The organism is Thiomicrospira sp. (assembly GCF_014859555.1).
In the GTDB taxonomy this organism is placed as follows: domain Bacteria; phylum Pseudomonadota; class Gammaproteobacteria; order Thiomicrospirales; family Thiomicrospiraceae; genus Thiomicrospira.
This window is the reverse complement of record NZ_JACUTY010000007.1, coordinates 1-56,693: the sequence shown is the minus strand read 5'-3', so window position 1 is coordinate 56,693 and position 56,693 is coordinate 1. Positions and strand designations below refer to the sequence as shown.

Annotated in this window: 60 protein-coding genes and 1 tRNA gene; 22 read left to right on the top strand and 39 right to left on the bottom strand. The window is 46.0% G+C overall.

The window, feature by feature from the left end:
* The first annotated feature begins 75 nt into the window (after positions 1–75).
* The 5 genes from IBX48_RS02560 to fabB all read left to right on the top strand — a co-directional run bounded on the left by IBX48_RS02560 (position 76) and on the right by fabB (position 3,617).
* Positions 76–843 carry a biotin--[acetyl-CoA-carboxylase] ligase gene (locus IBX48_RS02560; RefSeq protein ID WP_296830383.1) on the top strand — a complete coding sequence of 256 codons (768 nt, stop codon included), beginning with the start codon at positions 76–78 and terminating at the stop codon, positions 841–843.
* The gene (locus tag IBX48_RS02555; protein WP_296830381.1) at positions 840–1,619 is read left to right on the top strand and encodes a type III pantothenate kinase; all 780 of its coding nucleotides are present in this window, start codon (positions 840–842) and stop codon (positions 1,617–1,619) included. Before IBX48_RS02560 ends, IBX48_RS02555 begins: the two co-directional genes overlap by 4 nt.
* A 56-nt stretch (positions 1,620–1,675) precedes the next feature.
* Positions 1,676–1,751 (top strand) — tRNA-Thr (locus IBX48_RS02550).
* A gap of 127 nt (positions 1,752–1,878) precedes the next feature.
* Positions 1,879–2,394, top strand: coding sequence for a 3-hydroxyacyl-[acyl-carrier-protein] dehydratase FabA (gene fabA, locus IBX48_RS02545; protein WP_029933703.1), 516 nt, complete (start codon positions 1,879–1,881; stop codon positions 2,392–2,394).
* Positions 2,395–2,396: 2 nt separating this feature from the next.
* On the top strand, positions 2,397–3,617 hold the full coding sequence (gene fabB, locus IBX48_RS02540; protein WP_296830378.1) for a beta-ketoacyl-ACP synthase I: 1,221 nt from the start codon (positions 2,397–2,399) through the stop codon (positions 3,615–3,617).
* A gap of 88 nt (positions 3,618–3,705) precedes the next feature.
* Here fabB and IBX48_RS02535 read toward each other — a convergent pair whose 3' ends face one another.
* From IBX48_RS02535 to ftsY, 3 genes are read right to left on the bottom strand one after another with little or no spacing between them, the layout of a single operon-like run.
* Positions 3,706–4,314, bottom strand: coding sequence for a hypothetical protein (locus IBX48_RS02535; RefSeq protein WP_296830376.1), 609 nt, complete (start codon positions 4,312–4,314; stop codon positions 3,706–3,708).
* Positions 4,315–4,368: 54 nt separating this feature from the next.
* Entirely contained in the window at positions 4,369–5,163 is a 795-nt protein-coding gene (locus IBX48_RS02530) for a hypothetical protein (RefSeq protein WP_296830373.1), read from the bottom strand.
* 18 nt (positions 5,164–5,181) lie between these two features.
* Entirely contained in the window at positions 5,182–6,228 is a 1,047-nt protein-coding gene (ftsY, locus tag IBX48_RS02525) for a signal recognition particle-docking protein FtsY (RefSeq protein ID WP_296830371.1), read from the bottom strand.
* Between the two features lie 128 nt (positions 6,229–6,356).
* Here ftsY and IBX48_RS02520 point away from each other — a divergent pair, with 128 nt between their 5' ends.
* The 4 genes from IBX48_RS02520 to coaD are packed head-to-tail and all read left to right on the top strand — an operon-like array spanning position 6,357 to position 10,215.
* Positions 6,357–7,751: a pitrilysin family protein gene (locus IBX48_RS02520; protein ID WP_296830370.1), complete on the top strand. Its 1,395-nt coding sequence runs from the start codon at positions 6,357–6,359 to the stop codon at positions 7,749–7,751.
* Positions 7,751–9,055, top strand: coding sequence for a pitrilysin family protein (locus tag IBX48_RS02515; RefSeq protein ID WP_296830368.1), 1,305 nt, complete (start codon positions 7,751–7,753; stop codon positions 9,053–9,055). Before IBX48_RS02520 ends, IBX48_RS02515 begins: the two co-directional genes overlap by 1 nt.
* A 15-nt stretch (positions 9,056–9,070) precedes the next feature.
* On the top strand, positions 9,071–9,691 hold the full coding sequence (gene rsmD, locus IBX48_RS02510) for a 16S rRNA (guanine(966)-N(2))-methyltransferase RsmD (protein WP_296830366.1): 621 nt from the start codon (positions 9,071–9,073) through the stop codon (positions 9,689–9,691).
* Between the two features lie 44 nt (positions 9,692–9,735).
* A complete protein-coding gene (coaD, locus tag IBX48_RS02505) occupies positions 9,736–10,215 on the top strand; it encodes a pantetheine-phosphate adenylyltransferase (protein ID WP_296830363.1) in 480 nt (159 codons plus the stop codon).
* A gap of 8 nt (positions 10,216–10,223) precedes the next feature.
* On the opposite strand, the gene IBX48_RS02500 is transcribed toward coaD, so the two are convergent.
* The 4 genes from IBX48_RS02500 to IBX48_RS02485 are packed head-to-tail and all read right to left on the bottom strand — an operon-like array spanning position 10,224 to position 15,175.
* Positions 10,224–13,004, bottom strand: coding sequence for a cation-translocating P-type ATPase (locus IBX48_RS02500; RefSeq protein ID WP_296830361.1), 2,781 nt, complete (start codon positions 13,002–13,004; stop codon positions 10,224–10,226).
* Positions 13,005–13,015: 11 nt separating this feature from the next.
* Positions 13,016–13,462: a hypothetical protein gene (locus IBX48_RS02495; protein WP_296830359.1), complete on the bottom strand. Its 447-nt coding sequence runs from the start codon at positions 13,460–13,462 to the stop codon at positions 13,016–13,018.
* Positions 13,459–14,316 carry a bifunctional DNA-formamidopyrimidine glycosylase/DNA-(apurinic or apyrimidinic site) lyase gene (gene mutM / locus IBX48_RS02490; RefSeq protein WP_296830358.1) on the bottom strand — a complete coding sequence of 286 codons (858 nt, stop codon included), beginning with the start codon at positions 14,314–14,316 and terminating at the stop codon, positions 13,459–13,461. The genes IBX48_RS02495 and mutM overlap by 4 nt, the downstream gene beginning before the upstream one ends.
* 1 nt (position 14,317) lies before the next feature.
* Entirely contained in the window at positions 14,318–15,175 is an 858-nt protein-coding gene (locus tag IBX48_RS02485; RefSeq protein WP_296830356.1) for a TIGR01777 family oxidoreductase, read from the bottom strand.
* Positions 15,176–15,334: 159 nt separating this feature from the next.
* On the opposite strand from IBX48_RS02485, the gene folM reads away from it, so the two are divergent.
* Positions 15,335–16,036, top strand: coding sequence for a dihydromonapterin reductase (gene folM / locus IBX48_RS02480; protein ID WP_296830354.1), 702 nt, complete (start codon positions 15,335–15,337; stop codon positions 16,034–16,036).
* 2 nt (positions 16,037–16,038) lie between these two features.
* Here folM and ggt read toward each other — a convergent pair whose 3' ends face one another.
* Positions 16,039–17,718 (bottom strand): gamma-glutamyltransferase, encoded by a 1,680-nt coding sequence (ggt, locus tag IBX48_RS02475; RefSeq protein ID WP_296830351.1) that lies wholly within the window; start codon positions 17,716–17,718, stop codon positions 16,039–16,041.
* A 247-nt stretch (positions 17,719–17,965) separates the two neighbouring features.
* On the opposite strand from ggt, the gene IBX48_RS02470 reads away from it, so the two are divergent.
* The 4 genes from IBX48_RS02470 (at position 17,966) to IBX48_RS02455 (ending at position 23,345) form a co-directional block, all read left to right on the top strand.
* Entirely contained in the window at positions 17,966–19,810 is a 1,845-nt protein-coding gene (locus IBX48_RS02470; protein ID WP_296830349.1) for a GGDEF domain-containing protein, read from the top strand.
* Positions 19,811–19,949: 139 nt separating this feature from the next.
* Positions 19,950–20,336 carry a glycine cleavage system protein GcvH gene (gene gcvH / locus IBX48_RS02465; protein ID WP_296830347.1) on the top strand — a complete coding sequence of 129 codons (387 nt, stop codon included), beginning with the start codon at positions 19,950–19,952 and terminating at the stop codon, positions 20,334–20,336.
* Entirely contained in the window at positions 20,329–21,528 is a 1,200-nt protein-coding gene (locus IBX48_RS02460) for a class I SAM-dependent rRNA methyltransferase (RefSeq protein WP_296830345.1), read from the top strand. Before gcvH ends, IBX48_RS02460 begins: the two co-directional genes overlap by 8 nt.
* Positions 21,529–21,539: 11 nt before the next feature.
* Positions 21,540–23,345: a diguanylate cyclase gene (locus IBX48_RS02455; RefSeq protein WP_296830343.1), complete on the top strand. Its 1,806-nt coding sequence runs from the start codon at positions 21,540–21,542 to the stop codon at positions 23,343–23,345.
* An 80-nt stretch (positions 23,346–23,425) separates the two neighbouring features.
* Here IBX48_RS02455 and IBX48_RS02450 read toward each other — a convergent pair whose 3' ends face one another.
* The 4 genes from IBX48_RS02450 to IBX48_RS02435 form a co-directional block, all read right to left on the bottom strand.
* Positions 23,426–24,796, bottom strand: coding sequence for an NAD-dependent succinate-semialdehyde dehydrogenase (locus IBX48_RS02450; RefSeq protein WP_296830341.1), 1,371 nt, complete (start codon positions 24,794–24,796; stop codon positions 23,426–23,428).
* A 38-nt stretch (positions 24,797–24,834) separates the two neighbouring features.
* Positions 24,835–26,166, bottom strand: a complete 1,332-nt coding sequence (locus tag IBX48_RS02445; RefSeq protein WP_296830339.1) for a dihydroorotase — start codon at positions 26,164–26,166, stop codon at positions 24,835–24,837.
* A gap of 109 nt (positions 26,167–26,275) precedes the next feature.
* Positions 26,276–28,897: a methyl-accepting chemotaxis protein gene (locus IBX48_RS02440; protein ID WP_296830337.1), complete on the bottom strand. Its 2,622-nt coding sequence runs from the start codon at positions 28,895–28,897 to the stop codon at positions 26,276–26,278.
* Positions 28,898–29,038: 141 nt separating this feature from the next.
* On the bottom strand, positions 29,039–29,728 hold the full coding sequence (locus tag IBX48_RS02435) for a YggS family pyridoxal phosphate-dependent enzyme (protein ID WP_296830335.1): 690 nt from the start codon (positions 29,726–29,728) through the stop codon (positions 29,039–29,041).
* A 236-nt stretch (positions 29,729–29,964) separates the two neighbouring features.
* Here IBX48_RS02435 and ppk2 point away from each other — a divergent pair, with 236 nt between their 5' ends.
* Both ppk2 and IBX48_RS02425 read left to right on the top strand, forming a co-directional pair.
* Complete coding sequence (gene ppk2, locus IBX48_RS02430; protein ID WP_296830389.1) at positions 29,965–30,711, top strand: polyphosphate kinase 2; 747 nt, start codon at positions 29,965–29,967, stop codon at positions 30,709–30,711.
* 38 nt (positions 30,712–30,749) lie between these two features.
* Entirely contained in the window at positions 30,750–30,980 is a 231-nt protein-coding gene (locus IBX48_RS02425; RefSeq protein WP_296830333.1) for a hypothetical protein, read from the top strand.
* 33 nt (positions 30,981–31,013) lie between these two features.
* On the opposite strand, the gene IBX48_RS02420 is transcribed toward IBX48_RS02425, so the two are convergent.
* The 18 genes from IBX48_RS02420 to proC all read right to left on the bottom strand — a co-directional run bounded on the left by IBX48_RS02420 (position 31,014) and on the right by proC (position 45,075).
* Positions 31,014–31,682, bottom strand: a complete 669-nt coding sequence (locus IBX48_RS02420) for a hypothetical protein (RefSeq protein ID WP_296830332.1) — start codon at positions 31,680–31,682, stop codon at positions 31,014–31,016.
* A 5-nt stretch (positions 31,683–31,687) separates the two neighbouring features.
* Positions 31,688–32,971 carry a dihydroorotase gene (locus tag IBX48_RS02415; RefSeq protein WP_296830330.1) on the bottom strand — a complete coding sequence of 428 codons (1,284 nt, stop codon included), beginning with the start codon at positions 32,969–32,971 and terminating at the stop codon, positions 31,688–31,690.
* Positions 32,968–34,008 (bottom strand): aspartate carbamoyltransferase catalytic subunit, encoded by a 1,041-nt coding sequence (locus IBX48_RS02410; protein WP_296830328.1) that lies wholly within the window; start codon positions 34,006–34,008, stop codon positions 32,968–32,970. Before IBX48_RS02410 ends, IBX48_RS02415 begins: the two co-directional genes overlap by 4 nt.
* Positions 34,005–34,517 (bottom strand): bifunctional pyr operon transcriptional regulator/uracil phosphoribosyltransferase PyrR, encoded by a 513-nt coding sequence (gene pyrR / locus IBX48_RS02405; RefSeq protein ID WP_296830327.1) that lies wholly within the window; start codon positions 34,515–34,517, stop codon positions 34,005–34,007. The genes IBX48_RS02410 and pyrR overlap by 4 nt, the downstream gene beginning before the upstream one ends.
* Positions 34,498–34,926 (bottom strand): Holliday junction resolvase RuvX, encoded by a 429-nt coding sequence (ruvX, locus tag IBX48_RS02400; RefSeq protein ID WP_296830325.1) that lies wholly within the window; start codon positions 34,924–34,926, stop codon positions 34,498–34,500. The genes pyrR and ruvX overlap by 20 nt, the downstream gene beginning before the upstream one ends.
* Complete coding sequence (locus IBX48_RS02395; protein WP_296830323.1) at positions 34,919–35,485, bottom strand: YqgE/AlgH family protein; 567 nt, start codon at positions 35,483–35,485, stop codon at positions 34,919–34,921. Before IBX48_RS02395 ends, ruvX begins: the two co-directional genes overlap by 8 nt.
* A gap of 37 nt (positions 35,486–35,522) precedes the next feature.
* Complete coding sequence (locus IBX48_RS02390) at positions 35,523–36,575, bottom strand: FAD:protein FMN transferase (protein WP_296830321.1); 1,053 nt, start codon at positions 36,573–36,575, stop codon at positions 35,523–35,525.
* The gene (gene gshB, locus IBX48_RS02385; RefSeq protein ID WP_296830319.1) at positions 36,572–37,543 is read right to left on the bottom strand and encodes a glutathione synthase; all 972 of its coding nucleotides are present in this window, start codon (positions 37,541–37,543) and stop codon (positions 36,572–36,574) included. The genes IBX48_RS02390 and gshB overlap by 4 nt, the downstream gene beginning before the upstream one ends.
* 53 nt (positions 37,544–37,596) lie before the next feature.
* Positions 37,597–39,027: an NAD(P)H-hydrate dehydratase gene (locus IBX48_RS02380; protein ID WP_296830317.1), complete on the bottom strand. Its 1,431-nt coding sequence runs from the start codon at positions 39,025–39,027 to the stop codon at positions 37,597–37,599.
* 108 nt (positions 39,028–39,135) lie between these two features.
* Entirely contained in the window at positions 39,136–39,291 is a 156-nt protein-coding gene (gene rpmG / locus IBX48_RS02375) for a 50S ribosomal protein L33 (RefSeq protein WP_029933737.1), read from the bottom strand.
* A 13-nt stretch (positions 39,292–39,304) separates the two neighbouring features.
* Complete coding sequence (rpmB, locus tag IBX48_RS02370) at positions 39,305–39,541, bottom strand: 50S ribosomal protein L28 (protein WP_296830313.1); 237 nt, start codon at positions 39,539–39,541, stop codon at positions 39,305–39,307.
* A gap of 182 nt (positions 39,542–39,723) precedes the next feature.
* Positions 39,724–40,401, bottom strand: a complete 678-nt coding sequence (radC, locus tag IBX48_RS02365; RefSeq protein ID WP_296830311.1) for a DNA repair protein RadC — start codon at positions 40,399–40,401, stop codon at positions 39,724–39,726.
* Between the two features lie 69 nt (positions 40,402–40,470).
* The gene (locus IBX48_RS02360; RefSeq protein WP_296830309.1) at positions 40,471–40,887 is read right to left on the bottom strand and encodes a hypothetical protein; all 417 of its coding nucleotides are present in this window, start codon (positions 40,885–40,887) and stop codon (positions 40,471–40,473) included.
* A 16-nt stretch (positions 40,888–40,903) separates the two neighbouring features.
* Complete coding sequence (locus IBX48_RS02355; protein WP_296830307.1) at positions 40,904–41,839, bottom strand: PilZ domain-containing protein; 936 nt, start codon at positions 41,837–41,839, stop codon at positions 40,904–40,906.
* Positions 41,840–41,920: 81 nt separating this feature from the next.
* On the bottom strand, positions 41,921–42,523 hold the full coding sequence (metW, locus tag IBX48_RS02350; protein WP_296830387.1) for a methionine biosynthesis protein MetW: 603 nt from the start codon (positions 42,521–42,523) through the stop codon (positions 41,921–41,923).
* 8 nt (positions 42,524–42,531) lie between these two features.
* On the bottom strand, positions 42,532–43,671 hold the full coding sequence (locus IBX48_RS02345; RefSeq protein WP_296830304.1) for a homoserine O-acetyltransferase: 1,140 nt from the start codon (positions 43,669–43,671) through the stop codon (positions 42,532–42,534).
* Positions 43,672–43,681: 10 nt separating this feature from the next.
* On the bottom strand, positions 43,682–44,251 hold the full coding sequence (locus IBX48_RS02340; protein ID WP_296830302.1) for a YggT family protein: 570 nt from the start codon (positions 44,249–44,251) through the stop codon (positions 43,682–43,684).
* Complete coding sequence (gene proC, locus IBX48_RS02335; protein WP_296830300.1) at positions 44,251–45,075, bottom strand: pyrroline-5-carboxylate reductase; 825 nt, start codon at positions 45,073–45,075, stop codon at positions 44,251–44,253. The genes IBX48_RS02340 and proC overlap by 1 nt, the downstream gene beginning before the upstream one ends.
* A gap of 225 nt (positions 45,076–45,300) precedes the next feature.
* On the opposite strand from proC, the gene yidD reads away from it, so the two are divergent.
* Together yidD and IBX48_RS02325 are read left to right on the top strand one after the other, a co-directional pair.
* A complete protein-coding gene (gene yidD / locus IBX48_RS02330) occupies positions 45,301–45,660 on the top strand; it encodes a membrane protein insertion efficiency factor YidD (RefSeq protein ID WP_296830385.1) in 360 nt (119 codons plus the stop codon).
* A gap of 1 nt (position 45,661) precedes the next feature.
* Positions 45,662–45,877, top strand: coding sequence for a YjfB family protein (locus tag IBX48_RS02325; protein ID WP_296830298.1), 216 nt, complete (start codon positions 45,662–45,664; stop codon positions 45,875–45,877).
* A 228-nt stretch (positions 45,878–46,105) separates the two neighbouring features.
* On the opposite strand, the gene IBX48_RS10625 is transcribed toward IBX48_RS02325, so the two are convergent.
* The 8 genes from IBX48_RS10625 to IBX48_RS02295 form a co-directional block, all read right to left on the bottom strand.
* Complete coding sequence (locus IBX48_RS10625; RefSeq protein WP_365942343.1) at positions 46,106–46,300, bottom strand: transposase; 195 nt, start codon at positions 46,298–46,300, stop codon at positions 46,106–46,108.
* Positions 46,301–46,478: 178 nt separating this feature from the next.
* Positions 46,479–46,874, bottom strand: coding sequence for a transposase (locus IBX48_RS02320; protein WP_296830296.1), 396 nt, complete (start codon positions 46,872–46,874; stop codon positions 46,479–46,481).
* Between the two features lie 45 nt (positions 46,875–46,919).
* The gene (locus IBX48_RS10620) at positions 46,920–47,189 is read right to left on the bottom strand and encodes a helix-turn-helix domain-containing protein (protein ID WP_365942342.1); all 270 of its coding nucleotides are present in this window, start codon (positions 47,187–47,189) and stop codon (positions 46,920–46,922) included.
* Positions 47,190–47,262: 73 nt separating this feature from the next.
* A complete protein-coding gene (locus IBX48_RS02315; protein ID WP_296830295.1) occupies positions 47,263–47,517 on the bottom strand; it encodes a DUF2442 domain-containing protein in 255 nt (84 codons plus the stop codon).
* A 3-nt stretch (positions 47,518–47,520) separates the two neighbouring features.
* Positions 47,521–47,781, bottom strand: a complete 261-nt coding sequence (locus IBX48_RS02310) for a DUF4160 domain-containing protein (protein WP_296830293.1) — start codon at positions 47,779–47,781, stop codon at positions 47,521–47,523.
* Positions 47,782–48,224: 443 nt separating this feature from the next.
* A complete protein-coding gene (gene folE2, locus IBX48_RS02305; protein ID WP_296830291.1) occupies positions 48,225–49,172 on the bottom strand; it encodes a GTP cyclohydrolase FolE2 in 948 nt (315 codons plus the stop codon).
* A gap of 92 nt (positions 49,173–49,264) precedes the next feature.
* Complete coding sequence (locus IBX48_RS02300) at positions 49,265–50,269, bottom strand: GTP-binding protein (RefSeq protein ID WP_296830289.1); 1,005 nt, start codon at positions 50,267–50,269, stop codon at positions 49,265–49,267.
* The gene (locus IBX48_RS02295; protein ID WP_296830287.1) at positions 50,262–51,608 is read right to left on the bottom strand and encodes an FAD-dependent oxidoreductase; all 1,347 of its coding nucleotides are present in this window, start codon (positions 51,606–51,608) and stop codon (positions 50,262–50,264) included. Before IBX48_RS02295 ends, IBX48_RS02300 begins: the two co-directional genes overlap by 8 nt.
* A 268-nt stretch (positions 51,609–51,876) precedes the next feature.
* Between IBX48_RS02295 and IBX48_RS02290 the strand changes: the two genes are divergently transcribed.
* Entirely contained in the window at positions 51,877–52,836 is a 960-nt protein-coding gene (locus IBX48_RS02290) for a permease (RefSeq protein WP_296830285.1), read from the top strand.
* A 22-nt stretch (positions 52,837–52,858) separates the two neighbouring features.
* Positions 52,859–53,443 (top strand): MTH895/ArsE family thioredoxin-like protein, encoded by a 585-nt coding sequence (locus IBX48_RS02285; RefSeq protein ID WP_296830283.1) that lies wholly within the window; start codon positions 52,859–52,861, stop codon positions 53,441–53,443.
* A gap of 123 nt (positions 53,444–53,566) precedes the next feature.
* On the opposite strand, the gene IBX48_RS02280 is transcribed toward IBX48_RS02285, so the two are convergent.
* A complete protein-coding gene (locus tag IBX48_RS02280; protein WP_296830281.1) occupies positions 53,567–54,106 on the bottom strand; it encodes a hypothetical protein in 540 nt (179 codons plus the stop codon).
* A gap of 197 nt (positions 54,107–54,303) precedes the next feature.
* On the opposite strand from IBX48_RS02280, the gene IBX48_RS02275 reads away from it, so the two are divergent.
* Together IBX48_RS02275 and arsJ are read left to right on the top strand one after the other, a co-directional pair.
* Positions 54,304–55,320 carry an ArsJ-associated glyceraldehyde-3-phosphate dehydrogenase gene (locus IBX48_RS02275; protein WP_296830278.1) on the top strand — a complete coding sequence of 339 codons (1,017 nt, stop codon included), beginning with the start codon at positions 54,304–54,306 and terminating at the stop codon, positions 55,318–55,320.
* 190 nt (positions 55,321–55,510) lie between these two features.
* The gene (arsJ, locus tag IBX48_RS02270; RefSeq protein ID WP_296830276.1) at positions 55,511–56,692 is read left to right on the top strand and encodes an organoarsenical effux MFS transporter ArsJ; all 1,182 of its coding nucleotides are present in this window, start codon (positions 55,511–55,513) and stop codon (positions 56,690–56,692) included.
* The last annotated feature ends 1 nt before the right edge of the window (position 56,693 follow it).

Here is a 56,693-nt window from a genome sequence, read left to right as displayed (position 1 = left end):
ATCGCCAAGCTCCATACATCTAAAAACCCCTCGCATGAGGGGTTTTTTTTTGCCTAGAATAACTTAAGGTTTTTAATGGAACTGTTCAAAGTTGGATTTCCTAATTTGTCTGTAGACTTTTTTGGCTCTATTCCTTCAACCAACCAATTTTTAAAATATAAGGCAAAAAGTACTTTGATCCCGAGTCTTTGTATTGCTGATATTCAGACAAATGGTTATGGACAACGAGAGTCTCACTGGGAATCAGACCAGCAATCCATTACCTTTTCCTTATTATTACCTATCAACTGTCCAATTAATCAACTGCAGGGGTTTAGTCAGTTATTGGCCTTGCGTGTAAAACAATCATTAGCGATTAATACTGGGCACGATTATAAAGTCAAGTGGCCGAACGATATTTATATGGATGATTCAAAGGTAGCGGGATTGTTGGTTGAAGTGGTAAATAGAACTGATCATTTATGTTGGTTAGTTATTGGACTAGGAGTTAATACCGGAAGTTTTGAACATCAGTTTTCAGATTATTGTGCAAAGGGAGTACCTTTAAGTGAAGGTCAAAATAAATATGATTTAACATTCAAGTTGGTTCAAGCTTTACTAGAGACTGCGGATTCGTACCAGCCTGAAAAATGGGTATCTGATAAGTCAAACTGGAATAATTCTGATTATTTTCAAATTGGTGAACTTGTTAATTTGAAAGGGTGGTCATTTGATAAAGGCCTTTATCTTGGAGTTTCAGACTCGGGTAGTCTTTTAATTAAAACTATTAATAATGTATCTGATCAAGGTACAGTTGAGTTAACATCGGGTATGGTTTCGTTACGTAAAAAGGATAGACTGTGAACTGGTTGATTGACTTCGGTAACTCCAATGTAAAGTGGAGTTATGTTTTTAAGAACAAGTACATTAGCGGAGAAAGTTTGGATTATTCGGCTTTAACGCCAGCAGAGCTAATCGAAGTAATATATAAAACCATCTCCGAGCGTACTCATCCAAAAACTGTGCTGATTGCAAGTGTAGGTAAGTCAGAATTTGTGTCACCTTTTTGCAAACTATTATCAAGATGTTCTGGTGCTGATGTCCGATTAATAGAGTCCCCTAAAGTATTACTTGGCGTAACAAGTAGTTACGTAAATCCAAGGCAACTAGGTATTGATAGATTGTTAGCTATGGGGGCCGCATACCAGTTATCCCAGAGTGCCTGCATCGTGGTCGATATTGGTACAGCGATAACCTTGGATTGTATTGATCAGTCTGGTCATCATTTAGGCGGTTTGATTGTTCCTGGTACGGATTTAATGCTAGAGAGTTTAAAGGGTGAATCAAGTAAATTAGCCACTAATGCTCAATTTAATGCTTTCACTCGCAGTTTCCCATTATTGGGGAAAAGTACAAACGATGCAATGTTATCTGGTATTCATTATTTGATTGTTCATTTTATTAGAGAGCATGTTCAAATAATAAAAAAAACACTGTTAAATGATCAAGTGCCCTTAGTGTTTTTAACGGGGGGAGGGTCTAATGTTTTTGTTGAGAGCCTTGGGGATGATTGGTTATTCCAACCAAACCTTGTTCTGCAAGGATTACACTTTTTTTTGATCTCTAAAGATTATCAATGATTTTTTATAGAATAGCGTTGACAACAAAGTTATAAGCCTTATAATACCGCCCTATTGCCGACATAGCACAATTGGTAGTGCAACTGATTTGTAATCAGTAGGTTGGGAGTTCGAGTCTCTCTGTCGGCACCATTCATTTCACATTTCTTGCTATTCATCATAAAAAAATACCTAAAAACACCGCAATTTATTATTCAAGTTTTACTGGTTTTATCCAGACTGGTATAATGCTCCAACTAATTATTACTTGGAAGACGTAATGGAACAACAATCGAGTTTTACTAAAGAAGAAATTTTAGCTTGTGGCCGCGGAGAATTATTTGGTCCTGGCAACGCGCAATTGCCGAAGCCACCGATGTTGATGTTTGATCGCATCACACATATCTCGGAAGAGGGCGGTACGTTCGGCAAAGGACAAATTCGTGCAGAACTCGATGTAAATCCAGATTTATGGTTTTTTGAATGTCACTTTAATGAAGACCCGGTTATGCCTGGTTGTCTTGGTTTAGACGCTATGTGGCAGTTAATTGGCTTTTACCTAGGTTGGACCGGTGGTCCTGGTCGCGGTCGCGCTTTAGGTTCGGGTGAGGTCAAGTTTTATGGTCAAGTGTTACCAACCGCTAAAAAAGTTGAATATGTTATTAATATGAAGCGTGTGATTAAGCGTAAACTTTATATGGGCATTGGTGATGCACACTTATTTGTTGATGGTCGTGAGATATATAGCGCCAATGACCTAAAAGTCGGATTATTTACTAACACGGATGCGTTTTAATTATGAGACGAGTAGTTATTACAGGTTTAGGCATTGTTTCCAGTATTGGTAACAATAAACAAGAAGTGATGGAGTCTTTACGATCCGGTAAATCAGGCATCGTAAGTGCTCCAGAATACACTGAGAATGGTCTACGTTCTCAAGTTCATGGCGCGGTTAAGAACCTTGATTTTGAAGCCTTGATTCCACGTAAGCAATTACGTTTTATGGGTGATGCCGCCGCCTATAGTTATATTGCGATGGAACAGGCGGTTGCCGACGCAGGTTTGGCACCAGAGATGGTCTCTAACGAGCGTACCGGCATTATCGCTGGCTCAGGAGGAGGATCAAATTCAAACTCCACGCAAGCGGTAGAAATTGCACGCGAAAAAGGTGTTAAACGTGTAGGGCCTTATATGGTAACTCGTACCATGGGCAGTACTGTTTCAGCTTGTTTAGCTACGCCATTTAAAATTAAAGGCGTTAATTTTTCGATCAGTTCCGCTTGCTCAACCAGTGCACATTGTGTCGGCACAGCAGTAGAACAAATCCAGCTTGGTAAGCAAGATGTCGTGTTTGCCGGTGGTGGTGAAGAGCTGCATTGGACTATGTCTGTGTTATTTGATGCCATGGGTGCATTGTCGACTAAATATAACGATACGCCCGATAAAGCATCGCGTACTTATGATGCAGATCGTGATGGTTTTGTTATTGCCGGCGGCGGAGGCATGGTTGTTGTTGAAGAACTCGAACATGCCTTGGCTCGTGGTGCAAAAATTTATGCTGAGATTACAGGTTATGGCGCGAACTCGGATGGCTATGACATGGTTGCGCCATCTGGAGAAGGTGCGGTTCGTTGTATGAAGCAAGCCTTAAGTACTGTTAAAGGGCCGGTGGACTACATTAATCCGCATGGCACGAGTACACCCGTTGGTGATACTAAAGAAATGGCCGCGGTACGTGAGGTGTTTGGCGATAATATTCCAAAAATCAGTTCAACTAAAGCTATGTCTGGCCATTCATTAGGTGCTGCGGGCGTTCATGAGTTAATTTATAGCTTAATTATGATGGAAAATGACTTCATTGCACCATCGATTAATATAGAGAACCTTGACCCTGAGTGCGAAGGCATGCCAATTGTGACTAAAACGATTGAGAATGCTGGCTTAAACCGTATCATGAGTAACAGCTTTGGATTCGGTGGCACAAACGCGTCTTTAGTGGTTGAACGTTACAAAGATTAATTCGTATCCTACAAACTAGGTTATACAGAGTATAAAAAAACCCACCTTACGGTGGGTTTTTTATTATGAGAACCTTAGTCATTACCGCTTAGCAAAATGGCCATAAGCAAATTCTAGGGGCAACTTGGCAGGATTTAAGTTGGTTTTCATAACGCCAGGCCTGGTTGCGAACTTTCTTTGCTACATCTAGTAGCCAAGGTTTTTGATTGTAGGTTTTACGGGAGTAGCCACCGTTGCCTTCATGGTAAGCCAAATACAGGTTGTAAGGATCGCCAAGCGAAATGCCGTTACGCTTGTTTGATACACTGTTATACCAGCCAATAAAATCAAGTGCATCGTATTTATTATTACGTCGAGCCGAGTAGTTGTTGGTTGCTTTTTGGTAATCATGCCAAGCGGGGTTTTGAGCCTGAGCAAAACCATAAGCACTGGAGCGGCGCGGTAAGGGTATAAAACCCAATGCGTATTCACGTGGCGGGCGGGCATTGTGAACAAATCGAGACTCTTGGTAGACAAAAGCTTTGAGGATCGGTACGGAGGTTCCCCATTTTTTCTCCGACTTTTTGGCGGCATAATACCAGTGGCGATCGTGTTCAATAATGTCACAAATATTGTCCTGCGCTGAGGCGGCCGGTGGCGTGTTTGAACAACCCGATAAGGTTATTAATATAACCCCAGTTGAAAACCAGATGCTCATCTTCGGCAGGTTAAGCCTGGTTATAAAGTGGCTAAGCATAATATTCCTATATTTCTATTGAACATAACTAAATTCGTAAAGGTAAATTAGTTGGCCTGAAGGGTCAAGTATTTCAATGGCCCAGGCCCCTTGTTGAGCACTAAACAGCGATTGTTTAGATTGAATAATCGAGCGTTCCGCTGGCCAGTTTTGAGTTTGTATTAAATGGCGCTGCCACAGCCAACGAATTGTTAAGGCCATCGGCTTATTAAAATCATGTGTATCTACTTCCAATATAAGCTGACGGACATATTTGGGTAGATGTGCTCCAGCTGTAAATTTTTGTTCTGCATTATCACCATTATACAGACTAACCTTAAACTCTTGATTGAGAGGCTTAACGGCTTGTTTGGGTATAACCGGATGGGCTTGATTTACCTCCGACAAACTTAGGCGTTCCTGGTCCGATAGCAAGCTAAGAGACGAACTATCAACCGACTCCCAATCTGCTGGAGTATTGATAGGTATCAAAGTAGAGGTCTTAACGACAGGGGCCGCTTGTTTACTGGGCGCATCTGGTAAATCAACCTGGCTGTTTTGAATAATCAGGTAGGCGGTAATGATACCCGCCAGTGCGGTCATGACAATCCATATCACGCGATGACGTATGTAGTTTTTTTTATCGTACTTATCACCGGCCATCATTTCTTGTTGGGCTTCTTGCCAGCCTTGATCATACAAACTTCGTAATTGGGTGTTGCCGCGAATTTGACTCGGAATGTGACTTAAACTCCGCCCTTTTAGGCCAAACCGGTAGCCGGTTTTATACGCTTGATGTTTTTCTTGGCTGTTTAGGTCCGGGTTTGACATGCCGACATTCCGATTGCGTTAGGCTTGTGTTTCAAATAAGGCATCGGTAAATTCATTCGCGTTAAAAACACGCAAGTCATCAATGGTTTCACCGACACCGATGAAACGAACCGGTATCCCCAGTTGCTGAGCCAGTGAAAACACGATCCCGCCTTTAGCGGTGCCATCCAATTTTGAAATCACCAGGCCAGTTAATCCCATGGCTTCATGGAACTGTTTCGCTTGGCTAAGCGCGTTTTGTCCGGTACTGGCATCCAACACTAGCATCACTTCATGCGGTGCGCTGGCATCGACTTTAGACATCACGCGTTTGACTTTTTTAAGTTCTTCCATCAGGTTACTTTGAGTATGCAAACGCCCAGCAGTATCCGCAATCAAAACGTCAATTTTGCGTGCTTGAGCGGATTGAATCGCATCATAAATAACCGCGGCGGAGTCGGAGCCTGTGCCTTGCGCAATTACGGGCACTTGGTTACGTTCGCCCCAAGTTTGCAACTGCTCAACCGCCGCCGCACGGAAGGTATCGCCGGCGGCCAACATCACAGATTTACCTTCTTGCTGAAACTTTTTCGCCAGCTTACCAATGGTTGTGGTTTTACCGACCCCATTGACCCCGACCATTAAAATCACAAAGGGTTTATCAGATTTAACCAGCGTTAAAGGCTGGCTAACCGGTTCTAATATCGCACGCAGTTGAATTTTTAACGAATCAATTAACGCTTGAGAATCTTTCAGTTCTTTACGCGAAACCTGCTGGGTTAGGTTTTGAATAATGTGATCAGTCGCGTCTATGCCAACATCGGCAGTGAGCAGTAGCATTTCCAGCTCGTCTAATAGGTCTTGATCAATTTCTTTTTTGCCCAGTACCAAGTCCGCCAGCCCATCATTCAAGACTTTGCGGGTTTTACTAAGTTGGCTTTTTAAACGCGCAAACACACCAGGCCTGGTGGTCGTTTCTGGCTCCTGCGCTTGGTTTTCTAAAGGGTAGGCGTCACTTTGTGCTTCGGGTTTTTCGGTCTGGTCTGTGGCCGTATCTTGATCTTTTTTGCGTAAAAAACTAAACATAGTTTCCTCATGAGCTTATGATGGAACCCGTGCGGGGTTTCACTTGTAAAATGGCAATCCGACCATTATAAATGAAAAACGCGAAAAACCTAATTCACACAGCCAAGAAGCTATAGGGGAGTTGGCCGATGAAGTCCAAATTAATGCGATCAGTAAGTCCAATAATAAGCGGTATCGTTTTGTTAACTGGCCTCAGTTTGAGTGTGATGGCACAAGCCGAACTGTTTGAAACCACGCTCGAAAATGGTCTGCAAGTGGTGGTGAAGCAAGACACACGTGCACCCATTGTGGTGCACCAGATCTGGTATAAAGTGGGTGCCAATTATGAACCCAATGGCCTAACTGGTGTGTCACACATGCTTGAGCATATGATGTTTAAAGGTACGGATTCGGTCGAGCCAGGTCAGTTCTCCAAGCGGGTTTCCCAAATGGGTGGGCGAGAAAATGCATTTACTTCAGCCAATTATACGGCCTATTTTCAAGTGGTCGGAACACAACATTTAGAAGAAGTCATGACGCTTGAATCGGATCGTATGGCGAACTTGTCGTTAACCAACAAGCAATTTCAGCCCGAGCGCAATGTGGTCAAACAAGAGCGATTATGGTCGGTGGAAGATAGACCGAGCTCTAAGTTATTTGAGCAGTTTAAAGCGACGGCTTATTTAAGTAGCCCAGAACGCAATCCGGTCATTGGTTGGATGAAAGATATTGAAAATTATGAGCTGCAAGATTTAAAAGACTGGTATCGTCAATGGTATGCGCCCAATAATGCGACTTTGGTGGTAGTGGGTGATGTCGATCCGCAAACCGTGGTTAAACTGGCTCAAAAAACCTATGGTGTTTATCCTCCTCGAACCATCAATCCCCCTAAATCCCAGTTTGAACTTGAGCAACAAGGTCAGCGCCGTTTCGAGTTAAAAGACGCCACGCCAGTGCCGAATATTATTATGGGTTACCATGCGCCAAGCCTAGTCACCGCGCAGGACCTTCAAGAAGTTTATGCTTTAGCCGTACTGGCGAGTGTGTTAGATGGCGATGATAGTGCGCGCTTAACCCAATCTTTGGTTCGAGATCAAAAAATCGCCAGTTCAATCGGCGCTTTTTATCGGTCAACTGGCCGCTTAGGCGCGCAATTTTTATTCAGTGCCCAGCCACAAGCCGAGGTTGACATAGAAACGCTTGAAGCCGCTATATTGGCGGAAATTGAGCGCTTACAAAACGAGCCGATTCAGCCAGCCGAGTTAGCTCGGGTGTTGGCGCAGGCCGAAGCCCAATATGTTTATCAGCAAGATTCGATTCAATCCCAAGCGAACAGTATCGGCTCTATGGTTAGTGTGGGCTTGCCAGCCGATACGATGCAACATTGGGTCGAAAACTTACGTAGCGTCACGCCTGAGCAAATTCAAGCGGTGGCTAAAAAAGTTTTGCACGCGGATAATTTGACGGTTGGAATTTTACGCCCAAGCGGTGAAACCAATCGCAAACCTACCCCAAAACCTGAATTTAGCGGGAGAATGCACTGATGAAAAAAATTATGCACGTTTTAGTTTTCGCCATTGGCTCAATCGTCTTTAGCCTTTCTCAGGCGTCGATCGACATTCAAACCTGGCAGACGGCAAAAGGGGTGAAAGTACTGTTTGTTGAAGCGCCTCAACTGCCGATGGTCGATATTGAAGTGAGCTTTGATGCCGGTAGTGCGCGTGATGCCTCGCAACCAGGCCTGGCGAATTTAACGTCGGCCTTGTTGTCAGCGGGCACAAAGCAAAAAGACGAGCAACAAATCTCGATCGGCTTTAATAACTTAGGCGCGCAATTTGGTGGCCAAGCGAGTCGGGATTCGGCCAGTTTTAATTTGCGTAGCTTAACGCGAGAAAACTTGCTGAGCCCCGCGCTGGACTTGTTTGCCGAAGTATTGGCGCAACCGACTTTTCCTAAAGCGATATTTGAACGTGATCAAGCGCGTTTGATTCAAGCGTTAAAACAGCGCGAAGAGCAACCCAATCAAGTAGCAAGTTTGGCTTTCTGGCAGGCCTTGTATGCCGACCATCCTTATGCCCATCCGACCGCAGGTAATATTGAATCCGTGCAAGCGATTAAACCGCGCGATTTAAAAGCGTTTTATCAACGTTATTATGTGGCTAAAAACGCTCAGGTCTCGATTGTGGGTGCGATTGATCGCAAACAAGCCGAGCAGATCGCTGAACATCTTACACGTTCACTAAAAACCGGGGAACCTGCGCCTGCTTTACTAACACCTAAACCTTTACAAACCGCGCAAACCGAAGTGGTTGACTTTAGTTCGGCACAGACCCATTACATGCTGGGTCAGTTAGGCGTTGAACGCGGTCATCCAGATTATTATGCGTTGTTTTTAGGCAATCATTTATTGGGCGGCAGCGGATTTGGCTCACTACTAGTGGAAGAAGTGCGTGAAAAACGCGGTTTGGTTTATAGCGTTTACAGTTACTTTGCACCCATGCGGGTGGCCGGACCTTGGTTGATTGGTTTATCGACCCAAAACAGTCAGGCTTTAGAAGCGGATCAAGTGGTTAAACAAACCTTACAGGACTTTATGACCGACTTTTCGGATGAAAAGCTGACCGACATTAAAAGTAACTTGATTGGTGGCTGGCCGTTGCGTTTAGACAGCAATAGCAAAATTCTGGGTTATATCAGTATGATCGGTTTTTATGATTTACCGTTAGACTACTTGGACGCGTTTCCACGTCATATCGAGGCCTTAACTAAGCAAGATGTATTAGATGCTTGGCAGCGTCATATTCAAGCTGACAAAATGCTGACATTGATGGTCGGACAGCCTGAATAATGTGGGTGGGTTGAGATGAAAAAAACCACCCAGGTTGCAAACCAAGCACCTACCAAAAATACCAGGCCTGGTGGTGTTATACGAATTATCGGCGGCGATTGGCGTGGGCGTAAATTGCCGGTTCTGGATCAGGATGGCTTGCGTCCGACTTCAGATAGGGTGCGCGAAACCCTGTTTAATTGGTTACAGTTTGAGATAGCCGGCAAACGTTGCTTAGATGTGTTTGCTGGTTCAGGCGCGCTTGGGTTTGAAGCCAAATCGCGTGGCGCACGTGAAGTATTGATGCTAGAAAAGTCCGAACAAGTAGCACGTCAGTTAACGCGAAACAGCCAATTGTTGAAGGCGCACGCCATAAAGATACAAACCGCCGATAGTCTGCAATATCTCGCGCACAATGCTGAACAAGGATTTGATCTGGTGTTTATTGACCCGCCATTTAATCAAAATTTGGTTCAGCCAACCTTGGATGCCTTGTTTAAAAATGGCTGGTTAAACCACCAGGCCTGGTTGTATATTGAGCAAGAAAAACAACTGGATTGGCCAACTTTACCCAGCGGTTGGCAAATTTATCGCGAAAAAGCCACGGCCCAAACACGCTTCGCGTTATGGCATCCCGTGGAATCGTCGCAATTTTAAAAGACTCAAGGTATGATGTGCACAATAACTAATGAGATAAATCTATGACGATTACCGCTGTTTATCCAGGCACATTTGATCCGATCACCTGTGGCCACACTGACCTAATTAAACGCGCGGCGCAAGTCTATGATCGTTTGATTATTGCGGTGGCAAATAATCGCAATAAAACCCCACTGTTTAGTTTAGACGAACGCATTGAATTAGCCAAAGCGGCGACGGCTCAATGGCCACATGTTGAAGTGGTTGGGTTTGATTGTTTATTGGTGGAGTTTATGAACCAAGTAGAGGGGCAAGTGATTTTGCGTGGTTTACGAGCGGTGTCGGACTTTGAGTATGAATTCCAATTGGCGTCGATGAACCGTAAACTAGCGCCACACATCGAAACTATGTTTATGACACCAGCCGAACAGTTCAGCTACATTTCATCCAGCTTGGTGCGTGAAATCGCGGCCTTAAAAGGCGATGTGAGTGAATTTGTTCCCCCCGAAGTCGCCAAGGCGATTCAGCAAAAATTCGTCTAAATGAGCGCTTAAAGCCATTTCACCTTGAATAGCTGCTTAATCCCCGACAAAATCAGCGTGGGTAACGCGGATAAAGCAATCACGATCAGCAGGTGTTCTAACGCCACCGCCGTTGTACCTAGCACCGTCTGACCCCAAGACCAGTACACCATACTAATCGACAAAGCCGCCGAACCGGCGACCGCCCAGAGTAATGCCGGATTACTAAATGGGTTACGCTGGTAAATGGTGGTAAAGGTACGGGCATCAAAAATATGGAACAGTTGACCAAAAATCAGCGTCATAAAGGCTAAAGTCTGAGCATACTCAGAACTGTAATCTTGGTTAATGGCACTTATAAATACGCCATAAGTCAATGCGCCCATCGCCAGTCCGCGAATAACGATTCGGTGGCTGAGGTGGTCGGCAAAAAAGCTTTCATTCGAAGCGCGTGGCTGGCGTTTCATGACATCGTTTTCAGCGCCATCAACCCCCAGCGCAAGCGCAGGAATACCGTCACTTACCAGGTTAACCCATAAAATCATCAACGGGGCCAATGTCAGCATCACCAGCATGTTGCCGCTTTCATCTACGGTGGCCGAAATCAGCACAAATGCAAACAGCAAGGCCGATACTTCGCTGACATTGGCGGTGAGGGCTTGGCGGATAAACTTGCGAATATTATCGTAAATGCGGCGTCCTTCTCGAACCGCAGTCACAATGGTTTTAAAGTTATCATCCAATAAAATTAAGTCGGCCGACTCTTTTGCCACACCCGTTCCGCTGATGCCCATCGCCACGCCGATGTCGGCCGCGCGTAAAGCGGGCGCGTCGTTCACTCCATCGCCTGTCATGGCGACGACTTCTTGATGCGATTGCAAGGCGTGCACGATTCGCAGCTTGTGTTCGGGGGTTACACGCGCAAATACGCGAATGTTTTTAACGCAATCATAAAGCTGTTGGTCATCCAGTTCATTTAGCTCGGCTCCAGTCAGGCTGGAGCTGTTGGCGTTGTCAATAATATGCATTTGGAGCGCGATGGCTTTGGCGGTTTCAACATGGTCGCCAGTGATCATTACCACGCCAATGCCGGCGCTATGGCAGTCTTTAACGGCTTGCGTGGCTTCGGGTCGAGGAGGGTCAATGATGCCGTAGATGCCTTTTAAAGTGAGCTGAGTTTCCAGGGTGGTATCGGGCGACTCTAGGTCTTCTTCACTGAGTTTTCGAAAGGCGATGGCCAAAGTACGCAAGGCCTGGCGACCAAACTCGCTGGTCACCTCGTGTGCGTCTTTTTGATAACCTGAAAAATTGACCGTTTCGCCTTGTCGAACCATGTAGTCGCAACGGCTCATGATGACATCGGGTGCGCCTTTTACATACAACCAGGCCTGGTTGTCTTCATCCCGCACAATCACGCTCATCATTTTTCGACTTGAGTCAAACGGGAAGCTGTGTTCGATATCGTAATCGTTTAATAACTGTTCTTTGGTGACTTTTGCTTTGGCGGCGGCAACGACAATCGCACCTTCAGTGGGTAAGCCATGAATCGAATACTGGCCGTCGGTTTCGACCAAGCGTGTGTCACTGCACAAGGCCGACATTTTGAGCATTTTCATTAAGGGTTTGTGGGTGTGGGCTTCGATCGGCTGGCCGTCATCATTGTAAAATTGACCTTTAGGTTCGTAACCGACGCCATCCACTCGCAAGGATTCACCGCCCAGCCAGATTTTCTGAACTTGCATTTTGTTTTGAGTTAACGTGCCGGTTTTATCCGAACAAATAACGGTGGTGGAGCCGAGGGTTTCGACCGATGTCAGGTGTTTCGCCAGCGCGTTCGAGCGCATCATTTGATAAGCACCCATTGTTAAAACAATGGTGACGACCGTCGGCAAACCTTCTGGAATTGCGGCCACCGCGAGTGAAATGCCGATGCTGCTCATATTGCTCAGGTTCATACCCTGAAAAAAGCCCATCGCCATAATGATCGCGACTATGACAAGTGCGGCCAAGATTAAAATGTGAGACATGTTTTTAATGCGGAGCTGGAGTGGCGTTAAGCGTTGTTCACCGCTTTCCATTAGCTCGGCAATATGACCGACTTCGGTATTCATGCCAGTGCCGGTGACGATCGCGGTCGCGTAACCATGGATTACCGAGGTGCTCATAAAGCACATATTGATTTGATCGGCCAATATTAAATTGGCGTCGCTGAGTGGCTTGGCATTTTTTCTGACTGGATCCGACTCGCCAGTAAGGGCCGATTCATCGATTTGAATTTGCACGGTTTCAACCAGACGGGCGTCGGCTGGAATAATCGTGCCGGTTTCGAGTTTAATTAAATCACCCGGCACTAAGTCGGCGGCGGCTAAATTCTGCCATTCGCCATCTCGTTTAACCCAGCATTTGGGGGCGGCCATCTCGCGCAAGGCATCCATCGAACGTTGCGCTTTAAACTCTTGCATAAAACTGATGGTGGCGTTGATTAGGATAATGGCGGTAATCGCAAATGCATCGACATAATGCTGGATGTAAAATGACAGCAAGGCCCCAAAAAACAACACGATTAACAGCGGGTTTTTGAGCTGACGAAGGAATAATGGGATTATCGCGACACCATGGGTTTCGCTGAGCTGGTTAGGGCCGTATTTTGTCAGGCGCTGTTCGGCTTCCGCCTGACTTAAACCCAACTGGGCATCGGTGTCAAACTGTTGGCTTACGTCTTCGACAGAACGTGTGAAGAGCGGGGCGGATTGAGTTTGATCTGGCTTGGCAGAGTCGGATTGAGTTTGTTCGGTATTCGTTAAGCTCATAGTGGCCCCTGTTAACGATTTCGAGTGACGAGTTTAAACGGAATTTGCAATCGGCTTCCATCGGCTTGCTGAAGCAAAAGGCTGATTTGCCATTCCATGACTTCATTGGTACAGAACGCCAGCATGGAGGCGCCAGTATAATGGCCGGGCTGATCAGGGTTGGCTGTAAGGCTGACACGATTGTAACCCATATACATATTAATGCCTGAGATGTCCAACTCTAGGGTTTGCGCCTCTAAATTATCGAGCTGAACCTCAATCTGAAAAGGTTTCGCTAGCGGAATTGGCTGGGGTTGAATGCTTAAGCTGGCACGTGATTCGCCTTGTTGCGATTGGCAGGTTTGTTGGTGTAAGTCACAGTCTTCAACTAGTGGCCAGGATTGGGTATCGGATTTATTTTGGCAAGCACTTAACAACACAAGGCTGACAAGGCCAACTAGGAATACTGGACGTTTCATTTTGATGTCTTCTCCTGCTTAGCGCGGCTTTTTTTAGGCTGAGGTTGGCATATTGGACAAACATAACTCGCACGTTGAAAATGTACCGCACGTTCAATCGCTGTGCCGCAGTTTAAACATGGTTGATCCGCACGACCATACACCAATAATTTTTGCACAAAATAACCGGGGCGACCACTTGGGCTGAGAAAATCTTTTAAGGTCGTGCCACCTTGCTCAATCGCCACACTTAATACCTGCCGAATCTGTGTGACCAGATTAGCGCATTCTAATTTCGATAAATCTTTTGCAGGCTTTAATGGGTGAAGACCGCTTAAAAACAAGGATTCATTCGCATAAATGTTTCCTACCCCCACTAGCTGATGACTGTTCATCATAAAGGACTTAATCGCGGTATTACGATCCCGCGTAGCTTGCCATAGATAGTCAGGATTAAACGCGTCCGATAAAGGTTCTGGCCCCAGTTTTGAAAGTAGCGGATGATCTTCAGGCGCTTGATCTGTCCATAACCAAGCGCCAAAACGTCGAGTGTCTTGATATCTTAAGCAGGTTCCATCTTCAAACACCAGGTCGATGTGATCGTGTTTGCCGGGTGGGGTGGATTGCGACAGAACCCGCAAATGCCCTGACATACCCAAATGAATCAAAATATGGCCAGCGGCGGTTTTAAGCAATAAATATTTGCCACGTCGTTTAACCGACTCAACCACCAGGCCTGGTAGCCGTGTTTTGAGCTCAACTGGAACGGGCCAGCGTAGCTGGGTGTGGCGTATCTGAATTTCAACAATTCGTTTGTGGCAAATTTGGTTTTCGATGCCACGTTTGGTGGTTTCGACCTCAGGCAATTCTGGCACGTTAACGTCTCAATATTTGGGTTAAGGCTGACTTAGCATCCGGGTATTTAAACTTAAACCCGAGTTTTTCGAGCCGTGTCGGCACCACACAGCTGCTATGCGTGAGAACCTGCGCACCTTCACCAAATAGCCAGTTGAGCAATTTTTCCGGCATCGGCAGTCCAAATGGACGCCGCAATACTTTAGCCAGCGTGTGACCAAATTCTTTTTGAGTAAGCGGTTGCGGGGCGGTGACATTGATGGCCCCGCGATGTTCGGGGTGTTGAATCGCCCAGCGAAAAGCCTCAACCACATCATCAATATGAACCCAGCTAAAACATTGTTCACCAGTAACCACTGGCCCGCCAAGGCCAAACCGAAACGCGGGTAGCATTTTCTTTAACGCGCCGCCGTCTTTACCCAAGACCACACCAAAACGCATAATAAGCGGCTCCGGGCTAAGTTTTAAACTGGCGTTTTCCCAAGCTTGGCCTAACTCACCCAGAAAGCTATCATCCACTTGCTGGCAGGATTCATCTAAAGGTTCGCCGCAAGGGCGTTGTGGATAAAGTCCAATCGCTGAAATCGCAATAACTTGTTTGGGCGGCGTATCTAATAAAGCTAATGCCTTAGCCAGCATTTCAGTGGTGTCGATTCGACTGGAATAAAGGGTTTGTTTATAATCTTCATTCCAGCGTTGGCCGATGTTCGCGCCCGCCATTTGAATGACAACGTCTTGCGCTTTAAGCAGCTCGGTTAAGTTCTCGATGCAGTTATAAGCACTGCGCCCCATTTGAATCACATTATGGCCGTCATGGCGTAGCGCGCTGGCTAAATGGCGACCCACAAAACCGGTGCCGCCAAGAATGAGTAGATTCATGTTGTCTCCTTAGTCCAAACCGAGTTACTTTGGTTAATCGGCTGGGTGATGAATTCGGTATACTTATGAACATCTCAACTAACCCCAGGTTAGTTTTGCGGGGGCTTAGTTTTGCAGATATCAAGATGCTCTTGTTATTATGGTGTTAAAAGGTAGCTTATGAAACTTAAAAATGCAATTTTGATTACCGGTGCCGGCCAGCGAGTTGGTTTGCATTTGGCTAAGCAATTTCTACTAGAAAAAGATTATCCAGTAATTTTCAGTTTTCGCAATCCCAAGCCTGGCGTGGATGAGTTGATAAAACTTGGCGCACACGCGATTCAAGTTGATTTTACCGACGCCAAACAGCGAGCCGGTTTTATTGAGCAGGTCGGGCAAACGGCGGAAAGTTTGCGTGCGATTGTTCACAATGCCTCTATATGGCTAGATGATGAGGTCGAAAACAGTTTTGATCAGCAATGGCAAGTGCATGTAAAAACGCCTTATGAACTCAACCGAGCGTTGACACCTTTGTTGCGTGCAAGTGACGGCGAATTGAAAGACATTATTTCGCTGAGTGATGCGAGTGTTGAACGCGGATCGGCCAATCAAATCGGTTATAGCGCGTCAAAAGCCGCTTTGCAAAACATGACACGTTCATTTGCACAGGCTTTAGCACCAGATATTAAAGTAAACGATATAGCACCAGGCCTGGTGATGTTTAACCAACACGATAAAGCGGACTACCGAGAAAAACGCTTGCAAAAATCGCTACTGGGGATTGAGCCGGGCGCGCAGGTTGTTTTTGAGGCGCTAACTTATTTGATGAACAGTCCATATAGCACCGGCTCAACTTTGACGCTTGATGGTGGCCAGCGCTAAGTTTATTCGCTTATTATCCAGACACGACTTTCGCCACGGCCGCGCTGGTCGGAGGCGGCTTCTAAATCGCCGAATCGAGAACGACTAATAAACTGTAAATCACCAAAAAACCGGCGTTGAGATACGGTATAACCTTGGTTTGTTAAGGTTTGAATCGTATTGGCATCCAACGATGGGTGAAAGCCAATTTCATCTTTAGGCCAAAGCTGATGGTGAACGCGCGAGGCATCCACGGCTTGTTGCGCCGTCATATCAAATTCAATGTTATTCACCAAGGCTTGAAACACACTCGTAATAATGGTCGAACCGCCTGGTGTACCGATCACTTTGGACACTTGTCCATTGCGCAATAAAATCGTCGGTGTCATGGACGACAGCATGCGTTTATTGGCGGCAATGGCGTTGGCTTCGCCACCGATCACGCCAAATACGTTGGGCACACCGGGTTTGGCGGAAAAGTCATCCATTTCATCATTCATTAAGAACCCCGCACCCTTAATCACCACGCCACTGCCAAAGGGCATATTTAGCGTGGTGGTATTCGAAACCGCATTGCCTTGCGCATCCAAAATCGAAAAATGCGTGGTTTGTTCGCTTTCCACCAGGCCTGGTTTAATTTCAGGTGTGGGTGAGATGCGAATCGGATTGACCTCTTTTGCACGTTGGACTAGATATTTTGGCGCAATCAACTTGTCGGTGGGGACCTGGTAAAAATCCGGGTCACCTAAATACTCAGCGCGATCCGCATACACGCGTTTTTTGATTTCAGCCAACAGATGAACGTAGCTGGCACTGTTGTGATATACGCCTTCAAACTCGTGTGACAACTCGGCTTTCATTTGTAATAATTGCACCAGCGCAATGCCACCGGAACTCGGAGGGGGTGAGGAATAGACATCATAACCCTGCCAGCGAGCTTGCACTGGTTGGCGCCATTTGACCTGGTAGTTGGCTAGGTCTTCCAGTGTAATTAAACCTTGATTGGCTTGCATTTGTTTCGCAATTAATTGGGCAGTTTCGCCTTGATAAAACTCGTCGGCTCCATGTTCGGCTATGCGTTTAAGAGTGTTCGCTAATTCAGGTTGTTTGAAAGTCTGTTCAGCTTCCAAGTTTCCAAAGTAGTCCAAAAAATTCAAGTTGTCGGCTTTTTCATAGGCCCAGTTTTGATACCAGGTTGCAGTCTCGACCAGTTTTGGGTGAACGATAAAGCCATTTTTAGCTAAGTCGATCGCCGGTTCAATCAGTTCCGACCAACTCAGTTGACCGTAAGTTTGGTGTGCTTGCCATAAACCCATCACGCTGCCGGGTACGCCAGACGCTTGGTACCCAACCAGTGAACGATATGGAATCACCTCACCTTCTTTATCTAGGTAAAGATTTCGGTGTGCGGCTTGTGGGGCGGTTTCGCGATAGTCCAGAAACCGAGTTACGCCTTGGGCATGAATCAGCATAAATCCGCCTCCGCCTAAGTTTCCCGCTTCAGGGTAAGTCACGGCTAAGCTAAAAGACGCCGCGACGGCGGCATCAATCGCGTTGCCTCCTTTATCCAAGATAGCTTGTGCCACGTTAGCTGAATAGCTATCTGGCATGGCTACAGCCGCCCGCGAATCGGCATAAACCGGGCTGGTGATGGATAAAGAAAATAAGCTGATAACAATCAATAGGGTGCGTGAATACAACATGAATGGCCTCAGTCAATAGATAATCAGGGGTTAATCGTGGTGCCCAGGCTTTATAGTAACGCTTTTTTACCTCATTACCAATGTGGAGTTAAAGTAGACAGGTTCACTTAAGCGCATTGGCTTAATTGAATCTGTAGTCATAGTAAAAACTTTGATGCGTATTAGCAAAATTGATAAGCAATTATGTTTATTTGAGTTCAAAATGAAGCGTGAGATTTTAAATGGGTTGAATTTGCATGGAACCGTTATGAAGCAAGTATTGCAAAGATATCGATGGCTGATGGCCTTGTTCAGCGTGATTATCTTATTGGTGATCCTGTCCAAAATTTGGTTATACCAGCAAGAAAGCGAGTCGCTTCGTTATGCGGTTTATGACGCACACAAACAAGATATTCATACCCAGGTGAATGCTCTAATTAGCGAGCAAAAAAGTTCGGCCTTAGCGCTGGCGTTAATGTTGGCGGAAAATCCGAATGTTCAACAACTCCTCAGTTTGCCTTGTTGCGAATTTAGCGCCGGACTAGCGACTACAGCCCAACGTATCCAAGCTAAAACACCGTCTAATGATATTTGGTTACAGGTGATTAATCGCGATGGGATCAGCATGGAAAGAAGCTGGACGGTGCGTCGAGGTGATTCATTAATTGGCATTCGAACTGACCTTGAATACCTAATAAACAACCCGCATGAAGCCCCTACCACGACCGTCAGTACGGGATTGTTCTCTATGACATTTAAATCCATGGTGCAGGTGCTTGAAGGCTCAAAAGTATTGGGTGTGGTCGAAGTTGTATCCCAGTTTCAGCCCTTAATTGATCGTTTAAATATTGAAAATACGCGCTCGCTGGTGCTGGCAGATAAACGTCATCGTCCCAAGTTGATCTTGCCGAGTAATGACCAGTTTATTGATGACTATTATGTGGTGAATAGCCATGCAGCCGATGAATTAGTCGAGCTGGTAACGTTGATTGGTATGGAAAACTTGTTGAGCGATGAGATATTTATATACAAAGATCAACTGGCGATTACTTGGGTGCCTATTTTTGATGCGTTTGGCGAAGTTGAGGGTCACTGGTTGGTGGCCAAAACGCTGGATTCAACTAATTTTAATGATATGAATGCGTTACTAAATCGATATTTGATTGTGTCTATTGTTGTAGTTGTGATGTTGGTTTTATTGGCGTTTATCTTTTTGAGTCGCCAGCAAATAACACTTCAGCGTAATTATTTTCGCGATGTGATTGATTCCGCTTCCGATATTTTATACGTCACAGATATGACGCGCACCCTGGATGCAAACAAACATTTTTTTGATTTTTTTAGTGAATTTGATGATTTACAAGCTTTTCATCAGCGGTATCAAAGTGTGTGTGATACGTTTGAGCCCGGCGAAGGTTTATTACAGCCCGAAATAAATGGCATATTTTGGATTCAGCACGTGTTAAACCACCCAGCGGATTCTCATGTGGCCAAAATCATGAAAGCGGGGCGCGCCTATTATTTTGCGGTCAAAATCCAACCTCTCACAGAAGCACTGTTTGGTCAGTTTACGGTCGCTATGCACGATATTACTGAGCTGGTTGAGACACAGCAGCAGTTGGCTCATCTATCACAAACCGATGAATTAACGGGTGTGAGTAATCGATTGTTTTTCAATAAAGTGCTTAGCCAGGAATTGACCCGTTTTAGACGTTATCAAACCCCAATGTGTTTATTAATGCTGGATGTGGATTATTTTAAAATCATTAATGACGAAAACGGTCATGATGTTGGGGATGCGGTATTACAGGAGCTAGCTAAGCTGATCCAAAGTGGCTTGCGCAGTTCGGATTTATTATGCCGATATGGTGGCGAAGAGTTTGTCATCATGCTATTGGAAACCGATATGGACATAGCGAAGGACATTACCGAGCGCTTACATGTGATGGTTGCCAGTCATGAATTTCAAGCGATTCCTGGACTCAGTTTAACTTGTAGCTTTGGTTTAACCTGTTTCCAGCTAAATGATACCGAAAACTCCGTGCTTAAACGTGCCGATCAAGCCTTGTATGAAGCTAAAAATGCAGGTCGAAATCAAGTTAAATACGCCTGATTTTAATCGAATTTTTTGAATCGATCACGCCTCTCTAAAGCCTTGGTTTCTTAGGGCTCTCTATCCGAAAATATTACTGTTTTTGCCGAGGCGGTGGTATTATAAATACCTTAAATTAATCCTGTATCTGGAGATCAAAATGAGCGTATTACCCGGGCACTTAAAATATGCCGAAAGTCATGAGTGGGCCTATTTAGATGAAGACGGTTTGGTCGTGGTGGGCATTACCGATTTTGCTCAACAAGCCTTGGGCGATATTGTGGGGGTCAATTTTCCGGAACTGGGCACGGACGTCAGTGAAGGCGATGATGTATTAATGATTGAGTCGGTGAAAACCGCGTCTGAAATTCATGCGCCAGTGAGTGGAGAAGTTGTGGCGATCAACGAGGCGCTGGAAGACGCGCCAGAAATGATAAATGATGAGCCTTATGATGGGGGTTGGTTAATTAAAATCGCGCCTCATGATGAGTCTGAACTGGATGATCTAATGGACTCAGAAGAGTATCAGGCGGAAATTGATGGCTGATTTAGCAAGTTTACGTTTAAAGAAAAACGAAGACCGTCGTATTAAACAAGGCCATATTTGGGTGTTCAGTAACGAGGTCGACACCCAAACGACGCCGTTAAAGTCGTTTGAGGCCGGTCAACAAGTGGTGGTAGAAGCCAGCAATGGCAAGCCGCTAGGTTTGGCTTATGTGAACCCGAATACCTTAATCTGTGCACGCGTGTTTACTCGTGATGTTAAACATCAGCTGGGTTTAACTTTCTTCAAAAAACGTTTACAGCAAGCGCAAGCGCTGCGTGAAGCGATTTACAGCGAGCCTTATTATCGTTTGGCTTTTGGCGAAAGTGACGGACTACCAGGCCTGGTGATTGATCGGTTTGATGATGTGTTTGTCGTACAAATTGGTACCGCCGGTATGGAAGCGGTGAAACAAGATATTTTACAGGTATTGATTAACCTGTATCATCCGCGCGCGGTGGTGTGGCGAAATGATATGGCGAGCCGCGAATTAGAAGGCTTGCCGAGTTATCAAGAGCTGGCTTATGGCGAGTTGCCTGAACAGGTTATCATGCGCGAAAATGGAGCCCAATTTGTGGTGCCAGTATTGGGCGGTCAAAAAACCGGTTGGTTTTATGACCATCGTTCCGCTCGTGCGCGCATGGCGCAAATGGTAGAAGGCAAGCGGGTGTTGGATGTGTTCAGCTATTTAGGTGGTTGGGGCATTCAGGCGGCATTGGCTGGTGCCGAATCCGTGGCCTGCGTGGACGCTTCGGAAGCCGCGTTGGACGGGGTGCATGTGAATGCCGAACTTAATGGCGTGGCAGATAAAGTCACCAGCTATCAAGGCAATGCGTTTGAAGTGATGACCGCGTTAATAGGCCAGGCGGAAAAGTTTGATGTGGTGATTGTTGATCCGCCGGCGTTTGTTAAACGTAAAAAAGATTTAAAATCCGGCTCGGAAGGTTACCGTAGAATTAACGAGTTGGCTATGCGTTTGTTATCGCCTAATGGTGTTTTGATTTCTGCGTCCTGCTCTCATCATATGAGTCGCGATGCGTTGTTGAACCAAATTCAGGTGGCAGCCAGCCATATTGATCGCTCGGTTCAAGTGTTTGATCAAGCTTACCAAGCACCGGATCATCCGATTCACCCAGCGATTGTTGAGACCCAATATCTCAAAACCTTTTTTTGCCGTGTCACGGCGAAGTGGTAAAGGCCGCTAATATGCAAACACATATGTCTAATTTTGCCATAACGCATTCTCAGGCTTGGCTGACGGCGATGTTTGAAAACGCCGCATCGGCGGTGTTTGTGTTTGATACACAGGCCAAACTGTTGGCCTGTAATCCAGCTTGTTGTGATTTGCTGGATCGATCCTGTGATCAATTAGTTGGGTTGGAACTGCGTTTACTAAAAGACAGCCGTGTCTCACAGGCTGTCGAACAAGTCTTGCAGGGTGAGTCGGTTAGCCTAGAGTTGGATTATCAATTCACGTTGAACGATAGAAGGCTACCGCTGTCGTTCGAGTTTCATCCAGTTCGCGATAGGGGTGAGTTATTGGGTGGCATTGGCCTGATTGAGAACTTGTCGGAAAAACAGGAAGCGTTATCTTCGAATCAACGCCAGATTGAGTTTGAAAAACTGGTCGCCAATATATCTAAACGGCTGGTTAATGCCTCCTCTGATGAATTAGACCAAACCATTGATTTAGTGATGGCGCAGTTGGGTCATTTTTTTGATGTGGATCGTTGTTATGTATTTCAATACGACTCGGCAGGTATTGAGTTTTCAAACACGCATGAATGGTGCGCGGAAAGTATTGAATCCAAAATGGCTGTGCGTCAAAACTTGGCTCGCTCCGACTTTCCTTGGATTCATACCCAAATTATGATGCAACGGCCGGTTAATATTCCTAGCGTGGCGGATTTAGAAGATAGCGTTGCGAGTGAACGCGATGTTTTATTGGCGCAAGGTGTACAGTCGTTATTAGCGATTCCGATGATTGAGCATGGTAAGTTGGTTGGCTTGCTGGGGATCGACTCGGTGCGTCAGCCATACACGTGGGTGCAGGACAAAATTACGTTGCTAGAAGTGGTGGCCGAAAGTATTAGCAACGCCCTTATGCGCCGCTCATTCGAGCAAGCACTAAGCCGTATTAATCAGCAATATCAACAGTTTTCATCACAAGTGCCGCTGGGTTTATATACTTTGCGTGTTGATGCAGAGCAACAAGCGCATTATGAATATTGTAACAAACAGTTTTTAGCGATGAACGGGGTCAATAGCGCCGCCGACCTTTTGAATCGCAAGCCGATTCATCCTGACGATTTAGCCGACTTTCAAGAACGCCAACAATTTGCCTGGAAAGCGCACAAAGCCTTTGTATGGGAAGGGCGTTATTTTTTGGATGACAAGGTTCGCTGGATGCGAATGGAAGATTCAGAACCCACACAGGCCGAGAATGGCGATTGGATTTGGAGCGGGTTTCAACAAGACATTACCGATCGAAAACAACTCGAAGAACGCTTAAAAGAGTTGGCGACCGTTGACGATATGACGCAGCTTTGGAATCGTCGCTACTTTATGTTGGCTTGTGATGAAGAGTTTGAACGTGCACAACGTTACGATAATCAATTCAGTTTTTTAATGCTAGATGCCGATCATTTTAAATCCGTCAATGATAACTATGGCCACGCGGCTGGTGATGCGGTATTGGTTAACTTGGCTAAGGTCCTGTCCGATTCAGTGCGTAAGGTTGATGTTGTTGGACGTTTGGGCGGTGAAGAGTTTGCGATTTTGCTACCGAATACACCCGAGTCAGAAGCTCAATTGTTAGCTGAGCGCATTCGTCATTCGGTTGAAAACTATCCAGCGGATTATAAAGGCCAGACACTCCCTATTACGATTAGTATTGGGATTAGCAGTTATCGCTCTAATGATCAGGATTTGGATCAGGTGATCCAGCGTGCAGACAAAGCCTTGTATCAAGCTAAAAACCAAGGCCGTAACCGATGTGTAGTCGCATCTTAATGCGGCTAAGTCAGCCAATAAACACCTAACTTAGACCACCAGGCCTGGTGGTCTTGACGTGCACACACAAACCAAAGTGGTTATTTAATCCAAATCGACTTCACGTTTACAAATTCACGAATTCCTTGATAAGACAGTTCACGACCATAACCTGAGTTCTTCACGCCTCCAAAAGGCAGGCGCGGATCGGATTTGCTGATGCCGTTGACATAACAAGCGCCAGATTCCATATTGCGTGCAATGGTTTCAGCGGTTGAAATATCCCGGCTCCAGACTGAGCCGGATAAACCAAAGTCGGTCGCATTCGCTAAACCGGTTGCATGCGCCGGTTCAGAGGATTTCAACACAATCGCGACCGGGCCAAAAAACTCATCACTAAACGCCGGCATGTTGCTCGAAATATGGGTGAGGATAGTGGGGGCATAATAGCTGCCCGGACGTTCGATTTGATGGCCGCCCGTGACAACTTTAGCACCTAGTTTGACGGATTCGGTAACTTGCAGGTGTAACTCATCCAATAAGTCTTGGCGTGCCATTGGACACAAAGTGGTGTTCGGGTCGATCGGATCTCCCGCTGTAAACTTGGCTTCAACCGCCTGTTTAAATTGGTCGACAAATTCATCAAAAATATTCTGATCCACAATAAAACGTTTGGCTGCAATGCAGCTTTGCCCCATATTTAAAAAACGACTGGTGACCGCGCCTTCAATAGCCAGCTTGATATCGGCATCGTCGAGCACAATAAACGCATCCGAACCACCCAATTCTAATACGGTTTTTTTCAATTCCGAACCCGCAATGGCGGCGACTTTACGACCGGCCGGTTCACTGCCAGTTAAGGTCACGGCCCGTACATAACGATTGCGAATCACGCTTTCAACTTTATCTGCCCCAATCATTAAGTTGGTAAATACAGACTCGGGGAAGCCGGCGTCCAAAAACACCTTTTCAATCGCCTGCGCGCACTGTGGTACGTTTGATGCGTGTTTTAATAAGCCAATATTGCCCGCGACTAAAGCGGGTGCAGCAAACCGAAACACTTGCCAAAAAGGGAAGTTCCACGGCATCACCGCTAGCACCACGCCCATGGGCTGATAACAAATTAAGCTTTTGCTGGCATCGGTTTCAACGATTTCATCCGCCAAAAACGCCGGCCCCTTGTCGGCATAATATTCACAGACCCAAACACACTTATCTATTTCGGCTTCGGCCTCTTTGATGGATTTCCCCATTTCCAAGGTAATCAAACGTGCCAAATCCGTTTTTTGATTTTTCAAAACTTCAGCCGCACGTCGCATCAAGTCGCAACGTTCGGCCATAGAGGTGCGTTGTGACCAATCGGCAAATTTCTGTCCGGCGCGTTTTACGGCTAAATCTAGCGTATCTTGATCCCAACTGTCGTATTGGGCAAACACCTCGCCAGTTGCGGGGTTCATAGATTCGAGTGCCATAAGTAATGCTCCTTTAGCTAATCTGTAATTGGGATGAATTAACGCTTAAATGTTAAACGCTGTCCGGGTTTAAATGCCGCGAATTGACCTTGGTCGTACATTAATTCGCCATTAACAAAGGTTTTTATCACGCTCGATTTAAACGTGTGACCTTCCCAAGGTGACCACTGACATTTGTAGAGGTTGTGGGCTTTGTCATCGGTATGAGGTTTGTTTAAGTCAACCAATACTAAGTCAGCCCAATAACCTTCGCGAATAAAACCGCGATCGGCGATTTGGTATAAACGTGCAACGTTGTGTGAAAAACGATCCACAATCATTTCTAAGCTAAATACGCCTTGGTGATACAGGTCTAACAAAGCGGTTAGGGATTGTTGAACTTGCGGCAAACCGGCTGGTGCGTTGAAATAGCTATTTTGCTTTTCTTCCCAAGTATGCGGGGCGTGGTCGGTGGCAATTACATCAATTCGGCTTTCAATGACCGCTTGGCGAATCGCATCACGGTCTGATTGGCTTTTAACGGCCGGGTTGCACTTGATGAGAGAACCGTGTGATTCATAATCCGCATCGTTAAACCATAAATGATGTACACAGGCTTCAGCAGTAATTTTTTTGGACTCAACCGGGCCGGGTTCAAACAAGGCTAATTCATCTGCGGTCGTAATATGCAATACATGCAGACGAGCGCCAGTTTGTTTGGCCAGCTCGACCGCCATCGACGATGACTTATAACAGGCTTCACGACAGCGAATAATCGGATGCGCACTCATCGGCACGTCTTCACCATAGCGTTCACGGTATAGCGCTTCTTGCGCCTTAATCATCGGCGTGTCTTCGCAGTGGGTTGCAATTAGAATCGGGCTTTGGCTAAAAATATTACGCAGCGCAGTTTCTTGATCAACCAGCATATTGCCGGTAGACGAGCCCATAAATATTTTTACACCACACACGTTTTGAGGATTAACGCGTGCAACATCGTCTAAGTTGTCATTGGTCGCGCCCAGATAAAACGAGTAGTTCGCCCAGGATTTTTGCGCGCCTAACGCATATTTGGCTTCGAGTGCCTCTAAGCTAATGGTGGGTGGATTCACATTGGGCATTTCCATATAGGAGGTGGTGCCACCAGCAATCGCCGCGCGAGATTCGCTTGCAATGTCGCCTTTAGCCACCAGGCCTGGTTCGCGAAAATGCACTTGATCGTCAATCATGCCGGGCATTAAGTGAAGGCCTTCAGCATCAATTGTCTGATCAGCCGCGCAATTAATTTGTGGCGCGATTTGGGCAATTCGACCCTGTTCAATTAACAGGTCTACGATCTGTTGTTGGCCTTCGTTGACCATGGTGGCTTGTTTAATCAGTGTGCGTGACATACAACCTTCCTTGTTTATGTTTAGGTTATTTTAACAAGAGAAAATTATTTGATGCGAATAAAAACGCCCTGACAGAGCAGGGCGTTTAGTTTAGCGGTTTAAGGCGTAATTAAAACTCGGCCCATTCATCTTTATCAGCCGGTTTGGACGGTTGTTTGGCTAATGGCATCGCTGGTTTAAGCTGACTGGCCGGGGCCAGCGTTTTTTCCTGTTTGGGCTCGACCGCTTCGCTTAAGTGGGTTTGAGTCGTTTCGAGCTTGGCAGGCTTAGGTTTCACCAGCTTCGGTGCAACGGGTTTGCTTAAGGCGGCATTATGTTGTTTGGTTTTAAAACGACTCATGTCATCACGCAATACCTGTGCCTGTTCGTTTAAGCTCTCAGCCGCGGCGCTGGTTTCTTCCACTAGAGCCGCGTTTTGCTGGGTGCCGCTGTCGATTTGTGCAATCGCTTTATTGACTTGTGAAATCCCTTCGGCCTGTTCAGTCGAAGCTTGCGCGATTTGCTCAATCATGCCAGAGACCTGTTCCACCGACCCCATAATTTGGGCCAATACTTCACCGGATTCGGTCGCGAGTTTGGTACCTTGATCGATGCGTCCGACACTTTCATCAATCAAATTTTTGATGTCTTTAGCGGCTTCGGCGGATTTTTGTGCTAAAGCCCGAACTTCGCCCGCTACCACCGCAAAGCCTCGCCCATGATCACCAGCACGTGCGGCTTCGACGGCCGCGTTTAAGGCGAGTAGGTTGGTCTGGAAAGCGATGCCATCAATAAGGGTCACGATTTCACTAATTTTGTGGCTTGACTGTTGGATCGAACTCATCGCTTCAATGGTATCCGCCATGACATTATTGCCTTGTTGTGCTTTACCTTGCACCTCGTGCGCGACTTCAGCCGCACGTTTGGCATGATCATTGGTGTTTTGCACCGCGCTGTTCATCTGCTCCATGGTGGCGGAGGTTTCTTCAACTGAGGCGGCCTGTTGTTGTACGCGATCACTTAAGTCCATCGCGCCACGTGATACTTCGTCGGCCGCGTTAGTGACTTGGCTGGAAACTTCAATCGCATCGGTGACAATTTTATTTAATTGCTCACTGGAGGCGTTAATGGCACGTTTTAATTCGTCCAATTCTCCTTGGTATTCGCCTTGGATGGTTTGGCTTAAATCACCTTTGGCTTGTGCCGCCATGATTTGATTGATTTCTTTAATTGCGGATTCTAACGCACTTAAAGACTCGTTTACGTGGTTTTTAAGGGTTAATAATTCACCGTTCGCATGCGCTTCAACGCGCAGGTTAAATTGCCCTTGCTGCATACCGGATAAGGTTTGGTTAATTTCAAGCATCACCGTTTCCATCGAATGTAAAGCACCTTCGACTAAAGCCCGGAAATTGGGTGCAACCTTTTCATCCATACGCACATTAAATTGACCGTCTTTTAGGGCTTGCATGACTTTAGAAAGTTCATCCATCATAAAGGACACACTTTGCGCGGAGGCGTTCACGCCTTCTTTTAAACGGCGCAAATCGCCTCGATATTCGCCTTGCATAGACTGGCTAAAGTCGCCTTGCGCAATCGCAGAAACGGTTTGATTGGCTTCGTTTAAAGCCTGATTGATTTGATGCAGTAGTGAAGCAAAGGCACGTGTCATTGCCCCGACTTCGTCACGCGATTTACTGTCGAGTTGGGTATCAATTTTGCCAGTTTGTTCGACTTCGCGAATCGCATTTAGAATCGATTGAATCGGTTTGGTGATAATGGTTTTGCTGGCATGCCATAAAAACAGCATCAAAGCGACAATCAAACCAATGATGAGTAAAAACATAATTAGAATAACGTTGTTCACGCCTTCCATGGCATTCACCATGTCCGGATGCGAGCTATCCATGCCAATTAAATAGTAACCCACGGTATGACCATCGCTGCTTATGATGGGGGCGCTTGAAATCACTTTATTGTTGGTGATGCTAAACTCATTCGCAATCAGATTGTCAATATCCAAACCTTCAAACCAAAGGCTTGATTGATTAAACCAGCTTTGGTGTGCTAGGTTGTAAGCGCCGATTTTTGGCGTTTCTGCCCCTTTTGCCCAACGCTTTAAACCGGTTTCGTTGATGAGTGCCACCATATAAGCACCATCACTCGCCATTTGGTCAACAATGCTGCCTAAACCGGTTCGAATGTCTAAAACCCCGACCACATCCGAATGAGTGTTTGGCGCCATGATCGGAACACTGGCGGTGATAAATAAACCCACGCCGGATAAATCGATGTTAGCACTGCTGTGTTGACGGCCTCGTAATAAATCTGAAAAGTCGCGTGGTGCCTTTTTACCAATCGCGGGATCGGGTAACGGCACAAACGAACGCACAAATATTTGGTTGTCGCGATCAAAGGCCACAAAAGCTAAGTTGTTATAATCGGTTGAGCGTTTAAAGTCCGCTGCGACCTTAGTAGTAATGTCATGCAAGCCTTGGTGATCGTTGTCTAAAAAGAACTGACCAATGTTTGGGTTGCCCGCCACAATGCCTTGCACGGTATTTAAGGTCGCTTCCACCTTTGAATTAATAAGCATCAACGATTGTTCACGTTTTTCAAAGGCGAAGTTTTCGGCGGTAGTTTGTTGCAGATCGGATGATGACTTAAACACCATCCCCAATCCAATCACCAGGCCTGCAGCACTGACCAGGATCATTCGAAACAGTAATTTAGCGGAAATGCTATTTAACATGAAGCGCTCCTCTGAGAATTATATTATTTTTATGTAGTTGTTTTTACGATGTGATGGTTCGTATGTCTAGCGGCGCTAATATACAGGGCAGGGCAGGTTTTTCAACCTAATTTGTTGAATTGAGGTATAAAGAATTCTGCTTTAAACCGCATAGTCACGCGCCCCAAAGAGGTCTGTGCCGATGCGAACAAGTGTGCTACCTTCGGCAATGGCCGCTTCTAAATCGCCGGACATACCCATGGATAAGGTATCGAAATTAGTGGTGTTTAACACAGACTTCAGTTGGTTAAACAAGCTATGCATTTGAGCCAGAGCAACGCGTTGTTGATCAAACTCGGTTTCGGCTTTGGGGATCGCCATTAGACCGCGTAATGTCAGGTTAGGCAATTGCTGAATCTGTTCGACTTGATCAAGCAGTTGTTGTGGACTAAATCCTGACTTGGTCTCTTCTTGGCTAATGTTAACTTGTAACAAAATATTAAGTGGGGGTAATTCAGTTGGGCGCTGGGCGCTTAAACGTTGCGCAATCTTTAGTCGATCTACACTATGCACCCAGTTGAAATGCTCAGCTATCGGTTTGGTTTTATTGGACTGAATTGGGCCAATAAAATGCCATTCCAAATCGGGGCGTTGGCCGATTTTATCTAACGACTCTTGTAGATAGTTTTCGCCAAATGCGTTTTGTCCGAGTTTGGCCAAGGCATTGATGGCTTCAATCGGTTTGGTTTTACTAACCGCTAAAAGCTGCACGGATCCCTGCAGGCGGTCAAAGCGCTGTTCGGCCTGACGAATACGGTGAGTGACTTGTGCCAAATTCGCTTGATAATCCATATTGAGAGCCTTGGTTAGTGATTGTTATTCTGCATTCTAGCAAACCCTTAGCAAATTGATAAAAAATAGGTTTGAAATGATTTGTCGCGCTATGGTTTGATGGAGTATGCCTTGTGGCGTAAGCGGAAATTTAAATGGTGTAATATTAAGATTTAAGATTTAAGAATTGGATATAACAAGGAGAAGCTGTGAAACCAGTCAAGTCGAGCGAAAGTGATTACCCTTATGATCAGAAAATGCCGCGCGAAGAATACGAAGAAATCAAACGCGCACTGCAAATTGAACTGCTCAAAATGCAACGCTGGGTTAAGGAAAACGATGAGCGCATTGTGATGGTATTCGAAGGTCGCGATGCCGCAGGTAAAGGTGGCACGATTAAACGTATCATGGAACATCTAAACCCACGTGGTGCAAGGGTGGTGGCGTTAGATAAGCCGAGTGAACGTGAAAAAGGTCAGTGGTATTTTCAGCGTTATTTTGAGCATCTGCCTACCGCGGGCGAGATCGTATTGTTCGACCGTTCTTGGTATAACCGAGCCGGGGTTGAGCGTGTAATGGGTTTTAGCACACCGCAGCAATATACCCAGTTTATGCATCAGGCACCCGAGGTTGAGCGCATGTTGGTGGCCGACCAGGTGCGTTTAATGAAGTTTTGGTTTTCGGTTGGTCGCAAAGAGCAGCTACAAAGATTCAATGGGCGCAAAAAAGATCCGCTTAAACAATGGAAACTGAGCCCAATGGATTTGGCCTCACTTGATCGCTGGGAAGACTATACTAAGGCGAAAGAAGATATGTTTTTTTATACTAATACGGCGGAAGCGCCTTGGACGGTGATTAAATCGAATGATAAAAAACGCGCACGGTTAGCATGTATGCGTTTCATATTACAGAATGTGCCTTATGAAGGCAAAAATGAAGACGTTGTCGGACAGCCTGATCCGCTAATATTAAGTAGTGGCGATGATATTTTCCAAGGCGACTAAACGAGTAAGCATGATTAAGCTTAAAAAAGGACAGAATTATGACCATGCAAATAAAAGGCCATGCCGCCCAAATTGTAGAAAATTTTAAAGCCCTGTTGAATGAACAGCAAATGGCTAGTTTAACGGATGAGCCGTTCGAAGAGCTCGAAACTTTAATTGATGCATCGCTTAGCGTGGTGTATTCACAGGCTCAGCACGACTTTGCCAAAGAATTAGAAGTGATGGCACACAAGTTGCGAAAAGGTTCTAGCCATATTAGCGAAACATAAAGGACGGTGCGAGTTGATTCCTAACCGTGCTCTTTAAAGCGGTTGCACCTGATAATCGATGTTTGGGTAGGCTTGGTTCAGTTTTAAACAGGCCTGGTACTGGTGCTTGGGCAAAAACCCAAATACTGACCAGGCCTGGTGCTGATAAGCCAACAACCAGGCCTGGTATAGATCGGCCAGGTCGCCTTCGAGTGAACCGGGTAAACCGGCCGTTGAAGCTAAACGATTGGCGATGCCCCAATCTTCTAACAAGGGCGCGGCGCCAATGACTTGTGCATTAATGTTGACCAAAAACTTGGCGGGTTTAGGTTGAAACATAAACGCGTGCTGGGCATGCAACAACGCCATCATCGGCGCTTTGGGTTTCGGGCTTTGTTGCCAACGTTTGGCGGCATCAAATACCGCGGCCTGACTAAGCTCCGAACCTAACCAGACTTGTGGTGTTTGCGGGTTAAATGCCAATTGACTCGGCATGAGCTCTAGACTGAAAACTTGCTTGGCTTGTAAGTTTTGCCAATCGGTTTGGCTGAGCAGGGTTAAATAAATGGATTGTTTTTGAAACAACCAGGCCTGGTTTAGTTCGTGGATAAAACGTGTGCCTATGGCTAACTCGGTAAACTGACTCAACTCAATCTTTATTAACCAAAAACCATTCTTTTGAACTTGTTGGCTAATAAAGATGGCATCGAGTCGGGTTCGCATCTGACTTAAACCGCGTTGGCTAAATACACCGGGCGACCTTGAAAAAATGTCATTTCAACTTGGCCGCTAAATTCCCAGCCGCTAAACGGCGAGTTTTTACCTTCGGATAGCATGCTTTCAGAATGCAGGGTCCAATAGGATTCTGGATCAAAAATCACTAAGTCGGCACTACTACCTAATTGTAAGCTACCGCAGTTTAGCCCAAGAATATTCGCCGGCTGTTCGGTTAGCAACTGGATGGCTTGCGAAAGACTTAAAACCTTGTCATCCACCAATCTTAAAGTTAAGGCTAGTAGGGTTTCAAGTCCGCTAATGCCGGGTTTACTTTCACCAAACGGCAGTTGTTTTTCATCTCGTCCACGCGGCGTATGGTCACTCACAATCGCATCAATAACGCCCATTTTAACGCCTAGGCGTAGTGCATCGCGATCCGCTTGACTGCGCAAGGGCGGGGTAACGTGGACTAATGAGCTGAAATCTAGCAAATCCATTTCGGTTAAAAACAACTGGTGAATCGCGACATCACAGGTCACCGGTAAACCACGTTGTTTAGCTTGCTGGATCATTTCGACCGAGCGTGCACAGGAAATTTGCGAAAAGTGGGCGCGAACACCCGCTTCTTCAACCAAAATTAAATCACGCGCTAGGGCGGTGGTTTCAGCCGAGGCTGGAATACTGGGTAAACCTAAGCGTGTGCTGACCGCACCTGAGTGGGCTACGCCGTGATTTTTGAGTTGATGATTTTCACTGCGCAATATCACTAGCAAATTATGCGAGGCGGCATATTCGAGCGCATTTTTTAAAATCAGCGGGTTTTGAATCGGCTGATTGGCTTGGCTGAGTGCAACACAACCGCCTTGTTTAAGTGCATACATTTCACTTAAGTGTTCGCCTTTTAAGCCTTGAGTCAAAGCGCCAATCGGCATCACAAATGCGGTGGCGGCTTGACGTGCGCGCCGCTGAATTAATTCCGCCACCGCCTGGGTATCAGTGACCGGATCAGTATCGGGCGGACAGCATAAACTGGTAATGCCCCCCGCTACCGCGGCTTTGGTTTCGGAGGCGATGTGGCCTGTTTGGTTATGCCCCGGTTCGCCTAAACGTGCTTGCATATCCACCAGGCCTGGTAGTATCCATTTAGCTTTTGCATCAATGGTTTGATTCGGCTCAAAACCTTCAGGTGGTGTGTCCAGTCCAACAATGTGACCACGCGCAATATATAGATCGGTGGTGCAATCCAGGTTTTGGCTTGGGTCGATAACGCGACCGTTTTTGATGATTATTTTCATTCTGGACGCTCCTGTGAAGAGGCTTGTTCGGGGCTTTCGACGGCCTCGGCTTGCGCTTGAGCGAGTAAGGCGGCATTACTCATAATGATCGACATCACCGCCATGCGCACCGCAATGCCGTAGGTGACCTGTTGCAGAATCACCGATTGCGGGCCATCGGCTACCGCGGAATCTATTTCAACCCCACGGTTAATCGGCCCCGGGTGCATTACAATCGCATCCGGTTTGGCGTAGGCCAAACGTCTTTCGGTGAGGCCGTAAAGATTAAAATACTCTTGTTCGCTGGGGAGCAGCGCGCCTTGCATACGTTCGTTTTGCAAACGCAACATAATAATTACATCCACACCTTCAAGCCCGGCCTCCATGTCGTGATACACGTGTACACCAAGTGCTTCTGGGAAGGGCGGAATCAGAGTTTTTGGACCAATCACGCGAATTTCGCGCGCCTCCAACAAACTCAGTGCTTGAATTTGCGAGCGCGCAACACGTGAATGCAAAATATCGCCCACAATCGCCACTTTTAAATCAAACACATCGCCTTTGAGCTTACGGATCGTGAACATATCCAGCATGGCTTGAGTGGGGTGAGCATGTTGGCCATCGCCAGCATTCAGCACATGCACGTGCGGTGCGACATGTTCGGCAAAGAAGTGTGCGGCACCGCTTTCCGAATGTCGAATCACAAACATATCGGCCTGCATGGCTTCCAGATTCCACATGGTGTCGAGCAACGATTCGCCTTTTTTGGTGGCTGAGGCGCTGATGTTGAGGTTCATTACATCGGCCGATAGGCGTTTTTCGGCAATTTCAAAAGTGGTGCGGGTACGGGTGCTGGGCTCGAAAAACAAATTCATAATGGTTTTGCCGCGCAGTAAAGGGACTTTCTTAATCTCGTTGGTGTGAGGGTTTAGAAAGGATTCCGCGGTATCCAGAATTTCAGTTAAATGATGCGGTTTCAAACCTTCCAGCGTGAGAAAGTGTTTGAGTTTGCCTTGTTCATTTAACTGGATATTGGGGCGAGTTAATCGAGCACTCATTGATCGGCCTCCGCGTTCTCAATTAAGGTCATGCTTAAGGGCTCTGGCCCCGTTAATTTTAAGGTTTGATGGCATTGCATTTGTAATGCACTTATGTCGGGTTGAATCGGCAAATCACGTGCGCCTTTGCGATCCACCAAAGTGACCAAAGTGATACTGGCCGGGCGACCATAGTCAAAAATTTCGTTCATCGCGGCGCGGGTGGTTCGACCAGTATAAAGTACATCGTCAATTAAAAAGATGTGTTGATCATCGACACTCCACGGAATATTGGAGGGCTGCACCGCCGGGTTTAACCCGATTTTAGAAAAGTCATCACGATAAAACGAAATATCTAATACCCCTAATGGACTGGTTATGTTTAGGCGCTGATGCAGTCCTTTTGCAATCCATTCGCCGCCAGTACGGATACCAATCAGTTTGGCTTGGTCGTCAAAAAGTTTATGTTCGCGTACTTTTTGCGCGAGTTCATCCAGCAGTTGGTTGATGTCAAGATTCAGTTTTGTCATAGTGGCTTAACCAATTTTCTAAAATTATTTGAGCGGCATGCGCGTCCAGTTGGGTGTTGGGGTGCGCGCGAGATTTTAAACGTTGTTCGGCTTCGTGCGAACTCAATTGTTCTTCAATAAAAAACAGCGGACATTGGTAACGGCCGTGTAAACGTTGGCCAAACTTGCGTGCACTTTGGGTAAAAGGTTGTTCTGTGCCGTCTAGATGCATAGGTAGACCCACCACTATCGCAACCGGCTTCCAGTGTTCAAATAGTTGTGTGATATGTGCCCAGTCTGGCACACCGTCACGACTATTTACCACGGTTTCTGGGCTGGCGGTGCGGGTAATGGTTTGACCAATCGCTACGCCGATGCGTTTAAGGCCAAAATCAAACCCCATTACTAATCCATCTGGGTACTTAGGCATGTCCAGATTCACCACTTAAAAATTCAGGCGAAACGCCCAACATACCTAACGCCACTTTCCAGCGTGTCTCAAGCTGAGTTTCAAAAATCAGGCTGGCATTATAAGGGGCCGTTAGCCAGTTGTTGCGTTGGATTTCGCTCGCAAGTTGACCTTTTCCCCAAGACGCCATACCTAAAAAAATAATATGATCTTGGGGGGCGGTGCCTTCAGCTAAGGCTTGCAAAAAGTCTTCCGAAACGGTCAAACCAAGGTTGTGGTTAAGGTCAACCGTATTTTGCCAGCCGCCGACTGGTTGGTGCAAAATAAAACCCCGTTCAATGTCGACCGGTCCACCCATTAGGATGGTTTGATTTAGGGCGGTGGGCGACAGGTCGGTATGAATGTGGAAGTGTTCTAGAATCTGGCCCACGTTTAAACTGTGGGGTTTATTAACCACTAAGCCTGTGCTGCCTTCATTGTTATCTTCAATCACATAAATCACGGTTTTTTCAAACCAAGAATCATCTAGGCTTGGCATGGCGATCAGAAATTGGTGTTGGAGTGAATGTGCTGATTTCATGATCTAAATTATAGAGCAAACCCAATGGTTTGGTTGTTTAGTTTTTCAGGTTCGTTAAACGTTGTTTCATGGCGGGTGTCATCTCAAAGTGTCCATCACGGTGGACAATAAACACCGCTTTCACGCCAAGCTGGTCGGCAATGCGTTGCCAGTCTTGTTCGCCGGCAACCAGTAGTGCGGTGGCAGCAGTATCAGCGGTAATGGCATCGTCATGAATCACCGTAACCGAAGCAAAGCTGTCGGCCGGCCAGGCGTTATTGGGATTAATGATGTGACTAAAACGTTGACCTTGCCAATCAAAATAACGCTGATAGGTGCCCGAGGTGAAAATGCTGTCGCCATCTTGGGCTTGAAGTTGGGCGATGGCTTGAGATGGCGCGCTGGGGTTTTGGATACCAATCGACCAGGCCTGGTGGTTTTTAAATCCTAATGCTTTGATATCGCCGCCAATATTAATTAGTGCATTTTGAATGCCGATATCGGCTAAGGTTTGCGCGGCGATGTCAAGCGCTAAGCCTTTTGCATTGCCACCAAAGTCGAGCTGAACATTCGAATTACGACTGAACAACTGGTGATCTTTGAAGTAGATATCTTTGATCGAAGGCCGTGTATTTAACCAGGCCTGGCGTTCGGCTTCGGAGGGGGGCGGGCCTTGCCAGTCTTCCGAATGAAACCCCCACATCTTAATTAATTGGCCAATGGCCGGATCAAACAAATAGTCTGTTTGCGCGCTGAGTTTTTGAGTGGTTTGAATAAAGGCTTTAACCGTGTCCGGCACTTCAATTGCTTGGTTATTGGCAATGGCCTGATTGATTTTGCTGACAATCCCGCCTTGTTCCCAAGCATGCCATTCGTTGTGGAAGGTTTGAAAACGTTGTTCAATCGCTTGAATTGCCTCTTGTGCCTGTTGGGTTTGCGCCCCAACAATCAAGACTTGAACTTCGGTGCCAAATACATAAAAGCTTTGTTGGGTGGTGTTTTCGGGTGCGCTACAGCCTGTTAGCCACAAGCTGGCGCCTAATAGAAGACTGTAAAAAAAACCGAGTTTTAAGGTAGGCTGGAGTAGAAACTTAGATGGCATTAAATTCATTTGGTACCATTTATCTTAGATTTTAGTTTAGATTCAAGATTATCTAGCAGTGTGCCGGCAATATTCAAACCGAATTGCTTGTCTAACTCACGAATGCAGGTGGGGCTGGTTACATTGATTTCTGTAACATAGTCGCCAATCACATCAAGGCCAACAAAAATGAGACCTTTTTCGCGTAATTTAGGCGCAATTTGTTGGCATAACCAACGATCTCTATCGGTTAACTCAATCCCTTCGCCTCGACCACCTGCCGCAATGTTGCCGCGGGTTTCGCCGGTTTGTGGAATGCGCGCTAGGGCATAAGGCACAGGTTCGCCATCAATGAGCAAGATACGTTTGTCACCCGCACTGATTTCAGGCAAAAAACGCTGCGCCATAATATGGTGTTGGCCGTGGTCAGTCATTAATTCAATGATTACACTTAGGTTTGGATCGCCCTGTTTGACACGAAAAATCGACGCCCCACCCATGGCATCGAGAGGTTTGAAAATGGTGTCTTGTTGTTCAGCAACAAACGCTTTTAGCAGATCAGCTTGCGCACTTACCAGCGTGGGCGGTATGGATTCCGGGAACCAGCTAGCAAACAGTTTTTCATTCGCATCGCGTAAACTCTGAGGTTTGTTCACCACCAATGCACCTTGCGCTTCAGCCAGCTCAAGCATATGGGTTGAGTAGAGATAGTCGTTGTCAAACGGCGGATCTTGACGAATTAAGATAATATCTAGCTCAGCCAAATGAGTCGCTTTGGAGGCACCGAAACCGTAGTGTTGGCCATCATTACGATCCCACACTTTGAGTTCGCTGGTGATGGCAAACGGCTGGGTATTTTGTAGATAAATATCCTGCGGTTGCATATAAAACAGTTCGTAACCCCGGCGTTGCGCTTCGAGTAACATCGCAAACGAGCTGTCTTTGTAAGGTTTAATCTGTTCAATCGGGTTCATTACGATGCCGAGTTTAATCTGCATTTGTTGTCCTTTAGCCAAAAATTAAGTGATGGCTCATTACTATGCGTGAAGGCTTATAAAACGTCAATAACATCGGATGGCAGTAAGCTCGATTCAGAACGGCTTTGCGCCACCTTATCGCCGGCGCGCGCATGCAGCTCTACGCCGCGTTGAGCCGCCTCAAATAAACTAAACCCTTGCGCCACTAGGCCAGCAATGAGTCCAGTTAACACATCGCCCATACCACCTACCGCCATGCCTGGATTGCCGGCACGACATAACGCCATGTTTTGTCCATCGTAGATTAAGGTTCCCGCACCCTTGAGCACAATCACACCGCCATAACGTTTGTGCAAAGCTTGAATCGCGTTAATGCGGTCGTTTTGAATTACATGGGTTGGCCGTTCCAGTAATCGAGAAGCCTCGCCCGGATGTGGCGTTAATATCCAGCGTTCGTAATGAAAGGGTTCAAGCGCCAAGCAGTTCAGCGCATCCGCATCTAATACCAGCGGACGATTGCTTTTACATACTTCTTCATATAGGTTCCAAGCCCAGCTGTCGGTGCCAAGTCCGGGGCCAATCGCAATCACATCGGACTTAATCGCCAAACGATGAAAGTCGGTTTGTTGGTAACACATCAGTTCGGGCTGGGTTTGGCTTAAAGCGACCTGGTGTTCAGCACGGCTGATGAGTTTGGTTAAGCCCACCCCGGATCGCAAACAGGCTTTTCCGGCCAAGGCTAACGCACCCATCATATTGTGATTGCCGCCGATTAGTAAAGCCGAGCCATATGTGCCTTTATGACTATTACGTCGACGTGTAATGCAAGGCAGGTCATCTTGTTGCCAGCTGGTAGCCTGCGGAACCAAGTCGTTGCGTATTTCTTCTGGCAGCTGTAGATCACCTAAGTGCACTTGGCCAGTAAAATCGGGGCCATCATTTAGATAGAGGCCTGTTTTATGAACGATGAAGCTTGCGGTATGTTGCGCTTTAATCGCCGCGCCTAACACTTGTCCGTTGTTGGCGTCTAAGCCGCTTGGAATGTCGAGTGCAAGAATCGGGCGTTGTGCTTTATTAATCGCATCAATGATTTGGTTCCAAGGGGTTTCTAGGGGCCGATTCAAGCCTATGCCAAACAACGCATCCACCACAAGGTCGGCCTGCATGAGTTTTTGGGCTGAAAAGTCAGCGGCAATTAAACCTAAAGCGAGCGCTTCTTGACGTGCTTGGGCAGCGGAGCCTTCAAGCGGAGCTTCACCAATTTGAGCAATGTCGACTTGGTGGCCGTTAATGTGCGCAATTTTAGCCAGCGCATAACCATCACCGCCATTATTGCCAGGACCGCACAAAATATAAAGCTGTCGGGCTTGCGGCCATTGTCGCTGCAAAATTTCGAAGGCAAAGGCCGCCGCACGCTTCATTAGGGTTAAACCAGTTAAACCCAGCTGGGTAATGGCTTGGTTATCAATCGCTTGTGCTTGTTTAACGGAATAGAGTTTAAGCATGGGGGTATCTGGTTTTATGGGTAATGCAATGATTAAACCACAGGAGAGGGATGGATTTCCAGATATAAAAAAACCGACACGAGGTCGGTTTTCTAGGCAAAATCAAGATTACTTGATTTTGGCTTCTTTGAACAAGACATGTTTACGAACCACTGGATCGTATTTCTTGATTTCAAATTTTCCAGCCATGGTACGTTTGTTTTTATCCGTAGTATAAAAATAACCTGTACCGGCTGAAGAGACTAACTTAATTTTATCGCGCATAACCGTCTCCTAATTAAACCTTCTCACCACGTGCGCGCATATCTGCAAGCACTGACTCGATTCCGTTCTTGTCGATTGTACGCATAGCAGCTGGTGTAACGCGTAGTTTTACAAAGCGGTTTTCAGATTCAACCCAAAAACGGTGCGATTGTAAATTTGGCAAAAAACGGCGACGTGTTTTACGGTGAGAGTGGGAAACATTGTTACCGACCGCAGGGCGTTTTCCTGTGACTTGGCAAACTTTAGACATCTCTCAATCCCCTATATCCATTCATTAACGATGAAAACTTCAGAGCAAGAAGCAAACCGCTCGCTCAAGAATTCTAAATTACGGTAAAGAAACTTTACCTAAAAACAAGAAGACAGAATTATCCACAAATCCTGGCTTGAATGCAAGACTTAATTCGGTTAAATCCAAAAATCTGCATGGGGCTAGATTTGGGCGCACTGCGCCATCGAGTGCCAGCGCCCATGATCACCTAGGATAACATGATCTAATAGTCGAACATCCACTAGGTTAAAGGCTTGTTTTATTAATTGGGTAATCTGGTGATCACTTTCGCTGGGCTTAGGAAGGCCTGACGGGTGGTTGTGTGTCACAATCGCAGCGGCGGCGTTATGTTTAAGCGCCAGCTTAACAAGTTCGCGCGGGTGGACACTGGCTTGGTTTACGGTGCCATAAAACAGAATTTCGAAGTGAATCATTTGATGTTGTTGATCAAGGAGTAAGCAGCCAAATTGTTCGCGCGGTTGATGACCGATTTGATTCATAAAAAACTGGGCACTTAATTCCGGCGATTGGAAGGCTTGGCCTTTTTTGAGACCGCTTTCAAAATGACGGCGTGCCATTTCTAATACCGCATTTAGTTGCGCATATTTTGCCAACCCTAAACCTTTAGCTTGGCAAAACTCGGCTTGGTCGGCATGCAATAAGCTGTGTAGATCACCAAAATAGTCGAGTAGGTCTTGTGCGAGCTCGACCGCACTTTTGCCTTTTACGCCCACCCGTAAAAAAATCGCCAGTAATTGTGCATCCGATAGGCTTGCGGCGCCAAATTCGATAAGTTTTTCACGCGGTTGATCGTGGGCGTGCCAGTGTTTGATCGACATTTAAACTCCTTATGAGTATCGCAATGTTAGCCATTAATACACAAGAGTACTGACCACCAGGCCTGGTGGTTAAGCCGCGTGTTGTTTGACCTTTTTCTGGCAAATGAATATTAGGTTTTTGATTACTTTGGCGAATACGGGGTAGCGATGTTCTGTAATTTGATAAATGCTTTGTGCGCTTTCATTGGGCAGTTTGAGGGCAAATCGAGCGATTTCGAGAAGTTTATTCATTTGTGCGGCGCTAAATCGATCGTTTAGCTCAAAATAAGACACTTTGGTGAGCAGGACTTTGTCAATGATGTCGAGCCATTCGGTATCATTTATGAAGGGGTAGGTCTTTTGAAAAAAATCATCAATGCCGTGTTGACGCATCAATATCAATTGCTTCATCGTGCTGTATTTAAGCAGGTCTTCGGCAGGTGGTTTTAAATTGAGTGGTAGTTCACCGATAAAGCCGGATTCAACATGATGATTTGTGCCGGGCATAGGAAGTTCTCATTATTTAAAGTTTAAGATTTAAGCATTCTTCAATTTCATAACGTTGGATTTCGGTCTGCAAAAAAGCCTGCTCTTTGCCATCCGGGAATTCAAAATTCATCGCCATGCGTTCCAGTCGGCCTAGTGGATCGGCCTGAATATTTACAATCACACCATCAAACTTTAGCACTTTTTCGGCTTCAGGAAAATACAAATGCACATGTACGCGTTGATGGATGTCGAAGCTTTTTTCAGTTAACACCGCCAAGCCGCTGGCACTGACGTTGGCCATTTCTTCCGGCCATTCGGTTGGGTTTTGGCGTAAGCAGTGGTCATCATGAATGCGACGAAATAATTCGGTGTGTGTGGTGATAAATTCGGCGCTGTGCAAAATCGATTGCACCAGTGGAATGTTGTCGTATTTGGAATCGCTAAAAATCTGACTGAGCTCATCAATCCGAAAGCCGTGCGGTAAGTAATCGGGTGCATGGAAATGGTCGGCACTAGAATTTGAAACACTTTCGACTAATCGGTTTAAAAAAAACAGGTATTTGTCTTCAATAGTTTTAAGGTGTTGATGGGTTTTAGGCGAGGATTGTTGCAAGGGTTTAATTTTGATAAATCCTTGCTGGTGACTAATGAGGTCTTGCCACACGGTTTTGTTAAATTTGGGGTTGTGACCGCGTGCGATCATTTCGCAGCATTCGCCAAAAAATTCAACTCGCCGAATAATATCCAGAAAAATATCGGTTAAGGCCTCTTTTTGGTCTTGGATATGAGTTAACGATTCCAGGGTGCGTTGTTTTTGTTCAGCCAGTTGTTTGTGAATGTAGGGGGTGTGGTATTTGGCCCCAGTTGAGTAAATATCGCGATCAAAAACCGGCGCACAAGCGGTAACGAAATAGCGCACAGGCATATCAATACGAAAAAAACGTCGTACATTTCTAGAGGATCGAGACATAGTGATGGTGTGCCAGCATATTTTTATTTTATTGCTAATCAGTATAGGCAAGATAAACGAAAAATAAAAGAGAGGTTTATCTTAATTACGCTTTTTTACCTTGTAAAGTGCGACTTCTCCAAGTAAATTTGGCCATAATCGCATACCTAGATTGGTTTGATGTTGAGTGTTCACAACCGTGCGGGCCATTACTTCAATGCCTTTTTCTTCGCAAAGGCCTTCAAAGTCGTTAAAGGTACAGAGGTGTATGTTGGGGGTGTCATACCAATGGTAGGGTAGGGTATCGGTTTCTGGCATCCGGCCTTTAAACAGCAGTTGAGCACGCATTTTCCAATGGCCAAAGTTTGGGAAGGTAATAATGCCTTCTTTACCGACGGTTAACATGCGGTCAAGCAACAAGTCTGGGCGGCTAACGACTTGCAAAGCCTGGGTCATGATGACGTAGTCAAAGCTATGAGGATCAAAATACGCGTTTAAATCGCCACTGTTTAAGTTGCTTTGAATCACATTGATACCATTCATAACGGCTTGAATGTTTTTTTGTGGATCAATTTCCATGCCGTAACCGCGCACTTGGCGAGACGACTTCAGGTAGGTTAACAATGTACCGTCGCCACAGCCAAGATCTAGCACGTGGGAGCCCGGTGAGATCCAGTCAGAAATCAGTTTAAATTCCGGCGTGATAACTTGGTTCATGCAGGACGAACCTCCTGTTGTAGGCGACGCATGTATGCGCGGAAAATACCTTCGTAATGGGTGTTAGGCAGTAAGAATGCATCGTGGCCGTGCTCAGACTCGACTTCGGCATAACTCACACTTAAATCGTTATCTAATAACGCCCTTACTATTTCACGCGAACGTGCCGGTGAAAAACGCCAGTCAGAGGTAAAAGAAACCACTAAAAACTGCGCTTTTGTATGAGCGAAGGCTTGGCTTAAATTATTTTCAAACTCGCCGGCGGGGTCAAAATAGTCGAGTGCTTTGGTCATGAGTAAGTAGGTGTTGGCATCAAAGTTTTGTTTAGTAGCAAACTTTTCACCTTGATAACGCAGGTAGCTTTCAACTTGGAACTCGACATCAAAACTGTATTTGAGTTTGTCAGCGCGCAGTTCGCGGCCGAACTTGGCGCCCATCATGTCATCCGATAAATAGGTTAAGTGCCCTAACATCCGCGCAAGGGCCAGACCACCTTTAGGGGTGGTGCCAGCTTCGATAAAACGCCCTTCATGAAACTCAGGGTCGGTCATAATTGCGCGGCGTGCAACCTCGTTGAACGCAATGTTTTGCGCGCTTAACTTAGGCGCGGCGGCAATCACCACCGCATGGCGAAGTTTATCTGGATAATCAATTGCCCACTGCATCACCTGCATGCCGCCCATTGAGCCACCCGCAATTGCCGCCCATTGGTCAATACCTAAGTGTTGGCGTAATTGGTTTTGGCTATGCACCCAGTCACGGCAAGTGACAATCGGAAAGTCACTACCAAAGGCTTTGCCTGTTTCCGGGTTAAGTGAGGTGGGGCCAGTTGAACCACGGCAACTGCCTAGATTGTTAGAGCAGACAACGAAAAACTCGTCGGTATCAATGGGTTTGCCCGGGCCAATGTAATCGTTCCACCAACCGGGCTTTTCGTCGCCGTCATAAAAACCGGCCACATGATGATCGCCACTCAGGGCGTGGCAAATCAAAATGGCATTACTGGCCTCGGCATTTAGCGAACCATAGGTTTCATAGACCAAGTCATATTGAGGTAACACCGCGCCGCTGACGAGGGCTAGTGGTTCATCAATATGCAAGGTCTGCGGGGTGACGATTCCGATTGAGTTTTTCATGGGCGCTATTTTACACCATAGTTTGCGCAAGCTGCACGATCGAACCGACAATTAATATCTGAGCAAGTTTGATCACTAGAATGGCGATAATCGGCGATAAGTCAAAGCCACCCATGGGCGGAATCAACCGCTGGAAAGGTGCCAAAATGGGGGCAGTTAACTGGCGAAATATATCCAGGTTTGGGTTACGGCCTTGATCAATCCAGCTCAAGATAATTTGGATGATAATTAACCAGAACAGCATGTCGAGCAGTACGTTGATGATTTCGGTTAGGCTGCTTAAAAAGATGAACATTAAGCTAAAATCACGTGCGCTCAACCAGCCGATGAGGAGCACAAAAATGATTTGGATGGTAAAGGCCGCACCTAACGCCGCCAAATCCCAGCGTCCCTGAGACGGTAAAATCATCGCAAACGGCTTACAAACTGGGTTGGTTACTTTGGCAATAAACATCACAATCGGATTGCGCCAATCGGTGTGGGTGGCGCGGATTAAAAATCGTAAAACCAAAACAAATATCACCAGGCCTGCTATAAATTGCAGTAAAAAAAGTCCGGCTTGATCGACAGGTGATCCCATTATTCTTCTCCTAATTCATCAGCTAGTTGTTGTGCGCGTTTGTGAGAAGCGTGCATGGCACGCGACACAATGGCGGAAAATTGATCCGATTCAAAACTTTTTATCGCCTGCTCGGTGGTGCCGTTGGGTGAGGTGACTTGTTGGCGAAGTGTGGCGCAGTCGTCAGCGCTTTCTAGCGCCATTTTAGCCGCACCAAACGCGGTTTGCAGCGTGAGCAAATGCGCGGTTTTAGGGTCTAGTCCCAGTTGTTTGCCTGCGGCCTCCATGGCTTCCATAAATAAGAAGTAATAGGCCGGGCCGCTGCCGGACAATGCAGTTACCGCATCGAGCTGGTTTTCTTGATTGACCCACAAAGTTAAACCGGCGGCGCGCAAAATGTGTTCGGCATCGGCTTTTTGAGTGCTGGTGACTTTGGGATTGGCAAATAATCCGGTCGCGCCGGCTTGAATTAAAGCCGGTGTGTTGGGCATGCTACGCACAATCGCCTGATTGTTACCTAGCCAGCGATCAATGTCGGCGCTGCGTACACCCGCCGCGATCGAAATCAGCAGCGGTTTTTTGTTTTGCACTGTCGGCGCCAGGCTTTTGCTTAGCGCTTGTAATTGCTGAGGTTTAACCGCCAGCACGACAATATCGGCTTGTTGGATGGCTTGTTGATTGTCGCTATAGCATTTAATGTCAAAACGTTGGCTTAAGGATTCAGTGGTATCGGTGTTTGGATCGGAGGCCCAGACTTTGGATTTGTCATAACCACTAGCCAGCAAACCGCCAATTAAGCTGCGGCTCATGTTGCCAGCACCAATGAAGCAGATGGTGGAATTCATGTTGTTGTGTCCTTTATTCAGTTTGATATCGCTATTATGCCAGAAATATGGGCTTTTTTAAGCCAGCCTGAAGCGCCAAAGTGATGAATTCACGCTTTTACCGATAAAGCATTGGCTCAAGCTTTCAGTTTGAGGGTCGATAGAGTTAATAAGAGCTTAGGTGTCCATATGATAGAAACACCGAGTTTGCTAAACTTAGGCAAGTTTTATAACGAGTGGACTGAGATGACTGTTTGGCAAATTCTGCAAAAATATAACCCGTTTAAGTGGCTAATGATTGGCTTGGTGCGCTTTTACCAGTTGTTTATTAGTCCAATATTAGGGCCACGTTGCCGTTTTTATCCAACTTGTTCGCACTACACCATTGAGGCGTTGCAACGACACGGATTGATTTACGGTTTCTGGCTAGCAATTCGGCGCATTGGTTCTTGTCACCCCGGCAGTGACGGAGGCATAGATCCGGTGCCTGAATGTGGCTGTGGTTGGTTGGGACATCGCTGTGACGACCATCAGCTTGTAAAAGACTCGGACATGGAAAAATCACCAGACGAGACCATTAAAGACAGCGATAAAAAGGAGAGTTAACATGGCTATACCAGAGGGTGTTACCGCCGGCGGCGTGGTTGCAGGTACGATGGCGCAAAGCCAAGTATATGCGAAACAAGAAGCCCAAGTAACCATGCTGAAAAAGTCCATGGATGCGCAAACGGACGCCGTCATGACGTTGTTGGAAGGGATCGCCCCGGTTCCGGCTTCGAAGTTGCCGGCGAACCTTGGGCAAAATATCAATACGACGGCTTAGTCGTAAATTGAGTGTGACGCTGGACTTTACATCCAGTGTCGGTTCTCATTTATTGTTTGTCGCTTCAAGCTTAAAACGCTGGATATCCATATTTTGTGATTGATAAAGGCTAAAGCTCACCTTTTTCAATTTTCTCAATCAGGATTGAAATGTCAGCTCCATAGTTGCCAATAAATTCTCTTTCTTGCGTTGATGGAGGCCATTCTTCGTTAAACGAATACTTCATCATCACCTCTGTGTCACGACCACGACGCTCAAATTTCGGTTTTTTGTATTTATGCTTTGAATCCCTTCTGAAAACAGAATCTTGGCTCTAAGCGCTTCAAATGAGTATCCACGACCCAAGCGCTTCATAATACGGATCAGGTTGTTTAGCGACTCCGTATAGGCATTCGTCACTGGGTGATGAAAATAGTTGAGAATATACAGTTACCAATTCTCAAAAGCGCGGATTAAATTTGCATAAGCACCGGCAATCTCGGGTTTAATCATTTCGCGCCATGCCTGGTAGCGATGGTTGGCATCCAGCAGGTTTTCCGCATCATAAATCTCGTAAAAGGCTTCTTAGCAATATAGGCCAGTGTCAGTTGAGGATAATTCTCTAACCAGCCGGACATAATAAATGTTTATGGTCGGAAAGTTCCTTGCGACGCTTGAGAAGTATAAAACGGTCATTCTTGAGGTGACGTCGTTGTTTTGGCTCTAGTTCGGAGCGTAGCGATTTACGTACGGTGTCAAGTGCATCATTTGCCATACGCACAACATGAAACTTATCAATGACAATGCTTGCATTCGGCAATACCGCCTCAACCGCATCGCGGTATGGTCGCCACATATCCATTACCACGTACTTAATACCGTCTTTGTTATGTAGGTTGCCGAGATAGCGCAGCATAGTTTCTTTATTACGGTTTGGTAGCACTTCGACAACAGTATTGTTTTGAATATTTGTTATCACGCCACGCGGCTTAATCAGATGGATTTCATCTATGCCCATCCATTGGGGCGTCTCGAAGCGTACTGTCTTTTCAAGTTCGTTGATCTAGTCATTGAAAACCGATTTGACTGTGCCTTCCGCCACTCCAATGTCCTCGGCGATAGAGGCGAATGTATTCTTAATAGCTTTATGACCAATCCAGTCTTTTAAACGAATGGTCATCTGACGCTTGGCGTCGGTTTCTGGAATCGATTCATAGAAAGTTTTTCGACAAGATTTGCATTGATAACGCTTGGTATCGACATAGATGCCTGCACGCTTTCCATGAATGGGGAGGTCACGGATTAGCTGTTCTCGCTTACCAAACCCAACAATTCCAGGTGTGAATGACAGTTCGGGAATAATTCGGCTTGTTGCCCTAGAGTAGGTTGTGAAGCAGTATCTTGCATCAGCCTAATACCCACTTGCCAGTTTTCTGAATTTCGTCATGCATTGCATCGGGTGCCAAATCCAATTCACCAGGCCATGTAACAACGCCATCCACTATGCGAACTTGACGAAATTCTTGAGGGTCTTTCAACTTTTCAAAAACACCGTAGAAAAATGAATTGGCGAATTCTACCGTTCCTTGCACCCCGTCCTTAAAGCGAACGTAAAGCGCGTTATCCGCTTTTACACTGACTTCTGTAACATCCCATTCCATAACTTACTCCAAAGGTGCAATAGGTTTTGGTGCTTGGTGATTTGAGCAAAGCTCCCAATCTTCTATTAATTCAGACTGATGCAACTCTGCCCAGTCTAAAACCAAGTTGGCTGCTCTACGGGGTAACGAGCCTTTAATGATCTCCATTTTCTGAAAATCAACAACCGCCTCGTGACCGCTGTATTTAACATGAATATGAGGTGGCGAATGGTCGCCATAGAACATCTGAATAATGATTCCGTAGAATGTGCTTATAGTTGGCATTTTCAATCCTCTAAATCAATCTAGGTTTTACAGCCCCTATTTGTTAGGGTACCTTACCTTGTTTAATTCCTCCAAGGATTGATAAATAGCGCCCTCAAAAACAGTTATGGTTTTATCAGGATTATGGATACCAATGCAATTACTTCCAGCTTCACCATCCATTGTTAAAGGGTAAGAGATTGAAGAGCATGCGTCAATAATCCAATAAGTCTCAATGCGCCACGCAATACTTGCTCAATAACTTCAACTCTATCGTCCATGCCATATGCAGCGAAGCAGCCGTCAAAGGCCGGAATAATATCAATTTATTCTGGTTTCACTATTAGCTCTCCTGATAAGCGGAGTCAACACCAATCAATCATAAAAAGAGTTTTTATTATCACGCTACAAAGAGCCATAATCAATCACAAAATATGGATACCCAAAACGCTTAAGCAACTAAATTAGTTAATTAAGCCCATTAAATTTGGATCATCAATATACCCGCCTTCAATGCCTTTGGTCACCACCGCGACCGCATCATGCGGATGCAGGCTTTCTAAATGATTCACACGTAACCAGTAATCACTCACTTGTGTTTGTTCATCCAGAGTGGCTTGTAAACGTCTGGCCGCATCTTCACAGAACATTAAATTACTTGCATTTAAACGCGCAAACTCTTGTTCATCTTCACGTTTAACCGCGGCTTGCACCGGGGTTTTCAAACTGTTTTCGATGATATTAATCCAGTCTGAAAAATCAAAGTCAGACATGTTTGAAATATTGGCTTTAATTTGAGCGTAAGAGCGCTGGCTATGAGGTGTCGCGCAAATCCCTTCCGGTGTGCCTAACCATGCCACTACTTTGTGATAATCCAAGTTTTCAGTCTGCGAAAATTTTTCTTCAAACGCTTGTTGAATTAGCTGGCGAGACAAAGCCGCCGAACAAGGGCAGGTTGACGAATAAGGTACTTCAATGGTGACTTCACAGGAATATTGACCTTGTTTGAGTTCACCACGGAAGGTGGCCGGATAATGTTTCCAGCCGGAATTGTCACTCATTAAAGAGGCACGACGTTCATAATAGTCAAAGCGGAATTCAACAAACGCGTGATCACTTAAACCTTGGTGCGACTCAATAAACTGGCTCAAAATATCTTGTATACGCGCAGGTGACAAGGTGTTTTGAACCGCCATTTGGTCAAGCAGCAAGTATAGCCGAGACATGTGAATGCCTTTGCTTTTAGGGTCAATTAAGTTGACATAAGCTTGAGTGCGAGACGATAAACGAATGGCTTCGTGTTTGGATTGAACCAGAATGGGCAGCTCTATGCCACTCATTCCGACCCAGTTAAGTTTACCTTGTGGGCCCTGGTGGGGTTGGCACGCGATATCGGGCATGTGCTTGGTCATGCAATTTCCTTCTGTAGCCTAACCGCGAGATAGAATTCTATGCTGCGCGTGTTATTGATTTTAGTAGATCGGAGATAATAACAAGCTTTGGCTTATAGGTCACGAACTTGTATTAGATTTGTCAGGCTTTTTTCTAGCGCTTGAAAGCTTAATGTCGGATCAATCTCTTGATCAAACACCAACTCCAAGCGGCTGTCGGCACGCCAAGCTTGCTCTTCAAGGCTGAGCTGACCGTCTATCCAATTAAGCTGCTGCCATTGTTGACCCATTCGTATTAAACCTTTGGCTCTAACCAGGCCTGGCGGTGGCGTATCGAACCATTCTCTAACCGCCGGGCGCATAAATAAAAGCTTGGATGTGAAAATCCAGCCGACACTGCTCACTGGCCCAACTTGAATGTGAGCACGAATCACGTTGGGCAACTGGCTATCGGCTTCAAGTGATTGAGTGGGTGTGGCTTGGTGTATGGGGGCTTCTAATAAACTAAAACCAGGCCTGGTGGGAGTTTGCTCTAGCCAGCTAAGATCCACTTTCGCTTGCTGAGTCGCCATAATGGCGGCTTTTGTTGGACGCAGGTTTTTCAGAAAAGTTTCGGATGACTCAAGTTGTTGGGCGGAAATTAAATCGGTTTTATTTAATACCAAGTAATCGGCTAGGCTGATTTGATCGCGCAAAACCGCCGATTTTTGATAACGTTCTAAGCTAAAACTCGCCATATCAAGCACACAGAAGGTGTTTTGTAGCTTAAAAGGTTGAGTGTTTTGATGACGTTGCAGCAGGTCAAGAATTTGGGCAGGGTGACCCAAGCCGGTGGGTTCGATAATTAAGCGATCAAGTGATTTAAGTTGGCCGACTTGGTTTAACGCTTTCGCCAGATTTGCTTGTGCGCTACAGCAAATACAACCGCCGTTGACTTCAAATAACGGCACGTCTTGTGATTGCAAGCTGGCGCCGTCAATGCCGATGTCACCAAATTCATTTATAATCAGCGCCCAGCGCGTGTGCGTGGGTTTGTGTTGAAGCAGGTGGCGAATAAGACTGGTTTTGCCGCTACCCAGCAACCCTGTCACCAAGGTGACGGGAATCGGTTTATTCAAACAGGTCTTGGCCATCTAGTAGGTCATCAACCAATTGTTTGCGGTGCAGCTCAATCCCTAAGGATTCGCACACAATGCGTGCATCGCGATAGGCGTTGTACAAGCAGGTGGTTGCGCCCGGAGAAGGGGTCATATTGAAAATTAAATTCTCGCCTTCCGGTACAATGCTGGCTTCGCCCAGTTTAAGTTCACCAGTGACTTTGTCGATGACTTGCGGACGTAAACCACCCACACCTTGAGCAAAAGTGAGGTCTTTTTGCTGCAGGCCTGGAATGATTTTGCGAGCATCTTTTAAAAACAGCTTTTGACGAATGCCGGGAATTTCAAACGCGATATTACGGAAAATGTAATTGCGGATTACGCGGTCTTTCATTAAGTCCCAAAAGACTTTTATAACTTTAAAGTCCAGCTTTAAACTTCTCCAGAAATCCCAATAGGTGCCGCCAGTGTAACGCTCAAGTTTTGGCAACATCAAGGCAGTTGGGCCTAAGCGGGTTTTATTGGGTTCAATTAAGTCCGGGTCGCCATGTAAAGCGGCAAACGGCAGTTTGTCGTTCTGAATCGTGTAAACCTTGCCGTTGAGCATTTTCGGAACATAATAAAAGCTGCCGGCCATTGGCAAAATCGACATTTTTAAACCGTGCCCAAGCTGGTTGGCCAGCAACAAACTGTGCGCTCCGGCGGACACCACTACAAAACGCGACATAAACGTGCCTTGTGGGGTGGTGATTTCGTAATGGTCTTCAAACTTTTTAATGCGTTTGACTTCGGTGCTCAAGTTGATCGAAATGTCGCTGGCGTATTTGCGTGCTGAATTAATAAACGCGCGCGACAAATTGCCATAGTTCACTGCGCTGTATTCATCGGTACAGCCGGATGCGAGAATTTTTTCGGGGCGTGGCTCGCCATTAACTAGAGCGACAGCCGGTTCTATTTCGGCAATCTTTTCGGCATCCCAAAGTTGCATATAAGGGAAGGTTTCAGCAAACTCGTGGTGGCGTTTTTCCAACACCTCACACTCTTGCTCTCCGACCGCCAAAATCATTTTTGGGAATTTGAAAATAAAGTTGTTTTTATCAACCTGGTCAGCGTAACGCACCAGCATATTGGCTTGGCGTTTTACCTGAGCAGCTTTCGCCAATGAATAATTGGTCTCGATGTCTCCGCAGTGCAGAGTTTGACTATTGCTACGCGCATTCGAATTAAGTGGCGCAAGGCTGCCGTATTTTTCGAGCACGGCGATGGATTTTACACCGCTGTATTTTGCTAAGGTATAGGTCAAAGCACAGCCAGAAATACCACCGCCGACGATGACAACATCAAAAACCCGTTTCTTCATGATGGATAAAACTCTTGGGACGAATCGAACCAGTCATTATAAAGGAAAGCTTGGCTTTTGGATAACTAATTTGTATTGGGGTATAAATTAGTTTAAAAGTGAGTTTTGTTCAGAATAGCCTAATTTTCAAGTGGTTAAATTAAGGTTCCCTTCAAAACGTTTGCTTAAGCACCCTTTGCTATGGAGGAAATATAATTGCTTTAATCTGGTTATTCAGATATATTGATTTTAGCTTTATATTTGTTTCAACTTATTAATGGAAAAAGCCATGTTTACAGCATTGGGTAATTTGGTTGCGTATCAGTGGCTGGGTTTATTGCCGGATAGCCGACTCGGGCAGGCGGTGCAATTTTTTGTGATGGACGTGGTGCAAATTTTTGTGTTGCTGGGCGTTATTATTTATCTGATGGGTTTGTTGCGCACCTTAGTTTCGTCGGAAAAAGTGCGTGAATATGTGCAAGGCAAACCCAAGTGGATGGCGCGTTCTTTAGCCATTCTACTGGGGGCGTTAACACCGTTTTGCTCTTGTTCCTCGGTGCCTTTGTTTATCGGGTTTGTTGAAGCCGGTGTGCCGCTGGGGGTGACCTATTCATTTTTAATTGCCAGCCCGATGATTAATGAAATCGCGATGGTGATGTTAATCAGTATATTGGGCTGGGAAGTGGCGCTTTTATATCTGGTAGCAGGCCTGGTGGTCGCTTATGTGGGCGGTGTATTAATGGAAAAACTCAAACCTGAACGCTGGGTAGAAGATTATGTTTGGAAAATTCAAATGGGACAAGTCGCCGGTGTCGCATCCGACAATTCATTGCGTGGTCGTCACCACAATGCGGTGGCCGAAGTTAAAGAAATCTTCCGTCGTTTATGGAAATGGGTGTTGGTTGGTATTGCATTGGGTGCGTTGTTTCATGGTTACGTTCCACAAGAATGGGTCGAAACCTATTTGGCCGGTGACCAGGCCTGGTGGTCGGTGCCGGCGGCGGTATTGTTAGGGATCCCGTTGTATTCTAATGCGGTGGGGGTAATCCCAATCATTGAAGCGATGTTAGGAAAAGGTGTGCCGATTGGTAGCGCTTTGGCTTTGATGATGAGTATTGCGGCGTTATCGTTACCGGAGTTGATTATTTTGCGTAAGGTTGTCAAATGGCCGGCGTTAATTTGGTTTGCCGGGATTTTGGCGGTTGCGTTTATGTTAGTGGGTTGGTTGTTTAATTACATTTTTGCTTAAAGTAAGCCTAAAGGGGAAACAGATGAAAGGAAATAAAGTCGTACGTTTAATGGCGATCATGGTGTTGTTGCCGATGATTATTGCGCATTTAATGGGGCAGGTAGACATGCTTAGTCTGAGTTGGCTTTGGGTCACGGCCTTTGCTGGTTTAATGGGATTGCAGGCCACTTACACTGGTTTTTGCCCGGGCAGTCTGATTGCTAAGTTCTCTAAAGACGGCCAGTGTTGTGAAGGTGGCTCTTGTGGCACGTCATCGCAACCGGCTCAGCAAAAATCGACGGAAAGTTCATGTTGCGGTGATTCAGTCAAACCACAAATGTCGGGCTGCTGTGGTGGCGACACAGATAAAGCCGGTGCGCTAAATAAAACCGACCTTTTTAAGGTTAAGGTATTAGGAACCGGTTGTGCTAACTGCAATAACACTTACAAGCAGATTGAAAAAGTGAGTGCAGAACAGGGTGTGAACATCGAGTTGCACAAAGAAGAAGACTTGGCTGAAATCGCTAAATACGGTGTAATGACGACCCCCGCCGTGGTCGTGAACGAAAAAGTAGTACACGCCGGAGGCGTGCCAACCGCTAAAATGGTGGAAGCTTGGTTTAAATAATGGTCTAGTTAATCGAGGTGCTCAATAGGCTGTTTAAATCTGATGAGATTAACGCTCAACCCTTGCGGGTTGGGCGTTTTCGTTTTAGACGAGTCTCTTTTAGGCAAGCACCAGGCCTGGTGCTTATCTAAAATAGTAGCCGATATTCAACATCACTCCCGAGGCCGCGAAAGCCGCCAGCTCAAGGCTCACCTGTTGTATGTCTACCCCAATTGAGGGCACTAAAACGGGGGCGGTTTTATATTTGTTGAGCGGAACTTTATCTTGATATTCGCCACGGTAACCGTGCAGTAATCCGCCGGTCAAACGCAGATATGGCTCTATAAATTCATATTTATTAAAACGGTAACGCCCGCCAACATAGCCGTAATAAGTGCGTTGTGAAAAAGAATTTTTAAAGGTTGCCGCGCCTACAAACCATTGGGTGTGGTTTACCCAGGTATAAGCACTATTTGTTAAAGTTTCGGGCTGGTATTGTGCGCTCGGATACCACAGAAGGTTGATTAACTCTTGCTGATTATTGTGATCCGGGTCGTGTTGGTAATGATGTGTCCAAAGCGAAGTTTGCACCAGAAATTGATGACCTTCATCTTGCTTCGTGTCAGCATAAACTTGCGATGAACCCAATAAAAAGCACAAGGCTAACAACGATCTTTTTAACATTTGATGAGACCCTAAATTTTTAGAAAGCTTACTTTATAGAAATTCAGACAATAGTTCAATTAGGGTGCCCTTATGATGGTCAAAGTAAGATTCTAACTGAATAGGATTGGATTTTTATCATAAAATTGTAATTTATGTTTATGCAAACTAATTTATACTGCTTCTAAATACGATATTTCAGATATAAGGAACAGGGTATGACAATTCGAGTTGCAATTAACGGTTATGGACGAATGGGACGTTTGGCTTTGCGTGAAGCTTGGGGTTGGCCGGATATTGAAATTGTGCATATCAACGAAATCGCCACCGATGCTTATGGTTCAGCACATTTAACCAAGTTTGACTCAGCACATGGTCGCTGGTCAAGAGACGCGGTGGCCGAAGGTAGCGAGATTGTGATTGAAGGCAAGCGCATTAGTTACAGCTCAAATAAAGACATCGCCGATACGGATTGGCAAAGCCTGAATTTAGATGTGGTGATTGAAGCGACCGGTAAATTCCGCACCAAAGAATCGTTGCAAGCCTATTTAGATCAAGGTGTAAAGCAAATTGTGGTGGCCGCACCGATGAAAGAGGGCATTAAAAACATTGTAATGGGTATTAACGATCACATTTTTGAAGCGGGTAAAGACCCCATTATTACCGCCGCGTCCTGCACCACCAACTGCATTGCACCGGTGATTAAAGTCATGCACGAACAAATCGGTATTAAACACGGCATGATCACCACCATGCACGATCGCACCAACACCCAAAAAGTGGTCGATCATGGGCATAAAGATTTACGTCGCGCACGTGCGAGTTTTGAATCTTTGATTCCGACTACAACGGGTTCCGCGACCGCGATTGCATCGATTTTCCCAGAATTAAAAGGCAAGTTGAATGGCGTGGCGGTGCGTGTGCCGCTGATGAATGCGTCTTTGACCGATTTAGTATTGGAAATGAGGCGCGAAACCTCGGTCGAAGAGGTGAATCAAAAACTACAACAAGCCGCCAATAGCTATCTAAAAGGCATTTTAGGTTTCGAAGAACGCCCGCTGGTATCGGTAGATTACGAAGGCGAAACCTGCTCATCGGTCATTGATGCGCCATCCACCATGGTGGTGAACGGCACGCAAGTGAAAATTCTGGCTTGGTACGATAACGAAATCGGTTATGTCTTGCGCATGATGGAACTGGCGGTCAAAGCGGCGCAAATGAATCGCACTGTTTAAACTCTTGTAAATTTTTAACCACGAAGGACACGAAGCGCACGAAGGTTTTAGAGTTAAATAGTTTTAAACTCATAACTTAACTAACCATGTTTGTTATAAGCCAATTCAGGTTTGATAACTTAAAATTAAAAATTAACTTCGCGCTCTTCGTGTCCTTCGTGGTTCAAAAACAAACCAAAAGGCTTTAACCATGTCTCCCACTCAGCAATATGCAATCGTCACTGGCAACTACTGGGCGTTTACCGTAACCGACGGCGCGTTGCGTATGTTGGTGGTGTTGTATTTCTGGCAGTTGGGGTATAGCCCGCTACAAATTGCGTTGCTGTTTTTGTTTTATGAGTTTTTCGGCATCGTTACCAATCTGATTGGCGGCTGGCTGGGCGCACGTTGGGGGTTGAACATCACCATGAACATTGGGCTGGGTTTGCAAATTCTGGCTTTAATGATGCTCACCGTGCCGCCCGAATGGCTCGGGGTGGTCTATGTAATGATAGCGCAAGCCTTATCCGGCATCGCCAAAGACCTGAATAAAATGAGCGCTAAAAGTTCAATAAAAAACCTCGCCTCAGATACTTCCGGCCAACTATATCGTTGGGTGACCTTATTAACTGGCTCAAAAAACGCGCTCAAAGGCGTGGGTTTTTTTGTTGGCGCGGTGTTGTTGTCGGCCTACGGTTTTGCCGAGTCGATGATGATTATGAGTGGGATGTTGGCGGTGGCCTTATTGGTGTCGATCGTGTTTTTGGACGGCTCATTAGGCAAGGCCAAAAACAAACCCAAGTTCAATGAAATGCTCTCCAAAAACCCCAGTTTAAATTGGCTGTCCGCCGCCCGATTTTTCTTGTTCGGTGCGCGTGATGTTTGGTTTGTGGTGGCCTTACCGGTGTTTTTGGTGGGGGTGCTAAAGTGGGAGCCTACCTCGGTGGGCGCGTTTATGGCCTTGTGGGTAATCGGTTACGGTATTATTCAAGCCTTAACGCCAAAATTAACCGGCCTAAAATCCGGCGCGAATCCGACCGATAAAACCGCACGCTGGTTAGCGCTGGTGTTGGCCGCCGTGCCGTTTGTCATGGCGTTAACTTTGGATATTGAGCCGCAAACCATATTAATAGCAGGCCTGGTGGTTTTCGGCGTGTTGTTTGCATTAAATTCAGCGGTACATTCTTATTTAATTGTCTCCATCGCCAATGCCGACGGCACGTCCAAAGACGTCGGTTTCTACTATATGGCCAATGCCGGTGGTCGGTTAATGGGCACGGTATTGTCGGGTTACGTTTATCAAGTTGCAGGCATGGAAGCCTGTCTGTATTTCTCCGCCGGCTTTATCCTCATCGCCGGATTACTCGTCACCAAAATGAACCAGTCAGCTTAAC

Excerpts from the sequence above, each read along its gene's own strand:
- IBX48_RS02295 (WP_296830287.1), bottom strand. The coding sequence starts at position 51,608 with ATGAAGAAACGGGTTTTTGATGTTGTCATCGTCGGCGGTGGTATTTCT.
- IBX48_RS02450 (WP_296830341.1), bottom strand. The coding sequence starts at position 24,796 with ATGGCACTCGAATCTATGAACCCCGCAACTGGCGAGGTGTTTGCCCAA.
- pyrR (WP_296830327.1), bottom strand. The coding sequence starts at position 34,517 with ATGACAAAACTGAATCTTGACATCAACCAACTGCTGGATGAACTCGCG.
- IBX48_RS02495 (WP_296830359.1), bottom strand. The coding sequence starts at position 13,462 with ATGAAACGTCCAGTATTCCTAGTTGGCCTTGTCAGCCTTGTGTTGTTA.
- IBX48_RS02560 (WP_296830383.1), top strand. The coding sequence starts at position 76 with ATGGAACTGTTCAAAGTTGGATTTCCTAATTTGTCTGTAGACTTTTTT.
- IBX48_RS02530 (WP_296830373.1), bottom strand. The coding sequence starts at position 5,163 with ATGTCAAACCCGGACCTAAACAGCCAAGAAAAACATCAAGCGTATAAA.
- ruvX (WP_296830325.1), bottom strand. The coding sequence starts at position 34,926 with ATGCCTAAGTACCCAGATGGATTAGTAATGGGGTTTGATTTTGGCCTT.
- rsmD (WP_296830366.1), top strand. The coding sequence starts at position 9,071 with ATGAAAAAAACCACCCAGGTTGCAAACCAAGCACCTACCAAAAATACC.
- yidD (WP_296830385.1), top strand. The coding sequence starts at position 45,301 with ATGACTGTTTGGCAAATTCTGCAAAAATATAACCCGTTTAAGTGGCTA.
- IBX48_RS02275 (WP_296830278.1), top strand. The coding sequence starts at position 54,304 with ATGACAATTCGAGTTGCAATTAACGGTTATGGACGAATGGGACGTTTG.
- IBX48_RS02535 (WP_296830376.1), bottom strand. The coding sequence starts at position 4,314 with ATGAGCATCTGGTTTTCAACTGGGGTTATATTAATAACCTTATCGGGT.
- fabB (WP_296830378.1), top strand. The coding sequence starts at position 2,397 with ATGAGACGAGTAGTTATTACAGGTTTAGGCATTGTTTCCAGTATTGGT.
- IBX48_RS02445 (WP_296830339.1), bottom strand. The coding sequence starts at position 26,166 with ATGTCACGCACACTGATTAAACAAGCCACCATGGTCAACGAAGGCCAA.
- radC (WP_296830311.1), bottom strand. The coding sequence starts at position 40,401 with ATGTCGATCAAACACTGGCACGCCCACGATCAACCGCGTGAAAAACTT.
- coaD (WP_296830363.1), top strand. The coding sequence starts at position 9,736 with ATGACGATTACCGCTGTTTATCCAGGCACATTTGATCCGATCACCTGT.
- IBX48_RS02280 (WP_296830281.1), bottom strand. The coding sequence starts at position 54,106 with ATGTTAAAAAGATCGTTGTTAGCCTTGTGCTTTTTATTGGGTTCATCG.
- IBX48_RS02355 (WP_296830307.1), bottom strand. The coding sequence starts at position 41,839 with ATGTCTCGATCCTCTAGAAATGTACGACGTTTTTTTCGTATTGATATG.
- ppk2 (WP_296830389.1), top strand. The coding sequence starts at position 29,965 with ATGCCGCGCGAAGAATACGAAGAAATCAAACGCGCACTGCAAATTGAA.
- IBX48_RS02325 (WP_296830298.1), top strand. The coding sequence starts at position 45,662 with ATGGCTATACCAGAGGGTGTTACCGCCGGCGGCGTGGTTGCAGGTACG.
- IBX48_RS02415 (WP_296830330.1), bottom strand. The coding sequence starts at position 32,971 with ATGAAAATAATCATCAAAAACGGTCGCGTTATCGACCCAAGCCAAAAC.
- IBX48_RS02520 (WP_296830370.1), top strand. The coding sequence starts at position 6,357 with ATGAAGTCCAAATTAATGCGATCAGTAAGTCCAATAATAAGCGGTATC.
- IBX48_RS02460 (WP_296830345.1), top strand. The coding sequence starts at position 20,329 with ATGGCTGATTTAGCAAGTTTACGTTTAAAGAAAAACGAAGACCGTCGT.
- IBX48_RS02515 (WP_296830368.1), top strand. The coding sequence starts at position 7,751 with ATGAAAAAAATTATGCACGTTTTAGTTTTCGCCATTGGCTCAATCGTC.
- gshB (WP_296830319.1), bottom strand. The coding sequence starts at position 37,543 with ATGCAGATTAAACTCGGCATCGTAATGAACCCGATTGAACAGATTAAA.
- IBX48_RS02485 (WP_296830356.1), bottom strand. The coding sequence starts at position 15,175 with ATGAATCTACTCATTCTTGGCGGCACCGGTTTTGTGGGTCGCCATTTA.
- IBX48_RS02310 (WP_296830293.1), bottom strand. The coding sequence starts at position 47,781 with ATGCCAACTATAAGCACATTCTACGGAATCATTATTCAGATGTTCTAT.
- IBX48_RS02410 (WP_296830328.1), bottom strand. The coding sequence starts at position 34,008 with ATGAGTGCTCGATTAACTCGCCCCAATATCCAGTTAAATGAACAAGGC.
- proC (WP_296830300.1), bottom strand. The coding sequence starts at position 45,075 with ATGAATTCCACCATCTGCTTCATTGGTGCTGGCAACATGAGCCGCAGC.
- IBX48_RS02435 (WP_296830335.1), bottom strand. The coding sequence starts at position 29,728 with ATGGATTATCAAGCGAATTTGGCACAAGTCACTCACCGTATTCGTCAG.
- IBX48_RS02395 (WP_296830323.1), bottom strand. The coding sequence starts at position 35,485 with ATGAAATCAGCACATTCACTCCAACACCAATTTCTGATCGCCATGCCA.
- IBX48_RS02290 (WP_296830285.1), top strand. The coding sequence starts at position 51,877 with ATGTTTACAGCATTGGGTAATTTGGTTGCGTATCAGTGGCTGGGTTTA.
- rpmB (WP_296830313.1), bottom strand. The coding sequence starts at position 39,541 with ATGTCTAAAGTTTGCCAAGTCACAGGAAAACGCCCTGCGGTCGGTAAC.
- IBX48_RS02315 (WP_296830295.1), bottom strand. The coding sequence starts at position 47,517 with ATGGAATGGGATGTTACAGAAGTCAGTGTAAAAGCGGATAACGCGCTT.
- IBX48_RS02380 (WP_296830317.1), bottom strand. The coding sequence starts at position 39,027 with ATGCTTAAACTCTATTCCGTTAAACAAGCACAAGCGATTGATAACCAA.
- gcvH (WP_296830347.1), top strand. The coding sequence starts at position 19,950 with ATGAGCGTATTACCCGGGCACTTAAAATATGCCGAAAGTCATGAGTGG.
- fabA (WP_029933703.1), top strand. The coding sequence starts at position 1,879 with ATGGAACAACAATCGAGTTTTACTAAAGAAGAAATTTTAGCTTGTGGC.
- folE2 (WP_296830291.1), bottom strand. The coding sequence starts at position 49,172 with ATGACCAAGCACATGCCCGATATCGCGTGCCAACCCCACCAGGGCCCA.
- IBX48_RS02425 (WP_296830333.1), top strand. The coding sequence starts at position 30,750 with ATGACCATGCAAATAAAAGGCCATGCCGCCCAAATTGTAGAAAATTTT.
- IBX48_RS02345 (WP_296830304.1), bottom strand. The coding sequence starts at position 43,671 with ATGAAAAACTCAATCGGAATCGTCACCCCGCAGACCTTGCATATTGAT.
- IBX48_RS02390 (WP_296830321.1), bottom strand. The coding sequence starts at position 36,575 with ATGAATTTAATGCCATCTAAGTTTCTACTCCAGCCTACCTTAAAACTC.
- IBX48_RS02420 (WP_296830332.1), bottom strand. The coding sequence starts at position 31,682 with ATGCGAACCCGACTCGATGCCATCTTTATTAGCCAACAAGTTCAAAAG.
- IBX48_RS02320 (WP_296830296.1), bottom strand. The coding sequence starts at position 46,874 with ATGGGCATAGATGAAATCCATCTGATTAAGCCGCGTGGCGTGATAACA.
- IBX48_RS02470 (WP_296830349.1), top strand. The coding sequence starts at position 17,966 with ATGAAGCAAGTATTGCAAAGATATCGATGGCTGATGGCCTTGTTCAGC.
- arsJ (WP_296830276.1), top strand. The coding sequence starts at position 55,511 with ATGTCTCCCACTCAGCAATATGCAATCGTCACTGGCAACTACTGGGCG.
- IBX48_RS02360 (WP_296830309.1), bottom strand. The coding sequence starts at position 40,887 with ATGCCCGGCACAAATCATCATGTTGAATCCGGCTTTATCGGTGAACTA.
- IBX48_RS02440 (WP_296830337.1), bottom strand. The coding sequence starts at position 28,897 with ATGTTAAATAGCATTTCCGCTAAATTACTGTTTCGAATGATCCTGGTC.
- ftsY (WP_296830371.1), bottom strand. The coding sequence starts at position 6,228 with ATGTTTAGTTTTTTACGCAAAAAAGATCAAGATACGGCCACAGACCAG.
- IBX48_RS02500 (WP_296830361.1), bottom strand. The coding sequence starts at position 13,004 with ATGAGCTTAACGAATACCGAACAAACTCAATCCGACTCTGCCAAGCCA.
- ggt (WP_296830351.1), bottom strand. The coding sequence starts at position 17,718 with ATGTTGTATTCACGCACCCTATTGATTGTTATCAGCTTATTTTCTTTA.
- IBX48_RS02455 (WP_296830343.1), top strand. The coding sequence starts at position 21,540 with ATGCAAACACATATGTCTAATTTTGCCATAACGCATTCTCAGGCTTGG.
- IBX48_RS02285 (WP_296830283.1), top strand. The coding sequence starts at position 52,859 with ATGAAAGGAAATAAAGTCGTACGTTTAATGGCGATCATGGTGTTGTTG.
- rpmG (WP_029933737.1), bottom strand. The coding sequence starts at position 39,291 with ATGCGCGATAAAATTAAGTTAGTCTCTTCAGCCGGTACAGGTTATTTT.
- folM (WP_296830354.1), top strand. The coding sequence starts at position 15,335 with ATGAAACTTAAAAATGCAATTTTGATTACCGGTGCCGGCCAGCGAGTT.
- IBX48_RS02340 (WP_296830302.1), bottom strand. The coding sequence starts at position 44,251 with ATGGGATCACCTGTCGATCAAGCCGGACTTTTTTTACTGCAATTTATA.